Genomic DNA, 57,671 nt, shown 5'->3' with positions numbered 1-57,671 from the left:
CAGCTGGCGCACAGCTGGTCATCGCAGCACGCGGCGTGGAACACCGGCAAACTCGACACCTGGATCTCCGGAGTCGGCAACGTCCGCACGATGGGCTACCTCGACCGCAACGACATCCCGTTTCACTACGCGCTCGCCGACAAATACACCGTCTGCGACGCCTACTTCTGTTCGACGCTGAGCGCGACGGGACCCAACCGTACCTTTCTCTGGAGCGGCAAAGTCGACGCGAACAGCAAGGACGGCGGCGATGAGTCGGGGCTGACCTGGCAGACCTACGCCGAGGCGCTGCAGAACGCCGGGGTGACATGGAAGGTCTACCAGCGCTCGAGCGACAACTTCGGCGACAACGGCTTGGCGTACTTCCAGCAGTTCACGAGCGCCCCGACGGGCAACCCCCTCCACGATCGCGGCATGGCCTCGGTGCCCGGCACGAAGCCCACACACGAGGCGATCGCCGACGCCATCAGGGCCGACGTCGTCAACGGCACGCTCCCACAGGTCTCCTGGGTGGTCGCCAACGAGGCGTTCTCCGAGCACCCGTCCGCCCCGCCCGGCGACGGCGCGCACTTCGTCAACCTCGTGATCCAGGCCCTCAACGCGGACGCAAGCGTCTCCAACTCGACCGTGCTGTTCCTCAACTACGACGAGAACGACGGCTGCTTCGACCACGTGCCGCCTCCGGTTCCCCCGAGCGGCACCGCTGACGAGTTCCTCGGTGGCGTACCGATCGGGCTCGGCTTCCGCGTACCCATGCTGGTGATCTCGCCGTGGACCCGTGGTGGCTGGGTGAGCTCGGAGGTCTTCGACCATACGTCCGTCATCCGGTTCCTGGAACGGTGGACCGCGGCGCTCGGCAGGCCGGCGACCTGCCCCAACATCAGTGCATGGCGCCGAAAGGTGGTCGGCGATCTCACCGGCGTCTTCGACTTCGCCTCGCCCGTGTACGGGCTGCCGCAACTGCCCGCCACCAGCGTGATCACCCACGCCTACTGCAAGACGCTGCCCAACCCGACCCCGGGCACCAACGCCCTGCCCGCACAGGAGCCCGGTACCCGGCCGGCCAGAGCCCTGCCCTATCAGCCCAACGGCTACCTCGACCGGCTCGAGTTCGGCGCCGGCGGCAAGATCCTGGCCTGGTTCCAGATGGTGAACCAGGGCGCCGAGGCGACGCGGGCGGTCCATTTCTCGATCCACCCCAACGCGTACCGCAACCGCGACCCCTGGCAGTACACGGTCAACGCCGGCGGCACCGCAACCGACTACTTCAACGTCGGGGCAGGCTACGGCTCAGGCCAATACGACCTGAGCATGGTCGGCCCGAACCGTTTCCTGCGCCGCTTCGCCGGCAACGCCACCACCCCCGGCAAGGACGCCTTCGTGAGCAGCTACTACGCGGTGGCGTCCAACACCGGGAAGCAGGCGATCTGGTTCCGGATGAAGCACACATCAGCCTCGGCGATGACCTTCACCATCACGTCGAACCAGTACCGTACGGACGGCCCCTGGACCTACGCGGTGGGTGCCGGGCAGACCGTGGACGACTGGTTCAACGCCGTTGCGTACAACAACGGGTGGTACGACTTCACGATCACCGTCAACGTCGACCCGGCCTGGTCGCAGCGCTTCACCGGCCACATCGAGACCGGCATGCCCAGCGTATCGGGATGACCACCGACCGGGGCCGCCTCGCACGACTTGCGCAGTGGCCTCGGTGGTGTTCAGGGATCAGGGCGAGGAGGCTTTCGGCGATGGCGTCGCCGAAAGCCTCCTGCGGCTTGTCTACGCGGTGCGCCGACCCGTCGAACCCGGCCGGGATGCCGTGGAGGTGCAGGACGCCGGAGATCCTCGGCCAGCGTCCAGGACGCACCGTCGTGGCCTCTTCGCGCCACATGCTAGGCGCCGGCCGCGATACCGGGCCTGCCGTAATCCATGGAATGTGAAGATGCTTGCGTGACCAGACTGCTCGAACGCCGAACCGGGGCATCGCCCGCACCGATGCCCGCACGCGCCGACGGCCGGCTGGACCGCGTCGCGGCCTGGTCCGGGCGGGTCGTGACCATCGCCGGTCTGTGGGTCGTGGTCAGCCTGCCGTTGCGGCACGTCGCGTGGGTGTGGTGGGTCGACGACGTGTTCGGTCTGCTCAACCTGCCGGTCGCGCCGAACCTGTTCATCGCCGCCTCGCTGCTGTTGCTGGGCAGCGCACTGCGTCGCCGGCTGTGGGCCGCACTGATCCTGCTGCTGGTGTACCAGGTGCTGGTCACGCTGTCGGATGCGGCGGCCACCGTTGTCCTGGCGGTTTTCTGGGACGGTTTGGCGGCCGCGGAGCGCCCCCACCCGTGGGAGATGGTGTCCATCGCGGCGTCGGTGCCGATCGGTGCGATTTTGGTCGTCCTGCTGTGGCGTGCCCGCGGCCGCTTCCCGGCCCGGCTGTCCCCCGGCAGCCGCCGCGGGGCGCTGCTCGTCCTCGCCGCCGGGCTGGGGCTGTCGTGGCTGCTCGCCCTCGCGCTGACCGAACTGTTCCCGCACACGCTGCGCGGCCTGGGCGAGTCGCTGGTGTGGGCCACCCGGTCGGCGTTCGGGCTGACCGCGCCCGAGGACAAGGCCGGCCTGCACGGACATCGGGGCCACCACTGGATCGCGGTACTGTCCGGCACGGCCTCGGCGGCGGCGCTGTTCGCGGCGGTCGGGGTGTTCCTGCGCTCGGCCCGGGCCAAGCAGTTCCTCGGCGCCGACGACGAGCTGCGGATCCGGCGACTGCTGCTGGACAGCGGCGAGCGGGACTCGCTGGGATACTTCGGCACCCGGCGTGACAAGTCCGTCGTCTTCTCGCCCGACGGGCGGGCCGCGATCACCTACCGGGTGGTCGCCTCCGTCAGCCTGGCCAGCGCCGACCCGATCGGGCACGCCGCCTCCTGGCCGGCCGCGATCGAGGCGTGGCTGGCCGAGGCGCGCCGGTACGCCTGGTTCCCGGCCGTGCTGTCGGCCAGCGAGGCCGGCGCGGGCGCCTATGTCGCGGCCGGACTGAAGGCACTCAGCATCGGCGACGAGGCGATCCTCAACGTCGCGGACTTCAGCCTGGAGGGCCGGACGATGCGGCCCGTCCGGCAGGCGGTCACCCGGGTCCGCCGCGCCGGCTACGCGGCCGAGGTCCGGCGGCATGGCGAGCTCGACCCGGCCACAGTCGCCGACGTCGCGCGCCTGGCCGAGTCCTGGCTCGGCGACGCGCCCGAACGCGGGTTCTCCATGGCCCTCGGCCGGCTCGGCGACCCCTCCGACGAGCGATGCGTCATGGTCGTCGCCCGCGACGCCGAAGGCCGCATCCGCGGGCTGCTGTCGTTCGTGCCCTGGGGGGCCAACGGTCTGTCGCTCGACCTCATGCGCGCCGACCGCACGGCCGAGAACGGCGTCAACGAGTTCATGATCGCCGGGCTGGTCGAGGCCTGCCGGGAGCTGCGCGTGCGGCAGATCTCGCTGAACTTCGCGATGTTCCGGGCGGTGTTCAGCTCGGCCGAGCGTGTCGGCGCCGGCCCGGTCGTCCGCCTCACCGACACGGCCCTGTCCGTGGCGTCACGGTTCTGGCAGCTCGAGTCGCTGTACCGCGCCAACGCCAAGTACCGTCCAGTCTGGCTGCCGCGATTCCTGTGCTACGACTCGTCGCTGACCCTGACCCGGGCCGCCATCGCCGCCGGCATGGCCGAGGGGTTCCTGCCGGCCTTCAACCCCGCCGGACGGCTACAGGACCACGAGCAGATCCGGCTGGAGACCGGCGAGAGCGTCCCCTTCCCGGTCGCTGTCCACCGACAGGAGCAGGAGAGGCTCGCCCTCATAGGCACCGTGCGCCGCGTCGGCGAGCAGCAACTCACCCGCCTGGCCAAGGCCGAGCGGCTGGCCCGGGCCGGCCGCCAGCCCTATCCGGTGAGCGTGCCCCGGACCACGACCCCGGCCGACGTCCGGCAGGCCCACCCCGGTCTCGCCCCGGACCGCCGCACCGGCGTCCAGGTCTCGGTGGCCGGCCGCGTCCGGGCGCTGCGTGACCTCGGCGGCGTCACGTTCGGCGTGCTGCAGGACGGCACCGGGGCGACCCTGCAGGCCATGCTCACCGCCGACGGCACCCCGGCCGAGGAGAGGGCCTGGTGGAAGAGCACCGTGGACCTCGGCGATCACGTCAGCGTCACCGGTGAGGTGGTCACCTCCCGGCGGGGCGAGCTGTCGGTCCTGGTCTCGGCGTGGACGATGGCCGCGAAATGCCTGCGCCCCCTGCCCGGCCGGCACGCCGGGTTCACCGACCCCGAGGCCCGCGTCAGCCGACGCCACCTCGACCTGCTCGTCAACGCCGACTCGATGCTGGTCCTGCGCCGGCGTAGTGCCGCGGTCAAGGCCCTGCGCGACGGCTTCGCGGCCCGCGGGTTCGCCGAGGTCGAGACCCCCATGTTGCAGCCGGTCCACGGCGGCGCGACCGCCCGGCCGTTCCGCACCCACATCAACGCCTACGACATGGATCTCTATCTGCGCATCGCCCCCGAGCTGCACCTCAAGCGCCTCTGCGTGGCCGGCATGGAGAAGGTGTTCGAGCTCAACCGGAACTTCCGGAACGAAGGCGCCGACGCCACCCACAACCCGGAGTTCACGTCGGTTGAGGCGTACCAGGCCTATGCCGACTACCACACCATGCGCGAGCTCACCCGGGACCTGATCCTCGAGGTCGCCACCGCGGTCCACGGCACCCCGTCCGCCCTGCGCCCGGGCGACGACGGCGCGCTGCAGCCCGTCGACCTGAGCGCCCCGTGGCCGGTCGTGACCGTCCACGCCGCGGTCGGCCGGGCCTGCGGCACAGACATCACGCCCGATACCCCGGTGGCCGCCCTGCGCGCCATCTGCACCGCCCGTGACGTCCACGCGCCCGCCGACGCCACCGCCGGCGAGCTCGTCCTGGAGCTCTACGAGGCGCTCGTCGAGAAGCAGACCACGTACCCCACCTTCTACCTCGACTTCCCGACCGAGACCTCGCCACTGACCCGCGCCCACCGCGACGACCCCCGCCTCGCCGAACGGTGGGACCTCGTCGCCTACGGCATGGAGCTGGGCACCGCCTACTCCGAACTCATCGACCCCACCGAGCAGCGCGCCCGCCTCACCGCCCAATCGCTCAAGGCCGCCGCCGGTGACCCCGAGGCCATGCAGCTCGACGAGGCGTTCCTCGCCGCGCTCGACTACGCCATGCCACCCACCGGCGGCCTCGGGTTGGGCGTCGACCGGCTCGTCATGCTGCTGACCGGCACCACCATCCGCGCCACCCTGGCCTTCCCCTTCCACCGCCCGGCGCCGGCACCGTCTGACGCTGTGCCGCCTCGCCGTGGCGACATCACCTGAAGCTCCGGCGGCAAACCCCACCGGGCCGACGATCTTGCGCGCCTTCGGCGGTGCCGCCGGCGGCGTCGGGGCCGTTGCGGCCCTCCCCGGCCGAGCTGGTTCACGGCCAGCGCGGACGAGGCCGTCGCATCGTCCGCGCGGTCGCCACCGCACACGGGGCGCGCATCATCGCCGAACCACGACCCGGCGGCGGACTCGACGTCGCCGTGTCCTTTTCCGACCGCCGAGCCGGCCCAATCCGAGTAGCCCCCGCTGCCCGCACACCGAAACTTTGACCACAGTGGACATCCGGCGCGGAGGCTAGCGCAGCTTGATGCCAGCGCCCCAGCAGACCGGCTCGGAGTCCGGATGTACGTAAGAACACCCCGAACTGTGGCACGGACGACCGCGAATCGGGGACTTTCGGGGGGTCCTCACCGCCGGACCAAGTTCGATAGGATCGAACAAGTTTCGGCAGGAGGTTCGAAGGTGCGCACGACGGCAAGGCAGGACCGCGTCGAGAACAACGGGCAGGCGCTGGTCGGGGCGCGGATGCGCCAGTTCCGCAAGGAGCGCGGGCTGACGCTACGGGGCCTCGCCACCCAGTCCGGCCTGTCCATCGGGTTCCTCTCCCAGGTCGAGCGGGGCATCTCGGCGATCGGACTGACCGCCCTCAACGGCGTGGCCGCGGCGCTGGACCGCCCGGTCTCCGAGTTCTTCCACGCCGACGACCAGGCGGCACCGCCGCAGGTGCCGATCGCCGACCTGCCGGAGCATTTCACGTTGATGCGCGCCCAGAACGGCGCGACCGAGTACGTGTCCGGCCAGATCACCTACCGCATGCTTTCCGACCGCGGCCCGCACCTGGTGCTCGAGCCGATGGTCGTGCACATCGCCCCCGGCGGGCGCCGCGAGGAGGCCTACGGTCACGCCGGCGAGGAGTTCGCCTACGTGGTGTCGGGCGAGCTGCTCTACGAGGTCGACGGCATCGAGCACCGGCTCTTCCCGGGCGACAGCCTGCACCTGCGCTCCAGCACCCCGCACCGGCTCTACAACGACACCGACGAGGTCACCACCGTGGTCTCGGTGGTGACCCCGCGGCTGTTCTAAAGATCGTTGTTCACTCTCACATCAAAATTTCGTTGACCGCGTCCATCGTCGCCGCCCAGGCCGGCGTGCGCGGGTCGATCACGTCGAAGTGGTCGGCGGGCAGCTCCAGCCGGACCACGCGGTCGCCGGCCGCCAGCGCGGCCCGGGCATAGCGGCGGGACATGTCGACGAGATCCAGGCCGTCGCCACGGCCCTGAACCACGACCACCGGCACGCCCAGCGGCAGCCGCAGCAGCGGGTCCGCCGCCGCCAGCGCGGCCTCGTCGCCGCGCAGCGCCGCGGCGACCGCGCCGGTACCGATCCCGCGCCGCTCGCCCTCGGCAAGGTCGAGGACGCCCGCCTGCGACACGACCACCGACACCGCACCGGGCGCGTCGGCCGCCGCCCGCACCGCGAGCTGCCCGCCGGCCGAGTGACCGAACAGCACCAGCCGCGACGGATCGACCCGGGGGTCGGCGGCCTCCGCGAAAGCGAGGCCCGCGGCGACGTCCGCCGTCGTCGCCGCCCAGCCGTGACGGTCCGGGCGCCGGTACTCGAGGTTCCAGGCGGCGAATCCGCGGTCGGCCAGATCGATCGCCATCGCATCCATGAGGTCGGCGCCCCAGACCGACCGCCAGAAGCCGCCGTGCAGCAGCACCGCGACGGGCGCCGGCCCGGTGCCGGCGGGCAGCCGCAGCTCGCCCCACTGCTCCGGGCCGGACCCGTAGGCGATCCGCCGGGCCGGGCGCCGCAGCCGGTGCACCGCCCGCCGCACGGCCCAGGTGACACCCCAGATCTCACGGCCCTGGTGATGCTCCGACCCGGGCGCGACGGGTTGCGACCCGGTCGCGGTGAGGTCGAGCCACACGGTCCGCGCGGCGTGGGCGCCCGGCGCCGTCATCAGCCGCCGGGCCGGTGCCGTTGGCCCGGGCAGCACGACGACGGCGCCGGTCGTCTCCTCCAACGCCGGCGCGAGGTCATGCGCCTCGCGGACGGCGCCGTCCACCCCGAGCCCGGCGAACTCGGCCTCGGCCAGCTCGCGCACCAAATCGAGGTCGGCGACCAGACCCGGTCCCACGATCACATCGACGTTCACGCCGCCTCCCGGCGCAGCAGGGGCAGCACCGCGCCGCCGAGCAGGTCCACGCCGCCCTCGTCGGTCAGCCCGTGCGGCGTGCCGAACTCCACCCGCCCGACGCCGGCGTCGATCAACGCCTGCGCCTGCGCGGCGACCTGCTCCGGCGTGCCGGAGAACGCGAAGAGGTCGAGCACGTCGTCGGGCACGAGCCGGCCGGCGGCCTCGTCCTCACCCCGGTCGACCAGGTCGGCGACGCGACGCACGAGATCCGCCGGTACACCCGCGGTCGGGTCGAGCTCGGCGACGACCGCGAGATACATCGCGACCTCGGTGCGGGCCTTGGCCCGGGCGGCGGCCCCGTCGCGGTCGACCACGGTCACCGCGCCGAGCACGATCCGCACCTCGTCCACCGACCGGCCGGCCGGTTCGGCGCCCGCCCGCAGCCGCTCGCGCACGACGCCGACCATCGCCGGGTTGGCGCTGCCGCCCACCTTGATCTCGGCCGCGATCCGGCCGGCGAGCGCCGCGCCCTGCGGGCCCCAGGCGCCGATCAGCAGCGGCGGGTCGGGGCGCTGCACCGGATAGCGCAGGGCGGCGCCCGGCGCCAGCTGGAACACCCGGCCGTCGAAGCCGTCGGTCCGGCCGCCGAGGAGGCGGTAGACGACCTCGGCCGCCTCGCCGAGCGCGGCGATCGGCCGGCGCTGGTCGATCCCGACCGCGCCGAGCCAGGTGCCACGGGCCAGCCCGAGGTAGGCGCGGCCGGCCGATGCGAGGTCGAGCGCGGCGACCTGCCCGGCGATCTCGTAGGGCGCCATGGAGTACGGGTTGAGGCAGGCGGCGCCGAGCCGGACGCGGGAGGTGGCGCCGGCCATCTCCAGCAGCGGGAAGATCGGCGGCTGGAACATGAGGTCGCCGAAGACGGTCAGCACGTCGAAGCCGTGCGCCTCGGCCGCCCGGGCGAGGCGGGCGTAGTCGCCGGGCCGCTTGTCGCTCTGGATGCCCAGACCGACCTCGACCCGCGCCGGGGCACTCACGTGAGATCCGCCGATCGCATCCCGCGCAGGCGGGTGCGCTCGACCCGCATCACCAGGCGCTCCTCCGGATCGGGGCAGCAGAACAGGGTGTCGCGCTCCAGCCAGTCACCGGCCGGCAACGCGCGCTGCTTGGCCGCCAGGAACGGCAGGACGGCCGCCAGGGCGTACACGCAGAAGTGCTTGCCGTCGGGCAGCCGCAGATGGGCGCTGCGCTCCAGCTCGAAGCAGTCACCGACCGCCATCCCGCAGACCGAGCGGCCCTCGATGCGCTCGACGGTGACTTTGAGGTCGTAGATCTCCATGTCGTTGTCCTGGGACATGCCTCACCCTCCGATGCGGACGACGATCTTGCCGGTGGTACGCCCGGCCGCCAGGTCCTGCAGCGCCGCCGGCGCCCCCTCCAGCGGCTCGACCCGGTTGACCGGCGGCCGGACGGCGCCCGAGGCGTACAGCGCGAACAGCGCCGCGTAGGCGGCGGCGACCTCGTCCGGCCGGCGCCACGGGTAGGCCGAGCCCCACGACAGGCCGACGAGGGTGGCGTTGCGGGCGACGAGGCGCATCGGGTCGACGGCGGGTGGCGGCCCGGCCGCGGCGCCGACGGCGACGATGCGCCCCTCGAAGGCGAGGCAGTCCAGCGAGCGGGTGAACACGTCCCCGCCGACGGGGTCGATCACGACGTCGGCCCCGGCGCCGCCGGTGGCGGCGTCGACGGCCCGGACGAAGTCCTCGGTGTGGTAGTCGATCGCGACGTCGGCGCCGTTGGCGCGGCACGCCTCGGTCTTCGCCGGGCCGCCGGCGGTGCAGATCACCCGCGCGCCGCGGGCGACCGCGAGCTGGGTGGCCGCGATCCCGACCCCGCCGGCCCCGGCGTGCACCAGCACGGTGTCCCCTGCGGACACTCCGGCGCGCTCCAGGCTGAACCAGGCGGTCTGGTACGTCACCGGAATGCCCGCGGCGATCACCGGGTCGAGCGCGGCCGGCCGCGGCACGAGCAAGCCGGCGTCGATGGTGACGGTCTCGCCGAGGGCGCCGTGCGGCAGCGCCGGGCACCCGATCACCGCGCGGCCGGCGTCGGGCCCGGTCAGGACCTGCCCGCTGAACTCGACCCCGGGGGTGACCGGAGGGTCCGGCCGCACCGGGTACGTCCCGCGGCACAGCATCACGTCGAGGAAGTTGAGGCCGACCGCCTCGACCGCGACGGTGACCAGGCCCGGGCCGGGCTCCGGGTCGTCCGGCACGTCGGCGACGACGAGCACGTCGAGCGGCTCGCCGTCGCGGTGGGCGACGAGGCGTTTCACGGCCGCACCAGCTCGGCGTGGTGGTGGACGATCAGCCAGCCGTCGCCGGTGCGGCGCAGCACGTCGGTGACGCGGGTGACGGACGCGTCGTCCTCGCCGCGGCAGTACAGCTCGTAGCGGGCCACGCCGACGTCGCCCCACACGTCGATGCGCTTCGCGCGGGCGACCATCTCGGCCAGCACCGGACGCCGGCCGGCGGCGTCGCGGCTGTCGCGGTACTCGTCCAGCTCGGCCCGGGTGCGCAGCGGCCCCGGCAGGTGCGTCTCCCAGGTGGTGACATCCGCGTCGAGGTGGGCGTCGAAGCGGGCCCGGTCGCCGGCGAGGAACGCGGCATACATGTCGTCGATCGCGGCGGCGATCTCCACGCCGGCGGTCACGGCCGCACCCCGGCCCGGTCGTCGCGCACCACGGCGCCCCCCTTCATCACCCATCGCACGCCGCGGAACGCCGAGGTGTCCGCGGCCGGGTCCCGGTCCATCGCGATCAGGTCGGCCAGCTTGCCCGGCTCGACCGTGCCCAGGTCCTGCTCGGCCCGCAGCCAGCGCACCGGCCCGAGCGTGCCGGCGTAGAGCGCCCGCTGCGGCCCGACGACGGCCGACATGTGCTCCAGCTCGCGGACGGTCGCGTTGGTGCCCTCGAACGCCCAGAACGGCGGCATGTCGCTGCCCAGCAGCACCTCCACCCCGGCGTCGACGGCGAGCTCGTAGCTCTTGAGGTGCCGCTCGCCCGCGCCCAGCGACCGCCGCTGCATCCACTCCGGGACGCCCAGCTCGTCGAAGAACGCCTTGCACCGGGTGACGAGCAGGGTCGGCACGAGGGCGGTGCCGCGCTCGGCCATGAGTGCGGCCAGTTCCGCGGTCAGCTCGTAGCCGTGCTCGACACAGTCGAGGCCCAGCTCGACCGCCTCCGTGATGACCGGCGCCGGCCCGGCGTGGGCCGTGACCCGCCGCCCCCAGTCGTGCGCGGTCTTCAGGACCGCCGCCAGCTCGTCGGGGTGCAGCTGGCGGGTGTCGATCGACTCGTGCTGGCCGGCGATGCCACCGGAGATCATCACCTTGATCAGGTCCGCGCCGGCCTTGACCTGCTCGCGTACCCCGCGCCGGAACCCGTCGACGCCGTCGCACTCGAGGGTGTCGCTGCTCTCGTGGCCGTGCCCGCCGGTGCACACCAGGGCGCGGCCGGCGGTGAAGATCCGTGGTCCGGGCGTGCGGCCGGCCTCGATCGAGCGGCGCAGCGCGAAGTCGGCATGGTCCTTCTCGGCGACGCAGCGGACCGTCGTCACTCCACAGTGGAGGGTACGGCGGGCGCCGTCGGCCATGTAGAGCGCGAGCTCGTGCGGGCCCATCTGCTTGAGCCGGTCACCGGCGGCGCCCGGCAGGGTGAGCGACAGGTGGGTGTGCATGTTGGCCAGGCCCGGGGTGATCCAGGCGCCGTCGAGGTCGATGCGGGTCGCGTCGCCGCCGGCCTCGGCCAGCACCCGCTCGCGGGGGCCGACGGCGGCGATCCGCTCGCCGACCACCAGGACGGCGGCGTCCTCGACCGGCTCGATGCGCGCGTCGACGACCGTGCAGTTCTCCAGCAGCAGGCTCAAGGTTCCACTCCGTAGATCGTGCGGGCGGCCTCGGCGGAGACGTAGCCGTCGGCCACGTCCTCGCGGACCGCGTCCGGATGGCGCAGGGCGGGGTCACCGTGTCCCCCGCCGCCGGCGGTCAGCACCGTCACCCGGTCGCCGGCCGCGACGGTCGTGCGCCTGGTGCTCACGGCGCGCTCCCGCGCGGTGCCGGGGAAGATCACGACGCGGTTGGCCTCGGGGGCCGCGCCGCCGTCGATCGCCCACGGCCGGGACTTCGTCTTCTTGATCACCGACAGGAACTCGCCCGGGGTCACGAACCGGATGTCCCGGCGCAGCCCCGGTCCGCCGCGGAACCGGCCGGCCCCGCCCGAGTCGGTGCGGATCTCCATCCGCTCGAAGAACATGCCGGTCTTCGCCTCGAGCACCTCGACCGGCGTGATCCGGGCCTGGGTCTGACACGGGTGGTTGGCCGGCCCGATGCCGTCGTGACCGGGCGTCCCGCCCCAGCCGACCGGCTCGTTGTTGGACACCGCGAACAGCGCGCCGGTGTCGGGGTGGACGCCGACCATCATGAACCCGGGCACGTCACCGCCCGACGAGGCCGGCAGCCGGCCGCCCATGCCCTGCGCCAGCGCCTTGTAGATCAGCTCCAGCGCGACGGTGCCGGTCCATTGGGTGAACGTCGCGGCCGGGTAGACGGCGTGGAAGAGGGTGCCCGGCTCGGCCCGCACGACCAGCGGCGCGAAGTGGCCCGCGTTGGTCTGCTCGGTCGGCGTGGTGATCGCCTTGAACGCCACCCGGCAGGTGGCGATCGTCGCGCCGAGGGGCAGGTTGACCGGGCCCGGCACGGCCGGCGACGAGTCGGCGAAATCGACGGTGAACGTGCCGCCGGCGATCGTCACGGTGACCCGCATCAGGATCGGGTCGTCGGTGATCCCGTCGTCGTCGAGCCAGTCCTCGGCCGTCCACGAGCCCTGCGGCAGGGCGTCGACGGCCTCGCGGGCGGACGCCTCGGCGGCGGCGACGACGGCGTCGACCACCGCGCCCACGGTTTCCCGGCCGTAGGTGGCGAACAGCTCGGCGACCCGCCGCTCGCCGGTGCGCAGGCACGCCACCTGGGCGTGCAGGTCGCCGAGCACCGCGTCGGGCATGCGCGAGTTGAAGCGGATCAGCTCGAGGATCTCCCGGACCGGCTCGCCGCCCGCGAACACGCGGGTGCCCGGGAACAGCAGACCCTCCTGGTGTACGTCGGTGGAGTCGAGCACGTAGCCGGGGTCCTTGGCGCCGAGGTCCATCCAGTGGGCCCGGACGCAGAGGAAGGCCACGAGCGCGTCGTCGACGAACACGGGCGCGAACAGCGTCGCGTCGTAGGCGTGCGCGGCGTTCCAGTACGGGTAGTTGAGCAGCACGATGTCGCCCGGCCGCAGCGTGTCCCGGCCGACGTACTCCACACCCTTGCGGATCGAGTAGTCGTTGGCGCCGAGGAAGCGCGACAGACCCGTCGACTCGGCGACCAGGCGCAGATCGGCGTCGTAGATCGAGATGCCGAAGTCGTGGACCTCGTAGATGACCGGGTTGAACGCGGTGCGCACGAGCGCGGCGCGCATCTCCTCGGCCGCGGCCACGAGATAGCTGCGCACCACCTCGGCGGTGGCGCCGTCGACCTCAGGCATCCTCGACCCCGTAGACCTCACGGGCCTGCTCCGCCGACACGTACCCCTCGGCGACGTCCTCGCGCACCAGGTCCGGGTCGCGCTCGCGCGGGTCGCCGTGCCCGCCGCCACCGGCGCTCAGCAGCGTGACCCGGTCGCCGACGGCGACGACGGTGCGCTTGGTGCTGACCGACTGTTCCCGGTCGGTACCCGGGAAGATGATCACCCGGTTCGCCTCCGGGGACAGCCCGCCGGCAAGCGCCCACGGCCGGGCCTTGGTCTTCTTGATGACCGACAGGAACTCCCCCGGCGTGACGAAGCGGATGTCGCGGCGCAGGCCCGCCCCGCCGCGGAACCGGCCCGCCCCGCCGGAGTCGGCGCGGATCTCCATCCGCTCGAAGAACATGCCGGTCTTCGCCTCCATCACCTCGATCGGCGTGATCCGCCCGGTGCTGCCGGAGACGTGGGTGGCGGCGTTCATGCCGTCGTGGTGCGCCGTGCCGCCCCAGCCGACGGGCTCGTTGTTGGAGACCGCGAACAGCGCGCCGGTGTCGGGGTGGATGCCGACCATCATGAACCCGGGCACGTCGCCGCCCGAGGAGGCCGGTAGCTGGCCCGGCATGCCCTGGGCGAGCGCCTTGAGGATCAGCTCGACCGCGACGATGCCGGTCCACAGCGTGAACGTCGGCTGCGGGTACACGGCGTGAAACAGCGTCCCCGGCTCAGCCTTCACCACCAGCGGCGCGACGGTGCCGGCGTTGGAGGGCTGGTCGGCCGATGTCAGCGACTTGAGGATGACCTTGCAGATCGCCTCGGTCGCACCGTAGGGCATGTTGACCGGCCCGGCCACGGCAGGCGACGACCCGGCGAAGTCGACCGTGAACGTGTCATCGGCGATCGTGACGGTCACCTTCATCTGGATCGGCTCGTCGGTGATGCCGTCGTCGTCGAGCACGTCCTCGGCGCTCCAGGAGCCCTGCGGCAGCGCGGCCAGGGCCGAGCGGGTGCGGGCCGCACCGTCGGCGATCATCCGCTCGATCGTCGCCTCGACGGTCGGCCGGCCGAACTTCTCGACGATCTCCAGCAAGCGGCGCTCGCCGGTGCGCAGCGCGGCGATCTGGGCGTGCAGGTCGCCCATCACCTCGTCGGGCATGCGCGAGTTGAACCGGATCAGCTCGTGGATCTCGCGGACCGGCTCGCCGCGCGACACTACCTTGGTGCCCGGGAAGAGAATGCCTTCCTGGTGTACGTCGGTGGAGTCGAGCACGTAGCCCGGGTCCTTGGCGCCGAGGTCCATCCAGTGCGCCCGGACGCACAGGAAGCCCAGCAGCGGCCCGTCGGGCTCGAACACCGGGGCGAACAGCGTCGCGTCGTAGGCGTGCGCGGCGTTCCAGTACGGGTAGTTGAGCAGCACGACGTCGCCCGGGTGCAGGTTCTCCCGGCCGACGTACTCCACGCCCTTGCGCAGCGAGAAGTCGTTGGCGCCGAGGAAGAACGTCAGCCCGGTCGCCTCGGCCACCAGGCGCAGGTCGGCGTCGTACAGCGAAAGCCCGAAGTCGTGGACCTCGTAGATGACCGGGTTGAACGAGGTACGAATAAGCGTCGCACGCATCTCCTCGGCCGCGGCGAGCAGGTAGGAGCGCACAACCTCGGCGGTGGCACCATCCAGCTGGGTCATGCGCCCTCCGCTTCGCTCCGGCCGCACGACTTTCGAGCTGAATCCATGATGACCGGCCTCTCCGCTTCGCTCCGAACCGGTCATGCCGCCCGCACCAGGAGATAGCCGTGCGCGTCGACCGACACCCGCTGGCCCGACGGGACCACCGTCGTCGACGTGCCCTCGTCGACCAGCGCCGGACCGTCGAACGCGTCGCCCGGCGCGAGCAGGGCCCGGTCGTAGACGTCGAACGGCACGACCGCGCGGGCGCCGAAATCGAACGCGTCCCGGCGCCCGATCAGGGCCCGGGCCGCATCGCCGTCGCCCGGCGGCGGCTCGAGCAGCGTCGGGCTCGCCGTGCGGCCCACCGCGCGCAGCCGTAGGTTCAGGATCTGCAGGCGGTTGGCCATCGCGTGGCCGTACCGGGCGGTGTGCAGCTCCTGGAAGGCGGCCCGCACGCCGTCGGCGTCGAGGGTGTCGCGACCGACCGTGACCGTGAGGCTGTGCTCCTGCCCGAGGTAGCGCAGTTCGAGCTGCCGCTGCAGGACCGCCAGCTCCGCGGGCACGCCCTGCGCGCTCAGCGAGGCCAGCGCCTCGGCCTCGACCTCGGCGAAGGTCGCCTCGACGGCGGCCGGCTCGACCTCGTCGAGCGGGGTCATCAGGGTGCGGCTGAAGTTGTCCTCGATGTCGGCGCTGAGCATGCCCCACGCCGAGAAGCCCGACGGCGCGAACGGCACGATGACCTCCGCGATGCCCATCTCCCGGGCGAGCAGCGGCGCCAGCAGCGGCCCGGCGCCGCCGAAGGCGAGCAGCGAGAACTGCCGCGGGTCGCGGCCGCGCTCGACGGTGATCTGGCGGACCGCGCCGACGGTGCGCGCGAGCAGCACGTCGAAGATGCCCGCGGCCGCCGCCTCGACCGGCAGCCCGAGCGGCCCGGCCACCTGCTCGTCGAGGGCCTTGCGGGCCGCGTCGGCCTGCAGTCCCATCTCACCGCCGAGGAACCGGTCGGGGTCGACGTAGCCGAGCGCGACGGCCGCGTCGGTGACCGTCGGGCGGGTGCCGCCGCGGCCGTAGCAGACCGGGCCGGGGTCGGCGCCCGCGCTCTGCGGGCCGACCTTGAGCAGGCCCCGGTCGAGCCAGGCGATCGAGCCGCCGCCCGCGCCGATGGTGCGGATGTCGTACGTCGGGATCAGCAGCGGGAAGTGCTCCAGCTGCGCCTCGTGGGCGGCGACCGCGCTGCCCTGCTCGATGACGCAGGCGTCGAGCGACGTGCCCCCGATGTCGAAGGTGAGGAGGCTGTCGCGGCCCAGCGCGCCGGCGAGGTAGGCGGCGCCGACGATGCCGCCGGCCGGTCCACTGAGGACGGTGTGGGTCGGCGAGCGCTTGGCCGCCTCGCTGGTCATCGAGCCGCCGCCGGAGCGCATGATGAGGAAGCGCCCGGCGAAGCCGCCGTCGGCCAGCCCTCGCTCCAGCTCGTCGACGTAGCGCTCGAAGATCGGGCGGATGTACGCCTCCAGCACGGTGGTGCTGGTGCGCTCGTACTCGCGGTACTCCCGCGCGATGTCGGTCGACAGGGAGAGGCTGACGTCGGGGTACCGCTCGCGGATGAGGGCCGCCGCGGCGCGCTCGTGCGTCGGGTCGAGGAACGCGTGCAGGAAGCAGATGGCGATCGACCGCACGCCCTGCACCTCGACCAGCTCGCGGGCGGCGGCCAGCACCGAACCGGCGTCGAGCTCCTCGACCACGCGGCCCTTGTAGTCCAGCCGCCCCCGCACCCCGGCCGTGTGCCGGCGCTTCACGAGGCTCGCCGGGCGCTCGTACTGAAAGTCGTACATGTGGTCGGACGGCACGTTGCCACGCCCGATCAGGAAGACGTCCCGGAAGCCCTCGTTGGTGATGATGCCGGTCGCCGCGCCGCGGCGCTCCAGCACCGCGTTGAGGCCCAGCGTGGTGCCGTGGATGAACAGCTCCACATCGGACAGATCCGTGCCGAGCGCGGCCACCGCGGCGAGCACGCCGTCGGCCGGGCGGGCCGGGGTCGTCGACGCCTTGCGGAACCGTACCTCGTTGGTCCGGGTGTCCAGCTCCATCGCGTCGACGAACGTACCGCCGATGTCGACGGCCAGCCTGAGGCTCACAGCAACTCCCCAATCTCCGGCACCCGCCAGCAGGCGGCCCGGCTCTCCCCGTACTGCTGCAACTGCTGGTCCTCGCCGCGGCACCGGTCGGTGACGAACGGGCACCGGGCCGCGAGCGCGCACCCGGTCGCCGCGTCGGCCTCTTCCAGGTCACGGACCAGGGCCACACCGCGCGACAGCAAAGCCCGCGTGTAGGGGTGCCGTGGCCGCGCGAAGACCTCCTCGACCGGCCCCTCCTCGACGATCCGGCCGAGGTAGAGCACGACGACCCGGTCGGCGAACCCGCGGACGGTGGCGAGGTCGTGCGAGATGAACACCGAGCCGTGCGAGCGGTCCGCGGCGACCTCGTCGATCACCGCGAGGATCTGCGCCTGCACGGTCACGTCCAGCGCGGACGTCGGCTCGTCGAAGACGATCAGGTCCGGCTCGGCGACGAGCGCGCGGGCGATGCCGACCCGCTGCGCCTGCCCTCCGCTGAGCTCGTGCGGCCGGCGGGCGAGGATCGAGCGGTCCAGCTCCATCCGGTCGAGCACGGCGGCCGCCCGGGCGGCCCGCTCCGCGGCCGAGATGCCGAGCGCGCGCAGCGGTTCGCCGATCGCGTCCTCGACGCTGCGGCGCGGGCTGAGCGAGCCGATCGGGTCCTGGAAGACCAGCGAGCTGCGGGCGGCCGTGACGCGGCCGCCGGTCGGCTTGGCGAGCCCCACGATGAGCCGGGCGAGGGTGGACTTGCCGCACCCGCTCTCGCCGACGACGCCGATCCGCTCGCCCTTGGCGACGGTGAGGCTGACCCCGCGCAGCGCGTGGTGCCCGCCGCGGCCGAACCGGCTCTTGTAGACCACGTGCGCGTCGTCCACGACGAGCACAGGCTCGGCGTCCGCGGTCGTCGCGGCCCGCCGCGCGGGGGCGCCGACCGTGACGTCGGTTGCCTGCCCCGCCTCGACGGCGTCGTGCAGCGGGTGGAAGCAGGCCGCTGTCCACTGCCGGCCCTGCTCCGTCAGCTGCGGACGGTCAGCCCGGCAGTCGTCCTCGGCGTGCGCGCAGCGCGGCGCGAAGGGGCACGCGGCCGGCGCCTCGCGCAGCAGCGGCATCGCGCCGGGCGTCACCACCACGGGCCGGCCGTCGAGGTCGGGCACCGAGCGCAGCAGCGCCCGGGTGTACGGGTGCGCCGGGGCGGTCAGCACCTGGCGGGCGGGGCCGGTCTCGGCGACGGTGCCGGCGTAGAGGACCACGATGCGGTCGCAGACGGCCGCGATCGCGTTGATGTCGTGGGAGATCAGCAGCACGCCGCGGCCGTCGGTGTCGGCGGCGTGGCGGAACTGGCGCAGGATCTCGGCGGTCAGCGTGACGTCGAGGCCCGTGGTCGGCTCGTCGGCGATGAGCAGGCGCGGCGCGCACCCGGTGGCGAGCGAGATCATCACCCGCTGGGCCATGCCGCCGGACAGCTCGTGCGGGTAGGCGCCGAGGCGGCGGCGGGCGCTGCGGATGCCGACGGCCTCGAACAGCTCCAGCGCCGACTCGCGGGCCCGCTCGCCGTCCATGTCCTGATGGGTCCGGAGCCGGTCGACCAGCTGCCGGCCCGCGGTGCGGGTCGGGCTGAGCGCGCCGCGCGGGTTCTGGAAGCACATCGCCGCGCCGTGGCCGCGGTGGTGGGCCAGCCGCTCGGCGGACATGGTCAGCACGTCGACGCCGTCGAAGCCGACCCGGCCGGTCGCCACCGTGCCGGTCGGCAGCATGCCGACGATCGCCCGGCCGACCATGCTCTTGCCGCCGCCGCTCTCCCCGACCAGCCCGACGACCTCGCCGGCGTCGACGGTGAACGAGACGTTGCTGAGCGCGGCGACGCGGCCGCCGATGACCACGGAGAGGTTGTCGATCGAAAGCAGGCTCACGTGCGGCTCCTCACCGTCGGACCCGGTCGGCGCGCTCCTGCAGGCCCTCGCCGAGGAGGCTGAAGCCCAGGACGCAGACGAGCAGTGCGATGCCGGGCGGCACCGAGGTCCACCACCGGCCGGCCACCACGTCGCCGGTGCCGAGGCTGATCATGGCGCCCCACTCGGCGTCGGGCACCGGGATGCCCAACCCGAGGAACGACAGGCCGGCCAGGGTCAGCATCGCCCAGCCGCAGTTGAGCGGGGCGATCACCCGCACCGGTGTGAGGCTGTTGGGCAGCACGTGCCGCCACAGCAGCCCGATCGTCGAGGCGCCGGAGGTACGCGCGGCGTCGACATAGGTCAGGTCCCGGATCGTGCGGACCTCGGCGCGCACGAGGCGGGCGTAGGCGGGCGCGTTCACCAGCGCGATCGCGACGGTCAGGTTGAGCGGCCCGCTGCCCAGCAGGGCGGCGACGGCGAGCGCGAGGATGAACGTGGGAAACGCCTGGAAGATGTCGGTCAGGCGCATCAGGACGTCGTCGAGCCAGCCGCCGAAGTAGCCGGCGACGACGCCGAGGATGCTGCCCAGCACGACGGCGATCGCGACCGCAGCGATGGCGATGCCGAGGTCGACGCGGCCCGCGTAGAGCAGCCGGCTCCACACGTCCATACCGTTGACGTCGGTGCCGAACAGGTGCGCGCCGCCGGGCTCGGCGAGGGTGGGCGCGTCCCCGTCGATCTGGTTCGGCCCCCACGAGGTGAACAGCGGGCCGAGCAGCACGGCCAGCGCGACCACGGCCAGGATCCCGGCGCCGGCGGCCACCAGGACGGTGCCGAAGCGGCCGTCGCGGTCCTTGCGGCTCCGGCCGGTGCGCAGCAGCGACATCAGATCCTCACCCTCGGGTCGAGCATGGCGTGCACGACGTCGGCGATCAGGAACACCACCACGTAGCAGAGCGCGATCACCAGCACCGATGCCTGCACCACCGGGTAGTCGCGGTAGAGCAGGCCGCGCAGCGCCCACTGGCCGAAGCCCTGCCAGGAGTAGACGTACTCGATGAGCACCGTCGAACCGATGGCGAAGCCGAAGACGAGGGCGGCCAGCGACGGCAGGCGCACCAGGGCCGCCCGCACCAGGTAACCGCGGCGCAGCACCCGTCCGGGAAGCCCGTGGGCCTCGGCCGCCGCGTAGGGCTCGGAGCGCAGCACCTCCAGCGCCGACGCGCGCACGCTGCGCAGCAGCGGGGCCACGATCACGATGACGAGCGTGAGCACCGGCAGCGCCAGGTGCCACAGCGCCGACGTCAGCGCCGGCATGTTGCCGGTCAGCAGGGCGTCGAGCGCGTCGGCGCCGGTGATCGGGGTGAGGTCGGTGTCCGGGTCGACGCGGCCGCTCGGCGCCGGGAACCAGCCCAGGCCCGCATAGCCGACGAGGATCAGCACCAGGCCCAGCCAGAACTCCGGCATCGAGTTGCCGATCAGCGCGAGCACCCGGATGCCGTGGTCGCCGGCCCGGTTCGCGTGCCGGGCCGACCACAGGCCCACGACGGTGGCGATCACCACGGCGATCGCCACCGCCAGGACGACCAGCTCCATCGTGGGGCCGATCCGCAGCGCCATCTCGCTGCCGACCGACTGTCCACTCTGGATTGAGGTGCCGAAGTCCCCGGTGACCAGGCCGCCGAGGTAGTCGGTGAACTGCCGCCACAGCGGCCGGTCGAGGCCGAAGCGGGCCCGCGCCGCCGCCTCGTCGGCGGCGGTCGCGTTGGGCCCGAGAATGGTCCGGATCGGGTCACCGGGCAGCACCCGGACCAGCAGGAATGTCAGCACGACCACCCCGAGCAGGACCGGAATGAGCTGGAGCAGCCGGCGGGCGACGAACCGGAGGATGCGCATCTACGCCGACGCCCCCAGGTAGCGCAGGCGGGCCAGGCCGTCCATCGGCTGCACCCAGCCGGCCACCGACTTGCGCACCGGCAGGTTGAAGTTGGGCTGGCAGATCACCACCCACGGCACGTCCTCGGCCATGACGTCCTGCACCTGCGCCCAGAGCTGGTTGCGCGCGCTGGTGTCGACGGTCGTGTGCGACTGCTGGTAGATCTGCTCGATCTTCGGGTTGGTGTAGTTGGAGTAGTTGAGGTTGGCGCCCTGCACGAAGCTCGTCGCCAGCATGTACTCGACGTCGTTGACCCACAGCTGGCCCGAGGTGATCTGCAGCGGGATGTTCTTCTTCCCGCGCCGGTCGGCGAGCGTCGCCGGGTCGAGCGGGGTCAGCTTGAGCTCGATGCCGGCCTTGCGGGCCTCGCTCTGCACGAGCACGGCGAGCTGCTGCTGTTCGTCGTTGTCGGCCTGGAAGACCAGCTCCGAGTTGATCGAGCTCTTGCCCGACGCGGCGAGCGCCGCCTTGGCCTTGTCGATGTCGTACGTGTACGGGTACCCCTTCTCGGAGTATCCCGGCATGTCCAGCGGCACGATGCTCTTCGTCGGCCGGGCGTCGCCGCCGTAGACGTTCTTGATGATCTGCTCGTACGGCGTGGCGTAGGCCAGCGCCTTGCGCACGTTGACGTCGTCGAACGGCGCGGTGGTCGTCGACATCTGGATGGCGATCTGCGAGTTGCTGGCCGCGGACAGCACGGTGATGCCGGAGGCGCTCTTGAGGTCCTTGATGTCGCGCGGGCTCGCGCCCAGCGCGATGTCGATGTCCCCGGCCTGCAGCTGCAGCCGCTGGTTGGAGGCGGCCGGCACGACCGAGATGCGGATCGTCTTGGTCTTGGCCGGGTCGGGGCCCGGGTAGGCGTCGTTCGCGGTGAGCTCGATCTCCTGGCCCTGGGTGGCCTTGGTGACGTTGAAGTAGCCGCCGGTGGGCGGGTTCTTGGCGAACCACTCCTTGGCCCACGGGTCCGCGTCGGTGGCGTGCTTCTTCGCCTCGACCGAGTCGAAGACGTAGAGCGAGATGGCCTGGATCTGCCTGGTCAGCGCGCTCGGGAACTCCTGGTGGAACTCGACCGTGTAGTCGTCGACCACGACGACCTGCTCGGCCTTGGTGAGGCCGATGGTGCGGTAGATGCCGGCGACGTTGGCCTTGGCGGCGAACGCCCGGTCCTTCGACCATTTCACGTCGGCGGCCTTGAGCTCGTTGCCGCTGGGGAACTTGAAGCCCTTGCGGAGCTTGAGCGTCCACACCTTCTTCTCGGCGTCCGGCTCGAAGGACTCGGCGAACGTCGGCATGATGTTCTCGGTGTCGAGGATCCGGCTGCCACCGACGGCCTTCACGCCGTAGTCGATCATGTATGGGAAGACGTTCTTGTACAGCATCAGCGCGGTGAGGTCGAAGCCGACGAAGTCCTGGTCCCAGCTGCTGAGGTAGCTGGACACCGCGATCTTCAGGGTCGACGACTTGGCGCCGCCGGAGGACGACGACGAAGGGTTGTTCTTGCTGCCGCTCGCGCAGGCACCGGTGGCGAGCAGGAGCGCGCCCACGCCGCCGAGCTGGAGTACGGAGCGGCGGGAGAGAAGGGGAGAGTCTGCCATGTTCACTCCTCTGTTGGCCCGACCTGCTCGATGTTCTATCAGGCATGAGTTCAGTGAACAAGATGCGTCCTGAAGTGAACAGGAAAGATCCAGCTCACGGCGGCACTGTCCGGCCGTACGGAGGATGCCTCGGATCAGGTTTGTTCACAGGATTTCACAAGCACGAAACCGCTGTCTGAGCACGCGAAAAAGCAAACCGGGCCGTGCGACGTCGTCACACGGCCCGGCTTGTTCGGGGCGGTCAGCGTCCGAGGAACCGCAGCGCGTTGGCGCCCAGCAGCTTCGCGCGCTGGGCCTCGCTCAGGTAGTCGGCCCGGTCGACCACGGCACCGACCGGGCGCTCGCCCAGGGGGTAGGGATAGTCGCTGCCGAGCATGACCCGGTCCTCCCCCAGCGTCTCGACCAGCAGCCGCAGGGCGGCCGGGTCGAAGACGACGGAATCGACCGAGAAGCGGTCCAGGTAGTGCGACGGCGGGTGCGCCGAGCGGCCCCGGACCACGTCGCCGCGGCGGAGCCAGGCGTTCTCGGCCCGGCCGAGCCAGAAGGCGAAGCTGCCGCCGCCGTGCGCGAAACAGATCCGCAGCGACGGCGGTACCGCGTCGAACACGCCCCCGAGGATCATCGCCAGGATCGACAGGTGCGTCTCCGCGGGCATGCCGGTCAGCCACCGGGCCATCCACCGGTCCAGCCGCGGACCGCCCGGCATGTCCCACGGGTGCACGAACACCGGCGCGCCGACCGACGCGCAGTGCTGCAGGAACGACACCACGCCCGGGTCGTCGAGGTCACGGTCGCCGACGTGGTTGCCGATCTCGACCCCGGCGTGCCCGGCGGCCAGGCAGCGGTCGAGCTCCGCACACGCCGCGTCCGGGTCCTGCAGTGGCACCTGGCAGAACGGCACAAGGCGCCCCCCGCCCTCGGCGGCCACCTTCAGCGTGAGGTCGTTGAAGATCCGGGCGACCTTGACCGCCTGACCGGCCGGGCGGTCGTAGGAGAAGAACACCGGCGTCGGGGAGATCACCTGCAGATCGACGCCGTCGGCGTCCATGTCCGCCAGGCGCGTCGAGGCGTCCCAGGCCGACGGGCCGATCGGGCGGAACTCGGTGTCACCCACCATGATCATCGCCGCGCGCTCGGAGTCGACACGCAGCCACGGCCACCCGGTGCCGCCGCACTCCGCCGCGAGGTCCGGCCAGCCACGGGGCACCAGGTGGGCGTGGACGTCGGCCCTCATCCCTTGCCCGGATGCACGGTGCCGCACTGCCCGCACGTGCGCGCCTGCTCGTCCTCGTAGAACGCCTGGAACACCGGTGGCAGGTCGACCACGATGTCGCGCACCTGCAGCTCGACCTCGTGCACCCGGTTGCCGCACGACGGGCAGTACCACTGGAACTTCTCCAGGGTCCCCTCCTGGCGCACCCGCTCCACCACGATGCCGATCGAGCCGGCCTCGCGCTGCGGCGAGTGGGGCATGTTGCCGGGCAGCAGCCACATCCCGCCTTCCTTGATGTGTACCGTGTCGGGGCCGTCGGGCGTGATGACGTTGAGGTGCATGTTGCCCTTGATCTGGTAGAAGAACTCCTCGTACGGGTCCACGTGGAAGTCGGTGCGCTGGTTGGGCCCGCCGACGACCATGACGATGAAGTCCGACCCGGCCGGGAAGACCTGCTTGTTGCCGACCGGCGGCTTGAGCAGGTGCTGGTTCTCGGCGAGCCAGTCGGGGAAGTTCACCGGCGACATGTCAGTCATCTCCACCTCCACGGGGGATCAGCGCAACGGCCTGGATCTCGATCAGCAGGTGCGGGTGCGGCAGCTGGTGCACTGCCACGGTGGTGCGGGCCGGCCCGGTCTCGTCGAAGAACTCGCCGTAGACCTCGTTGTAGCCGCCGAAGTCGTTCATGTTGACCAGGTAGGTGGTCACCTGGACCACGTCGGCGAGCGAGGCGCCGACCGCGGCCAGGATGCCGTCGATGTTGCGCAGCACGGCCCGGGTCTGCTCGCGGATGTCGAGGCTCGTCGTGCCCATCGCGTCCACCGACGCCCCGGCGATGCTGTTGTCGGGCCGGCGCGACGACGTGCCGGAGACGAACGCGAACCCGCCCGCGACCTTCACGTGCGGGAACCGGCCGCGCGGCCGCGCCGCGCCGTCGACGATCACGACAGCGCCCGCAGGGAGGCGGTGCCCAGGCCCTCGACGACCGCACGCACGTGCGCACCGGGCGCCAGCGGCACCGCGGCCGTCGCGGCGCCGGCGAGCAGGACCCAGCCGTCCTGCGGCGGTACACCCGCCGAGGAGGCCAGTGCGGCCGCGGCCGTGAGGGCCCGGCGAGGATCGCCCAGGATGGCGGCCGTCGAGCCGATCTGGACGACCCGCCCGTCGACCTCCAGCAGCACGCCGAGGTTGTCCAGGCCGGCCGGCAGCGGCTGCCAGGCTCCGATGACGAACCCGGCCGCCGAGGTGTTGTCGGCGATCACGTCGGGCAGCGTGAACTTGAAGTCGGCGTAGCGGGAGTCGATCAGCTCCAGCGCGGGCGCGACGGCGGTGGCCGCGCCGGTCGCGTCGAGGCGGAACGCCACCTCGGGCTCGACCCGGGGGTGGATGTACCGGCCGGCGTCAACCGTGCCGCCGTCGTCGATCCGCATCGCGTCGGTGAGCCGGCCCCAGATCACCTGGTCGACGCCGACCTGTGCCATCTTGGCTCGGCTCGTGAGGCCCAGCTTGAGGCCCACGAGCCGCTCGCCGCGGCTCACCCGCCGCGCCACGAGCGCCTCCTGGATGCGGTACGCCTCGTCGGCATCGGCGCCGCTCTGCGAGACGACCTGCGGAATCGCCGTTCGGGTCCGCTCGGCCTCATCGAGCCGCTCGGCCAGGATCATGCCGGCACCTCCGCAAGCTCCGGCGCCGGCCTGAGCCCACCCTGTGCTTGCCGGATCGCGGCCACTCCGCTTCGCTCCGTACCGCTCATGCCCGCTCCTTCACCAGATCGAGGGCGACGTCGACGATCATGTCCTCCTGGCCGCCGACCATCCGCCGGCGGCCCAGCTCCACCAGGATGTCCCGCACGTCCACGCCGAAGCGTTCCGAGGCCCGCTCGGCGTGGCGCAGGAAGCTCGAGTAGACCCCGGCGTAGCCCAGCGAGAGCGTCTCCCGGTCGACCCGCACGGGACGGTCCTGCAGCGGCCGCACCAGGTCCTCGGCCGCGTCCATGAGCGCGAACGTGTCGCAGCCGTGCGCCCAGCCCATCAGGTCGGCGACGGCCACGAACACCTCCAGCGGCGCGTTGCCGGCGCCGGCGCCCTGCCCGGCGAGGGAGGCGTCGACCCGGACGGTGCCGTGCTCGACGGCGACGACGCTGTTGGCGACGCCGAACGACAGGTTGTGGTGGGCGTGGATGCCGATCTGGGTGGCCGGGTCGAGCACCTGACGGTAGGCGTCGACCCGCTCCGCGACGTCGTGCATGAGCAGCCGGCCACCGGAGTCGGTGACGTACACGCAGTGCGCGCCGTACGACTCCATCAGCTTGGCCTGCTCGGCGAGCGCGGCCGGCGGGTTCATGTGCGACATCATCAGGAAGCCGGAGACGTCCATGCCGTTCTCCCGCGCCCAGCCGATGTGCTGGGCGGCGATGTCGGCCTCCGTGCAGTGGGTGGCGATCCGCACGCTGGTGACCCCGAGGTCCCGGGCCTGCTTGAGGTCGGCGATGGTGCCGATCCCGGGCAGCAGCAGCGTGGTCAGCCGCGCGTTGGTCATCGCCTCGGCGGCCGCCGCGATCCAGTCGGCGTCGGTGGCGGCGCCGCGGCCGTAGTTGACGCTCGACCCGGCCAGGCCGTCGCCGTGCGCGACCTCGATCGCGTCGACCCCGGCCGCGTCGAGCGCGGCGGCGATCGTGCGCACCTGCTCGACGGTGTACCGGTGCGCGATGGCGTGCATGCCGTCGCGCAGCGTGACGTCCTGGATGTACAGACGCTCGCTCATGCGGCGGCCATCCTCTCGGCGACCTGGAGCGCCGCGGAGGTCATGATGTCGAGGTTGCCGGCGTAGGCGGGCAGGTAGTGCCCGGCGCCGGAGACCTCCAGGAACACGGTCACGAGCAGCCCCTCGGGGTCGGCGGAGAACTGGACCTCCTGCTTGAGGCGGTAGCCGGGCACGTACCCGCCGACCGTCTTGACCATCGCCTCGACCGATGCGGCGATCGCGGTGCGGTCGGCGTCGCGGTCGGGGCAGACGCAGTACACGGTGTCGCGCATCAGCAGCGGCGGGTCGGCCGGGTTGAGCACGATGATGGCCTTGCCCCGGGCGGCGCCACCGACGACCTCCAGCGCGCGGGCGGTGGTGACGGTGAACTCGTCGATGTTGGCCCGGGTGCCGGGGCCGGCCGACTTCGAGGCGATCGAGGCGACGATCTCGGCGTAGGCGACCGGGGTCACCGCCCCGACCGCGGCGACGATCGGCACGGTCGCCTGCCCGCCGCACGTCACGAGGTTGACGTTGGGCGCGGCAAGGTGCTCGTCGAGGTTGACCGGCGGCACGACGTACGGCCCGATCGCGGCCGGCGTGAGGTCGACGACCCGGCGGCCGTGCGCCTGCAGCACCTCGTTGTTGTGCCGGTGGGCCCCGGCGCTCGTCGCGTCGAAGACGATCCGCACGTCGGCGAACTCGGGCATGGCGACCAGGCCGTCGACGCCGGCCGCGGTCGTGGCGACGCCGAGGCGCCGCGCCCGGGCGAGCCCGTCGGAGTCCGGGTCGATGCCGGCCATCGCGACCATCTCCAGCGACTCGGAGAGCCGCAGTACCTTGATCATCAGGTCGGTGCCGATGTTGCCCGAGCCGATGATGGCCACGCCCACGGTCATTGCGCGCTCCCTTCGAATACGGCCCGGACCGACCCGAGCCCGGAGACCCGCGCCTCGTACACGGGCCCCGCGGCCGTCACGGGCACCGGCACCATCGGGCCGAGCGCGCCGGACAGCACGAGATCGCCGGCCCGCAGCGGGCGGCCGGCGGCGGCCAGCGTGGTGGCCAGCCAGGCAACGGCGTGCACCGGGTTGCCCAGGCAGGCCGCACCCGCACCGACCGACACCGGCTCGCCGAGGTGCTCCACGACGGCTCCGCACAGCCGCAGGTCGACGTCGGCCAGGCGGCGCGGCGCGGTGCCGAGCACGAACATGCCGCTGGACGCGTTGTCGGCCACCGTGTCCACGATGGAGATGTCCCAGCCGGCGATCCGGGAGTCGACCACCTCGATCGCCGGCAGCAGGTGGTCGGTGGCGCGGATGACGTCGACGACGGTGACCTGCTCGTGCGGCAGGTCACGGCCGAGCACGAACGCGACCTCGACCTCGACGCACGGCTGGAGCAGCTTGCCGGCCGGGATCGGGGCGCCGTCGGGCACGGCCATGTCGGCGTACAGGACGCCGAAGTCCGGCTGGAAGACCCCGAACGCGTTCTGCACGGCCGGCGAGGTCAGGCCGATCTTCGCGCCGACCGGCCGCCGGCCGGCCGCCTCCCAGCGCTCGGCCTGGGCCTGCTGCACGGCGTACGCCGTCGCGACGTCGCCCTCCGGCAGCACCGTCCCGCGCAGCGGCGGGATCGGGGTGCCCGTCTCGTAGGCGGCCAGCAGCGCCTCCGCCGCCTTTTGCACATCGGTCATGAGAGATCCACGCAGACGTTGGTGAGCTCGGAATAGAAGTTGAGCGAGTGGATGCCGCCCTCGCGGCCGATGCCGGAGGCCTTGACCCCGCCGAACGGGGAGCGCAGGTCGCGCAGGAACCAGGTGTTGACCCAGACCAGCCCGGCGTCCAGCGCCTGGCCGGCCCGGTGCGCCCGGCCGACGTCACGGGTCCACACCGTCGCGGCGAGGCCGTAGTCGCTGTCGTTGGCCAGGGCGAAAGCCTCCTCCTCGGTGTCGAACGGCGCGACGTGGCAGACCGGCCCGAAGATCTCCTCGCGGTTGGTGCGGGCGTCGGGCGGGAGGCCGACGAGCACGGTCGGCTGGACGTACGCGCCGCTGTCGCGGGCGTCGTCGAACGTCGGCACCCCGCCGCCGGTCACCACCGTGGCGCCTTCCGCGCGGGCGAGGTCGTAGTAGCCGAGCACCTTCTCGCGGTGCTGCTTGGAGATCAGCGGCATCGTGGCGGTGCCCTCGTCCTGCGGCCAGCCCCAGGCCAGGGCCGAGGCCGCCTTGCCCAGCCGGGTGACGAACTCGTCGAAGACCGGCCGCTGCACGTACAGCCGCTCGGTGCACAGGCACACCTGGCCGCCGTTGGTGAAGCTGGAGCGCACCGAGCCGGCGACGGCCGCGTCAAGGTCGGTGTCGGCGAACACCAGGCCGGCGTTCTTCCCGCCGAGCTCGAACGAGATGGCCTTCACTCCGTCGGCGGCGGCCCGCATGATCGCCGAGCCGGTCGCGGACTCGCCGGTGAACGTGATCGCGTCGACGTCCGGGTGGCGGGTGAGGAACTCCCCCGCCGAGTCCGGACCGAACCCGTGCACGAGGTTGAACACGCCGTCGGGCACGCCGGCGGCGCTCATCACCTCGGCCAGTACCGTCGCCGAGGAGGGAGTCTCCTCGGAGGGTTTGACCACGACCGCGTTGCCGCAGGCGAGCGCCGGGGCCACCTTCCAGGTCAACAGCAGCAACGGCAGGTTCCACGGTACGACGATCGCGACCACGCCGACCGGCTTGCGCACCGCGTAGTTGAGGGCGCGCCCGCCGGCCGGGGTGACGGTGGTGAACGACTCGTTCGGCGCCGCGGCGACGATGTCGGCGAAGGCCCGGAAGTTGGCCGCCCCGCGCGGGATGTCGAGCGTGCGGGCCTGGCTGATCGGCTTGCCGGTGTCGGCAACCTCGGCGGCCACCAGGTCGTCGAAGCGCCGCTCCAGCTCGTCGGCGATCCGGCGCAGCACGGCGGCGCGCTCCAGCTCGCTGGTGCGCCCCCACGGGCCGCGCACGGCCGCCCGCGCCGCGGCCACCGCGGCGTCCACAGTGGACCGGTCCGCCTCGCACACCTCGGTGACGCGGTTGCCGGTGACCGGGCTCAGCTTCGCGAACGTCGAACCGGTGGCGACGAACCGCCCGCCGATGAAGTGCCGCAGCGTCATCGCCGCCACCCCCTGACCACGGCGGCGCCGAGCGCGCCGAGCGCGAGGGCGCCGGCCGCCCCGAGCACCTGGTGCTGGCGGCGCACCCGGTCCCGCACCTGCGCGTAGGGCGTGGTGCTGAACGAGACCAGCTCGTAGCGGGAGACGTACCGGCCGGGCAGCGCGCGCTCCAGCGCGTGCTCGACCTTCTTCCCGAGCTGGAACACCGGCGAGGCCACCTTGTCCCTCATCTCCACGAAGTTGTTGAGCGCCATCGTCGCGATCGCCTCGACGTCGTCGCGGCGTCGCGCATCGAACAGCGGCAGCGCGGCGGCGAAGTCGTCGCCGGACTCGTCGAGCACCCGGTCGAGCACGACGCAGTCCTCGAACCCGCAGTTGGCGCCCTGCCCGTAGAACGGCACGATCGCGTGCGCCGCATCGCCGATCAGGCCGACCGGGCCGCCGGGCGTCGCCGCCTGCCACGGCCCGCAGCGGACCGTGCCGAGCAGACCGACCGGGTTGAGCCGGTAGTCCTCGACCAGGTTCGGCATCAGCGGTACCACGTCCGGATAGACCGCCCGGAAGTGCCGCTCGATCGCGGCCGGGCTGCCCAGCGACGCGAAGCTCGCCGTGCCGCCGTTGGGCCAGAAGAGCGTGCAGGTGAACGTCCGGTCGGGGTTGGGCAGCGCGATCATCATCGACGTGCCGCGCGGCCAGATGTGCAGCGCGCCGGGGTCCATGGCGAAGTCGCCGTCCGGGCCCGCCGCGATCGTCAGCTCCTTGTAGCCGTAGTCGAGAAAGTCGACGGACTCGTCGAGCAGCCCCATGCCGAGCAGCTCCCCGCGCACCGCGCTGCCCGCGCCGTCGGCGCCGATGACGACATCGGCGCTCGCCGTCACCTCACCGGCCGGCGTGGCGAACACCAGCGGGTCGAGCCCGGTCAGCCGGTGTTCGAAGACGATCTTCACCCCGCGGGTGGCGCCGGCCGCGTCGAGCAGCGCGTTGTTCAGCGCGCCCCGGCTGATCGAATTGATCGCCCGCCGGCCGTCGAGGCTGTACTGCTGGAAGTCCAGCTCTCCGGCGACCGGGTGGATCATCCGCCCGCGCATCGGCAGCGCGTCCACGAGCACCCGCTCGTGCAGGCCGACCCGGCGCAGGGCGTCGATGCCCCGCTCCGACAGCGCCAGGTTGATCGACCGGCCGCGCTCCGCGCCGGTGGTGCGCGGGTCGGGGCGGCGCTCGTAGACGGTCACGGTGTGCCCGCGCCGGGCCAGGAAGCAGGCGAGCAGGCTGCCGGTGAGACCGGCCCCGACCACGGCGACGTTCGTCATGCCCCCACCTCGTGCGCGATCGCGGCGGCGGCCCGCCAGCAATCGTGGTACGTCGAATACAGCGGCACCGGGGCGAGCCGCACGATGTCGGGCTCGCGGCTGTCGGCGATCACCCCGTGCCGGTGCCGCAGGGTCTTGCTCAGCCCGCCGGCATCGGCGACGCGCAGCGACAGCTGGCAGCCGCGCCGCGCCGGGTCGCGCGGCGTCACCAGCTCCACGCGATCCGAGCGGATCGGGTCGAGCAGCGTCTGCAGGTAGGCGGTGAGCCGCTCGCTGCGCGCCCGCAGCGCCGGCATGCCGACCCTGTCGAACAGCTCCAGGGACGTGCGCACCGGGCTCATCGCCAGGATCGGCGGGTTGGACACCTGCCACGCGTCGGCGGTCCTCGGCGGGCGGGACACCGGCGCCATCTCGAACCGCGTCGCCGGCTCGGTGCTCCACCAGCCCTCGAACCGGGGCAGGCCGCTGCCGGTGTGCCGCTCGTGCACGAACGCGCCCGCCACCGCCCCCGGCCCGCTGTTGAGGTACTTGTACGAGCACCATGCGGCGAAGTCGACGCCCCACTCGTGCAGCCGCAGCGGCACGTTGCCGGCCGCGTGCGCCAGGTCCCACCCGACGATCGCCCCGGTTGCGTGTCCGGCCGCCGTGATCCCCGGGATGTCCATCAGCTCGCCGGTGAGGTAGTTGACCCCGCCCAGCAGTACCAGCGCGATGCGGTTCCCGCGCTCGCGGATCGTCGCCAGCGGGTCGTCGGTGCGCACGACCGTGAGATCCGGATCGAGGCCGTGGAAGGCGGCCTGGCTGCGGACCGCGTAGCTGTCCGACGGGAACGCCGTGTCCTCGACGACGATCAGCGTGCGAGCGCCGGCCGGCCGGTAGAACGACACCATCAGCAGGTGCAGGTTGACGGTCAGTGAGTTCATCACCACCGTCTCGGCCGGGAGCGCGCCGACCAGCCGGGCGGCCGGCTCGCGCAGCAGCTCGTGGTAGGGCAGCCAGGGCCGCTCGGCCTCCAGGTGCCCCTCGACGCCGAGCCGGGCCCACGCGTCGAGGTCCTCGAGCAGCTCACCCCGCACGGCGCGGGGCTGCAGGCCGAGCGAGTTGCCGGCCAGGTACGCCGTTTCGGGGTAGTCGCCGCCCTCGGCCGGCGGCACGAGGAACAGCTCCCGGCGCCCGGGGTCGGCGGCGTCGAGCCGGCGCGCCTCGTCCTCTCCAGCTTCCATGCGGTCTTGCGCGTGCACCATCAGATCACCGTCCGTGCGGACCAGAGCTCGGGAAACACTACCCGGGCCATGCTGCGGGTCAGCCAGGCCGCGCCGGAGGAGCCGCCGCTGCCGGGCTTGTTGCCCATTGTCCGCTGTACGGCGGTCAGATGCTTGTACCGCCAGTCGCCGAACGCCTCCGCGACATCGGTCAGCGCCTCCCCGAGCACGTAGAGCGGGTTGTCGCCGCGGTCGTCGCGGTAGATCCCCACCCAGGCCCGCTCGACGGCCGGCGACGGCTCGTGCTCCTGCGCGTGGTCGCGGGTGAGCACGTCGGCCGGGATGTCGAAGCCGCGCCGGGCGAGCAGCGCGCTGACGTCGTCCCACACGCTCGGCGCCGCCAGCGCGACACTCAGGTCGTCGTACAGGTCGGCCTGCCGCTTGAACGGGCGGATCACGGACTCGCTCTTGAGCCCCAGCAGGAACTCCAGGTGGCGGTACATCGCCGACTGGAACCCGGACGCCTCGCCGAGCTGTCCGCGGAAACGGTTGAAGTCGGACGGCGTCATCCAGCGCAGCCCGTTCCAGGCCGCGATGAGCCCGTCGAGGTGGAGTTTGATGCGCCGCAGCGTGGCGACGGCACCCCACACGTCATCCTCGCGCAGGAGCCGCTGGGTGTCGCGCAGCTCGTGCCGCGCCAGCCCGAACCACAGCTCCATCACCTGGCTGACCATGAGGAAGGACATCTCGCCGGGGTCCTTGGTCAGCGGCTGCTGGAGCGAGTGCAGCGTGCCGGCGTGGACGTACGCGTCGTATGGGACCTGATCAGGGAACTCCAGGATGAGACCACTCACCGCCCTATCGTCGTCTCGTGACCCACCTACGCGACATAGTGGATCAACGGTCGTTTACGCTGCTCACGTACGGGACGCAAACCGTCCGGCATGATCGGCTTTTGGAACGGAAGGTGCCCGTGGACAACATGGACTGGGCGCTGCTGCGCGAGTTGCAGGACGACGCCCGGCTGTCCTACTCCGAGCTGTCCCGCCGGGTCCACCTGTCACCGCCGGCCGTAGCCGAGCGGGTGCGCCGGCTGGAGACCGCCGGGGTGATCACCGGCTACCACGCACACGTCGATCTGACCAAGGCCGGCCGGCACGTTGTCGCCCTGATCAGGATGTCGTGCTACGGCGCGCGCTGCGTGCTGCGCGATCCCAGCGTGCTCGACTGGCCGGAGGTACTGGAGATCCACCGCGTGACCGGCGACGCGTGCTCGATCCTGAAGGTCGTGACGGCCTCGATGCAGGACTTCGAGTCGACGATCGATCGTCTGGCCCCGTACGGCCAGCCGTCGAGCACGATGGTGCTCTCGACCCCGCTGAGCTGGCGCCCGCTGTCGCCCTAGGCCTGCCTGGCCCAGGCCTGCATCCACACGTCGGCGCCGGCGCAGGTTGATCAGCCCGATCGCCGTGCATCCTCGCCCGGCCGCGGGGGCGGCGGGGGTGGAGGCAGGCGGTACGTCGGTGGCGTCTCGGACATCCGGATCGGGTTGGCGACGGCCGGGGAGGCCGCCCCTGGGACGGGCACGGCGGGTTCGAGGCCGAGGCGAGTGGCCAGGGCGAAGGCGTCGGCGAGATCGTTGATCGGCCCGGCCGGTACTCCCGCCTCGGTCAGCCGGTCGAACCACTCGCCGGCGCGGCGACCGGCGAGCAGGGTGGTGAGCTCATCGAACAGCGCGGCGCGCTGAGCCACGCGGTCGGTGTTGGTCCGGAATCGGGGATCCACGGCCAGCTCGGCCTTGCCGAGCACCGTGACCAGCGATGCGAACTGCCGGTCGTTGCCGATCGCAAGCACCAGCGGCCGGTCCGCGGTGGCGAACACCTCGTATGGCGCGATGCTGGGGTGACTGTTGCCCATGATGCCCGGCACGACGCCGGCGCCGAGGTAGCCGCTGGCCTGGTTGGTGAGCGCCGACAACAGGCTGCTCAGCAGGTTGACCTCGACGACCTGACCCTGGCCGGTCCGGTCCCGGTGGCGCAGCGCGGCCAGAACACCGACCGCGGCGTGCAGGCCGGTGATGACATCGACGAGCGCGACGCCGACCTTGGTGGGCCGGCCGGGCTCGGGTCCGGTGATGCTCATCAGGCCGCCGACGGCCTGCACCAGAAGGTCGTACCCCGGCAGGGCCGCACCCTTGCCGATTCCGAAGCCGGTGATGGAGCAGTAGACGAGGTCCGGGCGGTCCCGGCGCACCTGGTCGGGGCCGAGGCCGAGGCGGGCCATCGCACCCGTCCGGAAGTTCTCCACCACCACGTCCGCGCGCCGTACCAGGTCCCGGGCCGCCGCCAGCCCTTCCGGGGTGTGCAGATCCAGGATGACCGAACGCTTGTTGCGGTTGACCCCAGCGAAGTAGGTGGCCGCGCCCGAGGCGTCAAAGGGCGGTCCCCAGGCCCGGGTGTCGTCTCCCGCGGGATGCTCGACCTTGACGACCTCCGCCCCGAGATCCCCCAGCAGCATGGTCGCGTACGGACCGGCGAGGACCCGGCTGAAGTCGGCGATCACCAGCCCGCCGAGCGCTGCGGCCGACGTCACGCCGGTTGCCCGCCACGCAGGTACACCGTCGTGGTGTGGGTGAAGAACTCGCGCGAGGCGCGGCCCTGCTCCTTGGGGCCGTACCCGCTGTGCTTGGCCCCGCCGAACGGGACGTGGGGATCGGCGCCCGCGGTCTCGGAGTTCACGTGCAGGATGCCGACGTCGAGTTCGTCGACCGCCTCCAGCGCCCGGGCGAGATCGTTGGTGAAGACCGCGGCGGAGAGGCCGTAGGGACTGTCGTTGGCCAGCGTGAAGGCGTCCTGGGCGTCGCGAGCGCGCACGACACTCACCACGGGGCCGAACAGCTCATCCCGCCAGACCTCCAGGTCGGTGGAGGGAATTTCGAGCACCGTGGGGGGCAGGAAGTACCCCTCGGCGAGCTCCCCGCCGGCGTAGGGACTTCCCCCCGGCCAGCGGGACCGCCCCCTGCTTCAGCGCGGTGTCGATCCCCTGCTGCACGGTTGCCCGGGCCGCGGCGCTGACCAGCGGCCCCATCTGTGTGGCCGGGGCGAGCGCATCACCGACGACCAGTGACTGCGCCCGCCGGGAGAATTCCTCGAGGAAGTCCCCGGCGATGCCCTGCTCGACGACCAGCCGGGACGTCGCGGTGCATTTCTGCCCGGTCGAGCGGAAGGCGCCGAGCAGGACCTGCTCCACCGCCAGGCCGAGATCGGCGTCGTCCAGGACGACCGCCGGGTTCTTGCCGCCCATCTCCGCCTGCACGGGGATCCCGCGTGCGGCACAGGCGGCCGCGATGGCCCTCCCGACCTCGGTCGACCCGGTGAACGTGACGCCCGAGATTGCGGGATGGTCGACCAGGTGGCCGCCGGTGGCGCCGTCGGCGACAAGGAGGTTGAGGACGCCGGCCGGCAGCCCGGCGTCGTGGAGCGCCTGGGCCAGCCGCATCGCCAGCACGGGTACGGCACTGGCCGGCTTCCACACCACCGTGTTGCCGTACGACAGGGCCGGGGCGATCTTCCAGGCCGGGATGGCGATCGGGAAGTTGAACGGCGTGATCACCGCGATGACGCCGAGCGGCCGGCGGGTGACCAGCACGCGCTCGCCCCGCCGTGGTGACGAGTAGATCTCCCCCGCCTCACGGTCGGCCTCTCCCGCGCAGTAGCGCAGGATCTGGGCCGCCCGGAGGACCTCCGCGACGCCCTCCACCGTGGTCTTGCCCTCCTCCGCGGCGAGCTCGCGCCCCCAGGTCTGCGCCGACCGCTCGACGGTGGCCGCCGCCCGCGTGAGGACGGCGGCCCGCTCGTGATGCGGCGTCCGCGACCAGGCAGGCAGGGCACGATTCGCTGCGGACACCGCCTCGTCGACATCGTTGGTCCCCGCCAGGGCCCCGGCCCCGATGACGGACGCCGGCCTGGACGGGTTGGTCGAGGCGTATTGCTCCCCGCGGCCGTCCCGCCAGCGGCCGTCCACGAGGTTCTTCAGCTCCATGCGGGTGTCGGTTCCCATGGTCGCGGTCATCACGCCTCTCCTTGGTGGGTCATGCGTTCGTCAAGCGGCTCAGCCGCGGAAGGCCGACAGGCCCGTGAGGGCCTGGCCGAGCACCAGCGTGTGCATCTCGCTGGTGTCCTCGTAGGTGAGCACCGACTCGAGGTTGTTGGCGTGCCGCAGCGCCGGGTACTCCAGCGTGATCCCGCTGCCGCCGAGGATCGTGCGGCATTCGCGGGCGATGGCGATCGCCTCGCGGACATTGTTGAGCTTGCCGAGGCTGACCTGCTCCGGCCTGAGCCGCCCGGCGTCCTTGAGCCGGCCGAGGTGCAGGGCCAACAGGTAGCCCTTGCCCAGCTCGAGGGTCATGTCCGCGAGCTTCTGCTGGGTGAGCTGGAAGCCGGCGATCGGCCGGTCGAACTGGACCCGGGTGCTCGCATAGTCCAATGTGGACTCCAGAGAGTCCCGGGCGGCACCGAGCGCGCCGAAGACGATCCCGAAGCGTGCCTCGTTGAGGCACGCTAACGGGGCGCCGAGCCCGCGGGCCTCAGGCAGCTCGGCCGATGCGGGCAGCCGAACGTCGCTGAGTGAGAGCTCCGAGGTGACGGAGGCGCGCAGCGAGAGCTTCCGGGTGATCTTCGTGGCGGTGAGTCCGGGGGTGTCGGTCGGTACCACGAAGCCTCGGATGCCCTCGTCGGTCTGCGCCCAGATGGTGGCGACGTCGGCGAGGCTGCCGTTGGTGATCCACATCTTGGAGCCGTTGAGCACCCAGTCGCCGCCGGACCGGCGGGCGTGCGTCCGCATGCCCGCCGGGTTGCTGCCGAAATCCGGCTCGGTCAGGCCGAAGCAGCCGATGGCCGTGCCGGAGGCCAGCCGGGGTAGCCACTGCTGCTTCTGCTCCTCGGAGCCGTACCGGTAGATGGAGAACATCGACAGCGAGCCCTGGACCGAGACGAGGGAGCGCAAACCGCTGTCAGCGGCCTCCAGTTCGAGGCATGCCAGGCCGTAGCTCACGGCGTTGGTGCCGGCGCAGCCGTAGCCCTGCAGGTGCATGCCGAGCACGCCGAGCGAGCCGAGTTCCTGAGTCAGTTCGCGGGGCGGGGTCCCGCTCTCGAACCATTCGGCCACGTTGGGCTTCAGCCGGTCCTCGACGAAGCGCCGCACGGTCGTGGCGATCTCCCGCTCCTCATCGGTGAGCAGGCCATCGACACCGAACAGCTCCAGGGGCCGGCGAGGGGTGGCGGTGGTCATCTCGTTCTCTTTCCGGGGTGTCGTAGGAGGAACCGGAGGAAGTTGTCCTAGGTCGCGGCCTGGTCAGGCAGATCCACTGCGAACTCCTGCCGAAGTCCCGGCCCGTCCGCATCCAGCGCTCGCACTCGCCTGGCCAGCCCGGCATCGGACCACCGCCGGAACCGCACAGGCGATCGCACCAGGCGGACCGGCGCGCCGTCGGCGTTGACGCCGGCGACGACCGACTGCCCGGCGGCGACCTCGGGACCACCGAGCACGTCCTCGTACGACCGGATCCGGCCGACGGTAAGGCCGGCCCGGCCGAGGATCTCGACCCATTCGGCCGCCGTCCGGCCGGCGAGCGCGGCCACGAGTTGCTCGCTGAGCGCCGCGCGGTTGTCGACTCGTTTCTGGACGTCGATGAACCGCGGGTCGGCTACGAGATCGGGCCGGCCCAGCAGCGAACACAGCCGGGGCCAGTGCTCACGGATGTGGGCCGACAGCACCAGCATGCCCTCAGCGGTCGGGTACACCTCGGCCGGTGCGGCGTAGGGCACTCGGTTGCCGGTGCGTGGCGGCTGGTTGCCCGACGTCAAGAACTCGGAGAAGGCTTGGGCCTGCGCGTGCAGCCCGACGTCGAACATCGAGACCACGACGTCGTCGCAGACACCGTGCCGGACGCGGTTGAGCAGGGCGGAGACCACTCCGAAGGCGACCACATAGGCCGCCGCGGAGTCGACGATCGGCACACCGACCTTGAGCGGGTCCCGCCCCGCTTCACCGGTGACCGACATCAGCCCGCACTCGGCCTGCAGCACGATGTCCACGCCGCCGCGAGAAGCCAGCGGCTCAACGTTGCCGAACGCCGACAGCGACGCGTAGATCACGTCGGGATTGCGTGTTCTGATCGCATCCGATCCCAGTCCCAGCCGGTCCATCACGCCGGGGCGGAACGACTCGATGACCACGTCGGCCCGGGTGCACATGTTCAGGGCGAGTTCGCGGTCCGGTCCATGCTTGAGGTCCAGGACGATCGACTCCTTGAGGGAGTTGTACGCCACGAACGTCGGCGACGCGCTGAGCGATCCGGTGCCGGCCGACCGGGTCAACCGCATCGGATCACCGCCAGCCGACTCGATCTTGATGACCCGGGCCCCGAGCGCGGCCAGCAGGTCCGTTGCGCAGGGTCCGGCGATGAGGCGGGTGAAGTCCACGACGAGGATCCCGGCGAGTGGCCCCTCAACCATGATTCACCCCGAACGTTGTGCGCAGAACATGCCTCGCGTTGAACGTCATGACGTGCGCCACCGATCGAAGTACCTCTCGACCTGGGTCAGCAGTGCCGTGGCGACCATGCCGAGAGCGGAGATCACCACCACCGCGACGAACAGCCGGTCAGTAGCGAAGTTGTTCGCCGACGTCACGACGACGAAGCCCAGGCCCTTGGTCGACGCGATGAATTCCGCCAGGACGACCCCGAGCCATGCCGCGCCGATACCGAGCCGCAGGCCGGAGCTGATCGCCGGAATGCTGCCCGGAAGCACCACCGTACGCAGCACCCGCAGGTCCGACGAGCCGTACGACCGGGACATCGCGATCAGCGAGGGTTCGATCGTGACAACGCCGGCGCGTGCGTTGACGATGACCGGGACGACGGCGCTGAGCACCACCACCCACAGCTTGGACTGAAATCCGATCCCGAACCAGATGACGAACAACGGCGCGATGGCGATACGCGGGCTGCTGTTGAGGAAGATGACCAGGGGATTTACCAGAGCGTCCAGTCGCGGGTACCAACCCATCAGGATGCCCAGCGGAACCCCGATGGCCACCGAGATGGCGAAGCCGAGCGCAAACTCCTGACTGCTCGCGCCGATATCCGACCAGCCGGTCCCGCCCGGCCCGAAGTAGTCCTTCATCGAGTGCCAGACCAGGCTGGGTGAGCTGCTGAACGACTTCTTCGCCCAACCCAGCTCGGCGGCGAGCTCCCACATACCGAGCACCGCGGCGACGCCCACCGCGCCGAGCACGATGCGCTCCCGGCGCTTGTATGCACCAACCAGCCGTTGCACGAAACGTCCGCCTATCCGCCCCTTGTCCGGGGTCGCATCCGAAACCTCGATCGGCCGGGCGACACGGTCTGTCGTTGAGCTGGTCATGACGCCGGCAGCAGTGCGGTGTTGACGACGGTCGACGGATCGTACGAATCGAACTTCGCGACCTCGAACTTTTCGAGTGCGCGAATCACGGAGGTGGCGTTGTCGGCCGTGAACGCACTCATGTTGTATGACCCGGCAGCGATCTGGGCCTCGATCTGCCCATTGGCCGTCTCCAATTTGATCGACGCGGCCTTCGCCAGCACTTCCGCCGCCTTCGCCGGGTCGGCGATGATCTGCTTCGCTGCCGCGTTGACGCAGGCGAGCAGGCCCTTGACGGCGTCGGGGTTGTCGTTGAGGAACTTTCGCTGCACGGCGATCACGGTCCTGTTGAGGTTGTCGAGCGTCGCGTTTCCGCGGGTCGACATCAGCTGGTACACCCCGTTTGCGCCGGCCACTTCCGGGACTGGCGGCGAGTACAGGAATCCCTGAATGGCACCCGACGCCGCCTGGCCGAACAATGCCGAACTGCTGCCCGCATAGGTGATCGCCACGTCGGTGCCGACCGTGAGACCGTTCTGGGACAGCAACTCACGGATCGCCACGTCGCTCGTCGAACCCTTGGCCGGCGCACCAACCGTTTTGTCCTTCAGGTCCGCGATGGACTTGACGTCCTTGGCGACGAACAGGGACAGGGGAAGCGGTCCCATTCCACCGACGATCGTGGTCGAGGCGGGCTCCTTGGAGGATGCGATCAGGAACGAGCCACCCCCCAAGCGCAAAGCCTGGATCTGACCTGCCGCCAGCGCTCCCGGCGCGGTCGCCTGAGAAATGACCTGCATCTTCGGCTTGACGCCGTAGGGCTCGCAGATGCTCGGATTGTTTGCCATGATCACCTCAGGCACCAGGCCCGCGCCGGCGCCGAGGTAGGCATAGGAGACAGTCGTGAGCGAGCCTGTCGTCTGCGAGTCGGCCGAGTCCGGCGAACACGCGGTCGCGGTCAGTGCAATCGCCGACGCCAGACCCAGGCTCGCGACCTTGCGCAGGTACACGGAGCCCATGCCCGAACTTCGTAATGGGCGAGCACCCCTTCTACTGATCGTCATCTCGATGTCTCCTTCGTTTTTGGGTTTGATCAACGACCTAACTGGCACCGGAGCGGCGCCCTTGCTGCGTACTGCCGTCCCCGCACCGGGGGTCCGGTTCGACTAGACCTGTTCGGCCGCGAGAAGCGACCAGATGTGCTCGACGTAGCCGTTGAAATCCGGATGCAACCGGGTGTTACGCGTCCGCGGCCACGGCAAATCGATCTCGATAGCATTCGTGATATGGGAGGCCGGCCCCTTGGTGCTCACCAGAACGCGGTTCCCGAGCAAAACCGCCTCGTCGATCTGGTGGGTGATGAAGAGCCCGGCCTTGTCGGTGTCCGCCCAGATACGCATCAGCTCGGCCTGCAACATCTCGCGCTGCTGTGCGTCGAGCGAGGCGAACGGCTCGTCGAACAGCAGCAGCTTCGGGTCGGCCGCCAAAGCCCGGGCCAGGTTCGTCCGCTGCTGCATCCCACCCGACAACTGGTAGGGATACGACTTGGCGAAGTTCGACAAGCCGACGATCGCAAGCAGCTCGTGCGCCCGTTCGCGGGCCACCGACTTGGCGGTACCGTACGACCTCAGGCCGTATGCCGCGTTGTCCTCGACGGTCATCCAGGGCAGCAGCGAGGCCTTCTGGAACACAACCGCCCGGTCGGCGGCCGGACCGGTGACCGGGCGGCCGTTCACCGCGAGACTCCCGGACCGAACCGGCATCAAGCCGGCCACCGCCGACAGGACGGTCGACTTGCCGCACCCGCTCGGCCCCACGATGCACACCATCTCGGACGGCCGGACATCGAACGTGGCTTCCGCGACCGCGACGAACGGCTCGCTCCGGCCGCGGATGGTGTAGCCGATCGAGATGTTCCGGGCACGAACGCCGAAGTTTTCCTCGGCCGCCGTGACCGGCTTGCTCTTCGACGACGTCACGTCGCCGCTCGCGCGCTCTGCCTCGCTCACGTGTCGCCCCGTTCTAGTCGAGCCGCGGGAACTCGGCCACATTGAGCTCTACCGTCGTGGCGCTGGAGACCTCGACCTGCTCGTCCCGAGGGATGTAGACGTAGGTGAGCTCCGGGTAGGTCCTGCCATCGATGACCAGACCGGCGTCTCGAGTCCAGGCGACCTGCCCTCGCGCCGGCCCGAACGTGTAGGCGGCGCCGGCGCTCAGGCGAAGCATCGACAGCCGAAGGTCACCGTTCGGTCCGGCGTGGTCGAAGAACGAGCCCAGGTGCTTGACCTCGACTCCCGGCGCGGTCTCGTAGTACTCGAACGCCGCCGTGTGCACGAGGATCGGCTCGTCGTAGCCCTCCTGCGGTACGACGAACTTCTTGCCCGTCTGAATCGCGAACTGCTCCTCGTAGACGGCCTGCACGCTGTCGTTCTCGCGACGCTCACCAGTATCTGAATCGATCTCGACGAACACGCCGTTCTCGAAGCTGCCACGCGCCTTCAACCGCTCCATGGCCTCGGGTTGCAGCGAGTCCCAGCCCGGACCGTGCTGGTGCTCGTTGCCGAAGCCGAGCTGCAGGGCGATGCTGATGCCCTGGTCCTTCAACTGCGGCCCGTAGTAGGCGCCGCGCGGAAAATACGCCAGGTCACCCGACGGAATGTTCTTTCCCGGGGCGTAGTTCACCGGGCCGGCCTCGGCCCATCGAACCTGCTGGAACGCGTGGTGGTGGCGCGGGGTGGTGGAGGCTGCGCCGCCCGGCTGGAACTGACTGCGGAAGGCCTTGAAGTTCAGCCCGTCGGGCGCCTCCTCCTTGAACAGCCACTGCCGGATGGTTGCACCGGGCCGAACCGATCCCGTCTCGTTCTGCTTCCAGGTTGGAATCTCGCCGGCGACGACAACTTTCATGAGCGACCTCCTGTGAGCGACATCTCGACATCTGGCGCGAGACATATTTCGGCTAATCCGTGAATGCGGGCGACACTGGATCGAGCTTGACATCGATCAGCAGCGGCCGATCACGTTCCTGAATCACGGCGGGAAGCCGTGCAAGATCGTCGGCGTTACGGATAGAAAAGCCGCGACCACCGAGCGATTCGGCCACCTCAGCAAATTCCGGCCAGGCGAACACGCACGACCGCACGTCGAATTCGCGAGCTTTGAGCTTTCGGTACTCGGATCCGTAGGTGCCGTCGTTACAGACGAAGACCACAAGATCCAGGCCATGGCGGACGGCGGTGTTGAATTCGGCCAGGCCGCCGAGCATGAATCCCCCGTCGCCGACGACGGCAACCGTCGGCGCGCCGGCCGCGGCGCAGGACATCCCGATAGCCGTGGAGACCGCGTTGCCGACCGCTCCGAATCCCCGGAACGAACAACTCCATGCCTGCGGCCGCGCCACCTCCAGATGCGCCACCGCATGCGAGGCGAACCGCCCCCCGTCGAGCGCGATGCACCGCTGCGGTGGCAACGCGTCGTTGAGTGCCAGCAGGGCTTGGTCGATGTCGACGGTGCCCGGCGCCGCGGCGCCGTCCTGCCACCGTGCGGCGCGGCCCCGATGCGGCAGCGTCGTGCGGAACGTCGTCGCCGTGTGTTCAGCCTCGGCCAGCCATTCCACAACCATCTCGGCGAAGGCTGTCGCGTCGGCGACCACCCCTGCGTCGATCGCATATTCGCGGCCCAGCGCGGACGGATCGGCATCGCATTGCACTACCGCTTTGCCCTGGAAATAGGGCCAGCCGTCGCCACCGGCGGTGAGCCGGTGCAGTCCCGCACCGACCGCGATGACACAGTCCGCTGCCTGTATCGCCTCGACCGTGCCGGGAGTCGAGAACGAACCGAGTACGCCGAGGTCGTACTCGTTACCGTGGAACAATCCCTTCGCGGGCAAGGTGGTGCACAGCGGCGCGCCGATCGCGTTGGCCAGTCGCTCGAGCGCCACACGTGCGGCCGATGTTCGAGCCCCCGCGCCGGCGAGGATCAATGGCCTTCTCGCGCTGGCGATGAGCCCGACCACGGCGTCCATCGCCGCGGGGTCGGGGGACGGACGCTGCCCGGGGCCCATGACGGGCCGCGGCGCGGGAGCACCACCCTCGACCTCCGCGAAGGTGAACTCGGCCGAGACGCTGAACACGATCGGCCGTCGCTCGACCGCCGCCCGCCAAAGGGCCCGGCGAAGGTCGGCGGCCATGGATCGGGGCGAGAGCGCCTGCTCGTACCCAGCGCCGGTCGGCGCGACCAGGGCTGCCTGGTCGATTTGCTGTGTGTGGCCGCGCTGGGCGTACACCGCGTCGCCGGAGAGCACGACAACGGCCGAGCGCTCCCTCGCCGCCGAGGTCAGGGCGGCGAGTGCATTCGCCAGCCCTGGACCGTAGGTGACAGTGGCGACTCCGACCCGGTCGGCGGCGTTGGCGCACCCCGCCGCCATCAAGACAGCCCCGGCCTCGTTGGCCGCCGCGACGTAGTTGCCCTCGTGTTCGGCGATCCAGTTGCCGATCGTGAACATGTTGCCGTTGCCGAGCACCCCGAAGATCGACTCGACCCCGTGCTCAGCCAGCGTGCCGGCCAGTGCCGCGTAGCCCTTCATCCCCACCTCTATCAACTGACGAATCGGCGTAGTGGGCCCGAAGCGGCGCCCGGGCAGCGTCGGCGGCCGTCAGACCGGCGGCAGGTCAAGGCGGGGGAACTCGACCACGTGCAGTTCGACGCCGTCGACACCGCTGATCTGAAGCTTTTCGTCGCGAGGGCAGTAGATCCAGGTCAGCCTCGGGTAGTCCCGGCCGTCGATTCGCAAGCCGGCCGAGATGCTCCACGCAAGCTGCGCGCGCTCGGCTCCGAACGAATACGAGCCACCGTCCGTGAGACGCAGCATGGCGAACCGCACGTCAGCGTCCGGGCCGGCGTGGTCGAAGAACCGCCCCATGTCCCGGATCTCGACACCCGGTGCCGCCTCGTAGTATTCGAAGGCGCCCGGGTGCATCAGAATGGCGGCGCCGTAGCCCTCGGCCGGCACGACGAAATCGTTGCCGGTGTGAGCCCGGTACTGCTCTTCGTAGAGGGCCTGAACGCTGTCGCTGACTCGCCGTTCGCCGGTCTCGGGGTCGACTTCGACGAAGAGGCCGTCCTCGAACGTTCCTCGCGCACGCAACCGGTCCAAGGCCTCAGCCTGGTACTTGTCCCACTTCGCGGTACCGTGCTGCTTCTCGTCGTGGAAGCCGAACTGGATCGTGATGACGGTACCGCTCTCGCGGCGCTGCGGCCCGTAGTAGGCCCCCTTGGGGAAGTAGGCGATGTCGCCCGCCAGTACGTACTGATCCGGCCCGAAGTTGACCGCGCCGTCCTCGGTGAACCGAATCTGCTGAAAGGCGTGGTGATGACGCGGGCTCGTCGCGGCGTCCGGGCCCGGTAGCCAGGTGTTCCGGCTGACGGTGAAACTGAGCCCGTCCGGCGCGTCGTCGCGCAGCAGCGACTGCCGAACGCCCTTGCCCGGCCGGATCGCACCCGCCTCGTTGCGTTCCTGGACCGGAACCTCTTCGACTACCACAACTTCCACGAACGCCTCCTAGGCCCAGCCGGCCATCGTTTCGGCCGTGTTAACAACTCTGTAGGTAGCTATAATAGATAGCTACCTAGCAGTGTCAAGACGTTCGCACACGGCCTCGGTCGACCGCCCCGACGGAGCCGGCACGGACGGCAGCCAGCCGCCTCGCGCATTGCCACGGGTCGCCACAGACCCCGCAGCGGCGGATTCGATACGCTGGTTGCGTGAGCGAGGACGACATCGACCGGTTCCGGGACCAAGTCAAGGCCCTGTATCAGCGCATGCGCCGGGAGCAACCGGCGATCGACGGCTTGCCGCGCTCGGCCCTGCAGGTCCTCACCGCCGCGGACAACGCGCAGTCCCCCATGCGCCCCGGACAGCTCACCGCACAGCTTCACATGACCAGCCCGAACATGGCCGCCGCGCTGCGCGAGCTCGAGGCACACGGCCTGATAACGCGCGAACCCGACCCCGCCGACAAGCGGCAGAAGTTTGTCTATGTCACGGAGATCGGCCACCGGGTCGTCGTCGAAAACCGTGACAGCCGGCACGCCTGGTTGCGAGACGCCATCGAGCGCTCCCTCACCAGCCGGGAGCGGGCCCTGCTGTTCCAGGCGGGCGAGATCATGCAGCGGCTGGCCGACGACGGCCAGCGCCGGACGGTCATCACCATGCCACCCCGGGAGACCGGAACGGACGCGGGCACCGCACGAGCCTCGCTGAACGGCCGCCGTCGCCGTTCCTGAAGCAATGTCGCGCGCCCGACCGTGATGTCGCCGCGCGACACTCGATCCCCACCCGTCGACCGCGTGAAGCCGACCGCGGCGCTTGGACAACCGCGCCCGCCCGCCGCGAGGCCTGCGGACCCGGGGACCGGATCGTAGCCGCCGCCCCACCGGTCGAGGTCGAAGGCCAGCCGCGTGCTTGACACCCGCCGACCCGCCAATCACTATGCAATATAGGTATTTCCTGAGCGACCATGCTCAGTCGGATGGCGGGATGACGCTGCGGGATGTGTGGCGCTGACCCCTGGTGCGCCCGCCGAACAACAGGAAGCGACGCGTGACGTGACGATGCTCAAGCGAACGGGCGGCCAACTTCTCGTCGATTGCTTGCTTGCCCACGACATCCCGCTGATCACGTGCGTGCCGGGCGAAAGCTTCTTGCCCGTGATGGACGCCCTGCACGACCTGCCCCAGGCCGAAGGAGCACCTCGCCTGATTGTCACCAGGCACGAGGCGGCCGCGGCGAACATCGCCGAGGCGGCCGGAAAACTGACCGGGCGGCCGGCCGTCTGCCTGGTTACGCGGGGCCCCGGTGCCACACACGCGAGCATCGGCGTCCACACCGCGTTCCAGGACGGCACGCCGCTCATCCTCGTCATCGGACAAGTCCCTCGCCCCCATCTCGGACGCAATGCGTTCCAGGAGATGGACTACTCCCGGGTCTTCGGCAGCTCGGCCAAAGCGGTCGTCACGATCATGGAAGCCGACCGGATTCCGGAGCACGTGGCGCGGGCGGTGCACATCGCGCAGTCGGGGCGCCCAGGGCCGGTCGTGCTCGTTACCCCCGAGGACGTACTGGCCGAGGTCGACGTCGCCGTCGCCGCCCCGTTGCACGCACCGGCGTACGACGCACCGCTCATCTCCCCCGCCGACGCGGAGCGGCTCTGCGATGCCCTGACCCGGGCCCGCCGACCGATGATCATCGCCGGCGGGGCCGGCTGGGGCACTCGAGTAGGCGACGCCATCACCGCGTTCGCCGAGGTCAACTCGATTCCGATCGCCACCGCGTTCCGCTGGCAGGACTGCGTCGACAACTCCAGCGAGTCGTTCGTTGGTTATGTGGGCCTCGGCTGCGACCCCGCGTTGCGGGCCCGCCTCTTCGAAGCCGACCTTCTCCTGGCCTTCGGCGCCGGCCTCGACGATCCGACGAGCGGTGGCTTCGAACTCGACCGCCATCCCAACGTCATGGTCGTATCGCCGGCCGCCGCCGACCTGTGCCTCAACATGATTCCCACATCGGCTGTCATCGGCAGCCTCGAATCGGCCGCCGAGGTGCTGGCCACGATCGAGGTGGCGAAACAGCCGGAGCGCAAGGAATGGCTGGCCGACCTGCGCGCGGCATACCTGGCCTTCCGCACCCCGCGCTCCGGGCACGACGCACCCGTCGACCTGGCTCGCATCGTGTCCCACCTCGACAGCGTGCTTCCCGACGACGCGATCATCACCAACGGCGCCGGCAACTACACCGTGTGGGTGCAACGCTTCTACCGCTTTCGTCAGTTCCGAACCCAGCTGGCGCCCCGAAATGGAGCCATGGGCTACGGCATCCCCGCCGGTCTGGCCGCGGCCGCCCTCAAGCCCGGCACCACCGTCGTCACCTTCGACGGCGACGGCTGCGCGCTGATGAGCGGAAGCGAGATCGCCACGGCCGTGCAGTACGGCCTGAAGGTCGTGATCATCGTCGTGAACAACTCGATGCTGGGCACCATCCGGATGCACCAGGAGCGGTCGTACCCGGGCCGCCCCATCGGCACCCAGCTCACGAACCCCGACTTCGTGCAGTACGCCGCTTCCTTCGGGATCGCCGCATATCGCGTGGCCGGCACCGAGGACTTTGCGGCCGCATTCGCCGGCGCACTGCGGCAGGACGGCCCGGCGTTGATCGAGGTCCAGACCGACCCGGCCCAGCTGACGCCCGACCTTCGCCTCGACCTTGCCACCACCGCCGGCGCCGGGAACCGGCTCACACCCGGGATGCAGGCCGAGTGATACCGAACCTCCGCGATCGCGTCGCCGTGGTGACAGGCGCGGGCGGCGGCATCGGCCGGGCCACGGCGGCACTGCTGCACTCGCGAGGCGCGCGCGTCGCCTTGCTCGACGTCAGACCCGACCGGCTGAGCGAATGCGCCGAACAGCTGACGGGCGACGCGCCGAGCGTCAGCTGCGTCGTCGACGTAGCCGACCGCGACGCCGTCAGCGAGGCGGTCGCCGACGTCGAGCGCGAGCTCGGCCGGCCGAGCGTCCTGGTCAACAGCGTGGGCTGGCTCGGCCCGCTGGACCGCACCGTATGGCAGTACGACCCGGCCGAGTGGCAAACCGTGTTCGACGTCAACCTCAACGGGCCGGTCAACTGCGTGCGGGCCGTGCTGCCCCGCATGATGCAAGCCGCGCCCGAGCCGTGTCACATCGTCAACGTGGCCTCGACGGCGGGCATCTGGGCAGAGCGCCGGGCAGGCGCGTACGGAGCGGCTAAACACGCCCTCGTCGCCTACACGGAGACCTTGGAGGCGCAACTGCAACCGATCGCGCCCACGATCGGGATCTCCCTGGTGTGCCCCGGGGCGGTACCCACCAATCTCAACCTCTCGTTGCGCAACGCCGGCGACGCAACGGAATGGCGTCAGCCCGAGGAGGTCGCCGAGCCGATCGTGCGGGCGATCGAGCGCGGCGACTTCTACGTCTTCACCCACGAGAGCACCGAAGCGCGCTACCGCGCCTATCTCTCCCGCATCTTCGCCGCGTTCCGCTCCGCCGACGCCGATCAGGACTCCCGCGCGCGCGTACCGAGGACCAGCGCCAGCTCGCCCTTGTGAGACGGCCGAGGCGAACGAGCGGTCACCCGGATCCCGACGAAACCGGCATCGTGCAGAAACGACGTGGCCTCGGCGAGTGTCGAGCATGTCCGGTCGTGAACCTCATCCTCGCCGAACCGGGCATCGGGATCGCGATGCAGGTCGTAGTCCGCGAACACACCGCCGGGCGCCAGATGCTCCATGGCCTTGCGAAAGCCAGTGGTAGCCGCCCGTGCCCAGACCATCAGACATACCGGCCCCTCCTCTGATCTTGCTCCAGATAGCTACTTAGGTATATGTTTTTCATAGCTATCTCGTCAGGCCCGGTTCGCTGGAGGTCAGCTCGTGACCGTTACGGTCCTGGATCCCAAGACCGCCCTCATCGTCGTTGACCTGCAGACCAGTTCTCTGCGCGCGAACACCGTCCATCCGATGGCCGAGGTCGTCTCGAAAGCCGGACGTCTGGCCAACGGGTTTCGCCGGTCCGGACTCCCCGTGGTGCTCGTGAACGTGGGCGGCGTGAGCCCCGGCCGCAACGAGCGACCGAGGCGCGTTCACCGTTCACGCGGAGCCGAGGACCTGCAGTTCGCTGCGGGCCTCGATCAGCAATCGTCGGACCACGTCGTCACGAAGTACACCTGGAGCGCGTTCACCGCCACGGACCTGGCCGTCTACCTCGCCGCGCACGAGGTCACGCAGGTCGTCCTGGCCGGCGTGGCGACGAGCGCCGGTGTCGAGTCGACCGCCCGCCGGGCTCACGAGCTGGGCCTCAACGTCACGCTCGCCGTCGACGCGATGACCGATCTCGACGCGGACGCGCACGCCAATTCACTGAGGTGGATCTTCCCGCGCCTCGGCGAGTCGGGCACCACCGACGACATCCTGACCCTGCTCCCACCCTGCGCCTGATCCGGGCCGCACCGACGACACCCCGCCACGTACCTACGGAGGATTCATGATTCGCTCGATGCTGGTGGTTCCGCCGCTCACTCCCGGCATGCTCGACAAGGCGTTGACGACCGACGCCGACGCCTTGATGGTCGAGCTGGAGGACGGCATCCACCGCTCCCGCAAAGACGAGGCGCGACAGGCCGTGGCCGAGTTCATCGCCCGCGGAGAGTTCGCCGACAAGGTGATCCTCGTCCGCGTCAACGACGTCCTGACCCCGGCCGGTCAGGAGGACCTGCGGCGCCTGGCCGCCCTGCGGGCTCCCGCGGTCATCCTTCCGAAGGTGCGGTCGAAGCTCGACGTGGAGCGAGCGGACGAGATCATGAAGCGTGCCGAAACCGACGCGTCGATGCCGGTGGGCGGCACGCGAATCTGGGTCATGATCGAGACGACCGACGCGGTCCTGAACCTCGAGGAGATCGCCGCCGCTCCCCGCGTCGCCGGATTCACCTTCGGTGCCGGCGACATGTCCGCCGAACTTCGGGTCCGGCGCATCGGCGTCGGCGCCGACCGGCCGATCTGGTCGTTTCCGCTGGAGCTGATCTACGCGAAACAGCGAGCCGTCGCGGTCGCGCGCAGCCGTGGCCTGACGGTCCTCGACACCGGCTTCTCCAGTTTTCGCGACCTCGAGGGCACCGGCCGCGCCGCGCTCATCTCCGCGCAGATGGGCTTCGACGGCACCGGCTGCTTCAGCCCCAAACAGATCGCCCCGATCCACTCCGAATTCACCCCGACCAACCAGGAGTACGACTGGGCGTGCCGTGCCGTGGCCGCGCTGGCCGAGGCCGACCGGCGAGGAGAGACGGTCGTCGTGCTCGACGGCGAGATGGTCGAAGGCCCCCTCGTCCGCAGCGCACAGGCCATGATCCATCGATACGAAACCTACGCCGCTCGGGATCTCGCCCGGCAGGCGGCGCGGGCTGTCGCCGCGGCATAGCTGTGGCCTTCGCCGCCACCGGTGCCTCCGCACCAGTGGCGGCGTTCGGCGTCACCCGGCCGGCGTCAGCCGCGACCACCCGCCCTCCACCGCCGACCGCGCCGCCTGTGCCAGCCGGGCTCATCCAGCCTTGATCGTGACGGCCGAGAGCGCGTCGAACTGCGGGCGCGTAGCTGCCCCTTGTCGAGGCGTCGGCGGCCGGCCGTAGCCTGTGAAGATCATCCCGGCTGGAGGCGAAGGTTCGATGGGCGCGAAGACAGCACTGCTTGCTTTCACCGATGGTGGCCTTCGCCCCGCCCTGCGAGGCGCGGTTCGCTCGGAGCCGGCGCAGGTCATCGACCGCGTGCGCGAGCTGCACCCCGGCTACGAGGTGACGGCGATCGGCGACGGCTCGCTCGGTGACTATGCCTATCCGCCAGACGATACGAGCTACGCGACCGTCCTGGCCGGCGCCGAGCTGTTCTGCGACCGGCGACTCATCTGCGACCGCCCGTCGCAACTGCCGGACCGCCTGCTCGAAGCCGGCGCCGGCCGGCGGATCATCATGCACGGGATGCACTCAGCCTCCGACTGGCTGTGCTTCGCCGTGTGGGACAACGGCGACCTCGTCCGCTCGCTGAGCGTCTCACCAGACGGCGGCATCGGGGAGAACATCGGCGAGCCATTCGAGTTCGAGCTGCCCTACTGGGCGGGCGCGCATCCGGTCGAGCCGGCGTTTCCCGACAGTGGCCCGTACCCGCTGCCCTTCCACCCGCTGGAGCTGGGGGAAGACGCCCTGCGCGCGTTGTTCGGTTTCATCCTCGAAGGCCGCCCCGACCCGGACGACATCGATCCGTTCGACGTACACCTGCACGCCTTCCGGGTCGCCGACCCAACCGGTCGAGAACAGGCCGAACGCGAGGCGCGGATGCGACAGCTACTCCAGATGATGCGACCGCCGCGGCGCTACCGCTACATGCACGACGGCTCGCTCCGCGAAATCAGCAACGACGAAGCCTGACACCTGAGTCGGGATGCCGTACAGGGCAACCGCCGTCGTCCAGGGCGGCCACAGCTGAACGGACCAAGGTCAGCCCACCCAAGCCGGAGGCGTCAAGCCCCGCCACGAACCATCTTGGCCCAACCCCGTTTCGCTGTGCTCAACGCCAAGATCGTGCAGCTGGAGTCAGCCGGGACATCGTCGTAGCCAGCACCGGCCCCAGCCGATCAGGTTCCTGGTCATGCCGCGGTCGACCGCTGCCCCTTCGCGTTCTCCGGGCGGTTCCGGTGCCGACCACGGCCGCCGAGGCCGAACCACGCCGCAGCCGTGGCACAGATGACGGCAGCCAGTGCGAGAGCACCGCCGGTGCTGGTGCGGACGTTGGTGTGCAGCAGAGCGCCCATCGCGGCCACGCCCGCGGTCGCGCCGAGCTGTCGTACGGCGTTGAGCAGGCCGCTCCCGGCGCCGGCGACAGCCGGCGGGGCGGCGCTCAGCACCGCGGCGACCACGGCAGGCAGCACCAGCGACACACCGATCCCGACCACCAGGAGAGCAGCGGCGAGCCAGCCGTATCCGGCGGCCGACCAGGTTGCCAGTGCCAGCCCCGCGCTGCCGGCGGCGAGCAGCCCGAGTCCGCTGAGCACGGGCCGACGCGGCCCGAAGCGGCTCACCAGGCGGCTGGTCAGTGGCGGGTTGATGACGAACGGCAGTGTCAACGGCAGCAGGGCCAGACCGCTGGCGGCAGCGCCCAGGTGACGGTCCTGCTGAAGCAGCAACGGCAACACGAACAGGGTCCCGCTCAAGGTGAAGTTGACAGCCGCACCGACGAACAGGCCGGCCGGAATACCGGGGCCGGCCAGCAGCCCCCGGGGAAGCACTGGTGTACTACCGGTCCGCTCCAGCCGGGCGAACACCGCCACCGCAAGCACCGCCACCATCGCTGCTCCACCCGCATGCAGCCACGATGTCGCGCCGACGGCGATCACCGCGTCAGTGCCCGCGGCCACCGCGACGCCGAGGGCGGCTTGTGCCGTCCAATGGATACGCCGGTCGGTAACCGGGCAACACACCAGCGCACCCGAGGTCAACGCGAGCACGAGGACGGTGATCGGCACGTTGACCACGAACACCGCCCGCCAGCCAGCCAGGTCGACCAGCACACCGCCGGCGACCGGGCCGACGGCTACGGCGGCCCCGCTGATCGCCGCCCACGTGCCGACCGCCCTGGTACGTCGCGCCGGATCCGGATACAGCCGGGCGATCAGAGCCAGCGAAGCGGGCACACACGCGGCTGCCGCCGCCCCCTGCAGGACACGCAGCATGACCAACGCCGGCACGGTCGGCGCGGCCGCCGACAGCAGCGACAGCAGCCCGAACGCGGTGGCCCCGGCACGGAAGGTCCGGTGTGCGCCGTATCGGTCGGCCAGCGCTCCGGCGGACAACAGCAGCGCACCGAACACCACCGTGTAGCCGGTCGTCGTCCACTGCAGCCCGGCCACCGACGCGTGCAACGTCCGCGCCAGATCAGGCTCCGCGACGGCCAGAACAGTCATATCGAGCAGGACCATGAAATAGCCGAGCGAGACGCCCAACAGCGCGATGCTGCGCCGCACCGCCATGAAATCACGGCCGGCCGACGGAATGTCGGTCACAGGTTGAGTCACGCCGACACTGTCGCCAAGCATGCCCCGACGACTCCACCGGTGCATCCGAACCAGCATTCGGAAATACCGAATGCGCGGGCCGGGGTTATCGTCGGCGTGGAGCTTCGTCACCTTCGCGTCTTCGACGCCGTCGTACGCACCGGCACAGTCACCGAGGCCGCGGTGTCCCTCGGCATGGCCCCATCGAGCGTCTCCGAACAGGTCCGCGCCTTGGAACGCACGCTCACCGTGTCACTGTTCGACCGCCGCGCCGATGGCATGCGGTTGACCGGAGAGGGGCAACGCCTTGTCGGCTGGGCCCGCCAACTGCTCGACCTGGCGGACCGCGCAACTGCCGACATGACGGGTCAACGGCGAGACGTACGGCTCGGCGCACTGGAAACCCTAGTGGCCACCTGCGTTCCCGCCGTGCTGGCCCGACTCGCCGAACGCCGGCCCGAGCTTCGCGTCGGGATCCACCCCGGCACCGACCGGCTCGCTCTGCTCGCCGACGTCAACGCAGGACGGCTCGACGCGGCCCTGCTGCTCGACACCGGCACCACCCTCGGCGAACTCGGCTTCCAACCGCCAGCCGAATCATTGAGTTTCCTCGACCTCGCCCCAGTCCCGCTCACCCTCGTCACCCAACCCAACCACCAGCTACAACGTGAACAACCCCAACCCACGAACCTGCACGGCCAACGGCTGCTCCTCAACGCGCCGAACTGCTCGTTCGCACTGGCCGCCGATAAACTCCTCGGCCCCGGCCCCGAACGCGCCTTCGTCGGCTCGGTTGCCACCGCCCGCTCCTGGGCAGAACAGGGACTTGGCGTCGCTCTACTACCACAGTTCGCCATCACCGACGCTGTCCAAAACGGGACCCTGGCCGTCCTCGACTTCCCGCTGCCCGCGCTTACGCTGCGCCTCGTCTGGCGCGCCGACCGCGAAGAGAGACCACAAGTCCGCGACCTGCTCTACGCCGCCAGCACATAGTCCCAATCTCCCTGGGCAGAGAATCCCAACCTGCCTGATCGCGCCAGGCGGGACGGTCCGCCAGATGCTCGAACACCTAATGCCCGACCACTCCATCAAAATTCCGCACCAAACGGGCCCCAAGCAACATTCTCGCCCGCGATCGCAGCCGACCGGGGACGGGCCGAAGATGACCCGACCCCTGTGCCGGCTCGGCGAAGCGCTTGCTACATCTCGTGCTCCCACCATCCGCGCGTGTCGACGTCCGCGGCGTCCGCCAGCGCCTCCAGCTCCGAGATCTCCTCGTCGGCGAGCTCGATGCCGCGAGCTCGGACCAGCCCGTCGATGTAGCTCGCCTTCGTGACGCCGATGATCGGGGTGGTCCCCTTGGCGATGGCCCAGGCGGTGGCGACGTCGGCGGCGGACGCGCCTCGGTCCCCGCCGATCGCGTGCAACCTGTCCGTCAGCACCTGGAGCTTGGGCAGGATGCCGTTGTACGCGGCCGCCCGGTTGCTGCCCGCGGGCAACGGATGGGCCGGGCCGTACCTGCCGGTCAGCGCTCCCTGCTCGAGGACCATGTAGGAAAAGAACCGCACGTCGTGCTCGCGGCAGTAGTCGAGAATGCCCGCGCGCTCGGAGCTGCGGTACAGGAGACTGTAGTGGTTCTGGACCGCCTCCACGCGAAAGCCGGCCTCGCCGAGGATCTGGTCGGCAAGAGCGATCTCCTGCATGTTGTGGTTCGAGACGCCGACATGCTTGATCTTGCCGCTGCGCAGCAGCGGAATCAGCAGCGGCGTCCAGCGGGCCACGTCGGCGGGGTTGTGGATCCAGTACAAATCCACATATTCCGCACCCAATCGGTCAAGGCTCTGCTCCAGCATCCCCGCGACCGGATCGTCGCCGTCGCGCGCGGCCTGCGGGGTGAACTTCGTCGACAGCTGGTACTCGCTGCGGGCGTAGCCCTTCAGCGCCTGAGCGAGGACCGTCTCCGAGTGCCCCATGCCGTACACCACCGCGGTGTCCCACAAGGTGAGCCCGTTCGCTTGCGCCTTCTCGACGACCTCACGCAGGCCGGACGCGGTCAGCTGACTGCCGAAATAGCCGTCGCCCGCCTCGCCGCTGTCTCCCCAGGCCCACGTGCCCAGCGCCACCGTCGGCACTGCCAGCGTCTTGCTCGTCATGTCCCTACCTCCATCACGCGTTCGATCCCAGAAGACCGCGATCGCCGTTGCCGGAGAAGGTCGCGTTTATGGGGGTACAACCTCGACCCCCCTCGCGCCGCGACCTGCGGATACCGTGAAGGACATGGACCAGCAGCCCGGAAACCGCGGCGAGATCCGGGACTTCCTCGCCGGCCGACGCGCCAAGATCACACCGGCGCAGGCCGGACTGCCGACCAGCGCCCGTCGCCGGGTCGCCGGGCTGCGGCGCGAGGAGGTCGCCGTCCTCGCGGGCGTGAGCACAGAGTGGTACACCCGGCTGGAAAAGGGTCACATCGGCGGCGTGTCCGAAGACGTCCTCGACGCGGTCGCCCGGGCCCTGCGGCTGGACGACGACGAGCGCACCTACCTGTTCGACCTGGCCCAGTCATCGCGGGCCGGGAGTCGCACGCCATCGCGTCGCCGGGATGTCGAGGTCCCGCCCCGAGTCCAGTGGCTGCTCGACTCCATGACGATGTCCTCGGCGTTCGTGCGCAACGGCCGCACCGACGTCATCGCCAGCAACCTCCTGGCCCGAGCCCTGTACGCGCCGATGTTCGACAGCGCCACCGTCGACAAGCGCGGCCGCCCCAACATCGCCCGCTACATCTTCCTCGACCCCGGCGCGCACGACTTCTTCGTCGACTGGGACGCCGCCGGCAACGCCACCGCCGCCCTGCTGCGCGCCGAGGCCGCTCGCGAGCCCCGCGACCGGGCGCTGCGCGACCTCATCGGCGAGCTGTCCACCCTCAGCCCCGAGTTCCGCGACCAATGGGCCGCGCACGACGTCCTGATCCGCCACGACGGCATCAAACGACTCCAGCACCCCGAGGTCGGCCACCTGGAACTGACCTTCCAGCACCTCGACCTGCCCCTGTCCAGCCGAGCCGTACACAACCTGATCATCTACACCGCCGAACCCGGCACCGCGTCCGAAGACCGGCTCAAACTCCTTGCCAGCTGGTCAGCCACCCCATCTCGGGCGGCAGACCCTCTTGATCAGAGCGGCGCTCCGACCTCATGAGCTACGGCGAGGATGCCGCCTGAGGTCGCCGTCGACGTCCTCGGGCGGCGGGTAACCTCTGCCGTCCTCATCTGACCGGGCCGAGGGCATCTGGTGTGCCTGATGTCCGGTGAGTCGGTCGAACATGGCAGGCCCAGGCCGGCAGATGTTTCGCTAGCGGCCGATGTTGTTCAGCTCGGCGTGGTCGTTGTCGGAGAGGGAGAGGCCCGCGCCCGCGATGTTCTCGCGCAGGTGTGTCGTGGACGAGGTGCCGGGGATCAGCAGGATGTTCGGCGAGCGCCGCAGCAGCCAGGCCAGGGCGACAGACATCGGTGTCGCCTCCAGCCGGGCGGCCACGGTCGAGAGTGCCGAGGACTGCAGCGGGCTGAAGCCGCCGAGCGGGAAGAACGGCACGTAGGCGATGCCCTGCTCGGCGAGCGTGTCGATCAGCTCGTCGTCCTGGCGGTGTGCGAGGTTGTACATGTTCTGCACGCACACGATCGACGCGATCGTCTGTGCCTCAGCGACCTGTTCCGGCGTCGCGTTGCTCAGGCCGAGGTGCCGGATCAGGCCCTGCTGCTGGAGTTCGACGAGCGTCTCGAGCGCCTCGGCGACCGAACCGGGCTGGGGTCCCTCGGCATTGCCCAGCCGGAGGTTGACCAGGTCGAGCACGTCGAGACCGAGATTCTCGAGGTTCTCGTGCACCGACCGGCGCAGGCTGTCCGGGTCACGGGCCGGGGGCCAGCCGCCCTGCTGGTCGCGGTTCGCGCCGACCTTGGTCACGATGTGCAGCGACTCAGGGTACGGGTGCAGCGCCTCCCGGATCAGCTGGTTGGTGACATGCGGCCCGTAGGCGTCGGCGGTGTCGATGTGGGTGATGCCGAGCTCGACGGCCTCGCGGAGGACGGCGAGTGCGCCGTCGTGGTCGGCCGGCGGTCCCATGACCCAGGGGCCGGCGAGCTGCATGGCGCCGTAGCCGAACCGGGTGACGGTCAGGTCTCCCAGCGTCCAGGTGCCGCCGGGAAGGGAAGTGGAGGCCATGCTCATACCTCTGTCTTTTCGTGTCGCGCTGAGCGGTTCGGTGCATCGCGGGATGCCTGCTTCACTATCAGGGGGTAACTTCCCTACGGGAAGTAGGCACCTAGAGGTTCGTAACGCACCCAGCGGTGGAAGGAGCGGTTGGATGGCAACGACGACAGCGGCGCAAAAGAGGGCACAGGCCAAGGTGGAGTACGACGCTTTCCTGGCGCAATGTCCCAGTCGCAAGCTGCTCGACCAGATCGCGGACAAGTGGGTCACGTTGGTGCTGGCCGCGCTACGCAGCGACGGCTCGCATCAGTTCGGCGCCGACTGCGCCGGCGAACCCCGGTCGATGCGGTACTCGGAGCTGTCACGCCTGCTGGCCGGCGTCAGCCAGAAGATGCTGACTCAGACGCTGCGCTCCCTGGAACGCGATGGTCTAATCACCCGTACTGTGGCGCCGACCGTGCCCGTCACGGTCACCTACGAGCTGACCGACCTCGGCCTCTCCCTGCACCAGATGATGCGCGGCTTGAAGGCCTGGGCCGAAATGCACATGGACGA

The 57,671-nt window shown here is 70.8% G+C and carries 51 protein-coding genes and 1 pseudogene (2 of these 52 cut by a window edge); 13 read left to right on the top strand and 39 right to left on the bottom strand.

Features of this window, described 5'->3' with window-relative positions; translation table 11 throughout:
- From ABT369_RS08950 to ABT369_RS08940, 3 genes are all read left to right on the top strand, one after another.
- A protein-coding gene (locus tag ABT369_RS08950; protein ID WP_350611155.1) for a phosphocholine-specific phospholipase C crosses the window boundary here: on the top strand, window positions 1–1,671 show its 3' portion. The gene continues 357 nt to the left of window position 1, outside the view; the window shows 1,671 of its 2,028 coding nt (coding positions 358–2,028); the start codon falls outside the window, past its left edge; the stop codon is at window positions 1,669–1,671.
- 327 nt (window positions 1,672–1,998) lie between these two features.
- A complete protein-coding gene (gene lysX / locus ABT369_RS08945; protein WP_502891719.1) occupies window positions 1,999–5,373 on the top strand; it encodes a bifunctional lysylphosphatidylglycerol synthetase/lysine--tRNA ligase LysX in 3,375 nt (1,124 codons plus the stop codon).
- Window positions 5,374–5,841: 468 nt separating this feature from the next.
- Entirely contained in the window at window positions 5,842–6,462 is a 621-nt protein-coding gene (locus ABT369_RS08940) for a helix-turn-helix domain-containing protein (RefSeq protein WP_350611153.1), read from the top strand.
- A gap of 16 nt (window positions 6,463–6,478) precedes the next feature.
- Here ABT369_RS08940 and ABT369_RS08935 read toward each other — a convergent pair whose 3' ends face one another.
- From ABT369_RS08935 to ABT369_RS08820, 24 genes are all read right to left on the bottom strand, one after another.
- Entirely contained in the window at window positions 6,479–7,537 is a 1,059-nt protein-coding gene (locus ABT369_RS08935) for an alpha/beta hydrolase family protein (RefSeq protein ID WP_350611152.1), read from the bottom strand.
- Complete coding sequence (locus ABT369_RS08930) at window positions 7,534–8,553, bottom strand: LLM class flavin-dependent oxidoreductase (protein WP_350611151.1); 1,020 nt, start codon at window positions 8,551–8,553, stop codon at window positions 7,534–7,536. The genes ABT369_RS08935 and ABT369_RS08930 overlap by 4 nt, the downstream gene beginning before the upstream one ends.
- Window positions 8,550–8,873 (bottom strand): TIGR04076 family protein, encoded by a 324-nt coding sequence (locus ABT369_RS08925; RefSeq protein WP_350611150.1) that lies wholly within the window; start codon window positions 8,871–8,873, stop codon window positions 8,550–8,552. The genes ABT369_RS08930 and ABT369_RS08925 overlap by 4 nt, the downstream gene beginning before the upstream one ends.
- Before the next feature lie 3 nt (window positions 8,874–8,876).
- Window positions 8,877–9,851 (bottom strand): NADPH:quinone oxidoreductase family protein, encoded by a 975-nt coding sequence (locus ABT369_RS08920; protein ID WP_350611149.1) that lies wholly within the window; start codon window positions 9,849–9,851, stop codon window positions 8,877–8,879.
- Entirely contained in the window at window positions 9,848–10,228 is a 381-nt protein-coding gene (locus ABT369_RS08915) for a nuclear transport factor 2 family protein (RefSeq protein WP_350611148.1), read from the bottom strand. The genes ABT369_RS08920 and ABT369_RS08915 overlap by 4 nt, the downstream gene beginning before the upstream one ends.
- Window positions 10,225–11,442 carry an amidohydrolase family protein gene (locus ABT369_RS08910; RefSeq protein WP_350611147.1) on the bottom strand — a complete coding sequence of 406 codons (1,218 nt, stop codon included), beginning with the start codon at window positions 11,440–11,442 and terminating at the stop codon, window positions 10,225–10,227. Before ABT369_RS08910 ends, ABT369_RS08915 begins: the two co-directional genes overlap by 4 nt.
- Window positions 11,439–13,097, bottom strand: a complete 1,659-nt coding sequence (locus tag ABT369_RS08905) for a hydantoinase B/oxoprolinase family protein (protein WP_350611146.1) — start codon at window positions 13,095–13,097, stop codon at window positions 11,439–11,441. The genes ABT369_RS08910 and ABT369_RS08905 overlap by 4 nt, the downstream gene beginning before the upstream one ends.
- On the bottom strand, window positions 13,090–14,754 hold the full coding sequence (locus ABT369_RS08900) for a hydantoinase B/oxoprolinase family protein (protein WP_350611145.1): 1,665 nt from the start codon (window positions 14,752–14,754) through the stop codon (window positions 13,090–13,092). The genes ABT369_RS08905 and ABT369_RS08900 overlap by 8 nt, the downstream gene beginning before the upstream one ends.
- 80 nt (window positions 14,755–14,834) lie before the next feature.
- Window positions 14,835–16,871, bottom strand: a complete 2,037-nt coding sequence (locus ABT369_RS08895) for a hydantoinase/oxoprolinase family protein (RefSeq protein WP_350611144.1) — start codon at window positions 16,869–16,871, stop codon at window positions 14,835–14,837.
- Complete coding sequence (locus ABT369_RS08890) at window positions 16,868–18,760, bottom strand: dipeptide ABC transporter ATP-binding protein (protein WP_350611143.1); 1,893 nt, start codon at window positions 18,758–18,760, stop codon at window positions 16,868–16,870. Before ABT369_RS08890 ends, ABT369_RS08895 begins: the two co-directional genes overlap by 4 nt.
- 10 nt (window positions 18,761–18,770) lie before the next feature.
- On the bottom strand, window positions 18,771–19,628 hold the full coding sequence (locus tag ABT369_RS08885) for an ABC transporter permease (RefSeq protein WP_350611142.1): 858 nt from the start codon (window positions 19,626–19,628) through the stop codon (window positions 18,771–18,773).
- The gene (locus ABT369_RS08880; protein ID WP_350611141.1) at window positions 19,628–20,638 is read right to left on the bottom strand and encodes an ABC transporter permease; all 1,011 of its coding nucleotides are present in this window, start codon (window positions 20,636–20,638) and stop codon (window positions 19,628–19,630) included. The genes ABT369_RS08885 and ABT369_RS08880 overlap by 1 nt, the downstream gene beginning before the upstream one ends.
- Entirely contained in the window at window positions 20,639–22,273 is a 1,635-nt protein-coding gene (locus ABT369_RS08875) for an ABC transporter substrate-binding protein (protein WP_350611140.1), read from the bottom strand. It lies immediately after the preceding gene.
- A 241-nt stretch (window positions 22,274–22,514) separates the two neighbouring features.
- Window positions 22,515–23,507, bottom strand: coding sequence for an amidohydrolase family protein (locus ABT369_RS08870; RefSeq protein ID WP_350611139.1), 993 nt, complete (start codon window positions 23,505–23,507; stop codon window positions 22,515–22,517).
- Window positions 23,504–24,022, bottom strand: a complete 519-nt coding sequence (locus ABT369_RS08865; RefSeq protein WP_350611138.1) for a 3-hydroxyanthranilate 3,4-dioxygenase — start codon at window positions 24,020–24,022, stop codon at window positions 23,504–23,506. Before ABT369_RS08865 ends, ABT369_RS08870 begins: the two co-directional genes overlap by 4 nt.
- Entirely contained in the window at window positions 24,015–24,428 is a 414-nt protein-coding gene (locus tag ABT369_RS08860; protein ID WP_350611345.1) for a RidA family protein, read from the bottom strand. The genes ABT369_RS08865 and ABT369_RS08860 overlap by 8 nt, the downstream gene beginning before the upstream one ends.
- Window positions 24,428–25,150, bottom strand: coding sequence for a 2-keto-4-pentenoate hydratase (locus ABT369_RS08855; protein WP_350611137.1), 723 nt, complete (start codon window positions 25,148–25,150; stop codon window positions 24,428–24,430). Before ABT369_RS08855 ends, ABT369_RS08860 begins: the two co-directional genes overlap by 1 nt.
- 85 nt (window positions 25,151–25,235) lie before the next feature.
- Window positions 25,236–26,249, bottom strand: a complete 1,014-nt coding sequence (dmpG, locus tag ABT369_RS08850) for a 4-hydroxy-2-oxovalerate aldolase (protein WP_350611136.1) — start codon at window positions 26,247–26,249, stop codon at window positions 25,236–25,238.
- Entirely contained in the window at window positions 26,246–27,127 is an 882-nt protein-coding gene (locus ABT369_RS08845) for an acetaldehyde dehydrogenase (acetylating) (protein WP_350611135.1), read from the bottom strand. Before ABT369_RS08845 ends, dmpG begins: the two co-directional genes overlap by 4 nt.
- Window positions 27,124–27,924, bottom strand: coding sequence for a 2-keto-4-pentenoate hydratase (locus ABT369_RS08840; RefSeq protein WP_350611134.1), 801 nt, complete (start codon window positions 27,922–27,924; stop codon window positions 27,124–27,126). Before ABT369_RS08840 ends, ABT369_RS08845 begins: the two co-directional genes overlap by 4 nt.
- The gene (locus ABT369_RS08835) at window positions 27,921–29,375 is read right to left on the bottom strand and encodes a 2-hydroxymuconic semialdehyde dehydrogenase (protein ID WP_350611133.1); all 1,455 of its coding nucleotides are present in this window, start codon (window positions 29,373–29,375) and stop codon (window positions 27,921–27,923) included. The genes ABT369_RS08840 and ABT369_RS08835 overlap by 4 nt, the downstream gene beginning before the upstream one ends.
- Complete coding sequence (locus ABT369_RS08830; protein WP_350611132.1) at window positions 29,372–30,685, bottom strand: FAD-dependent oxidoreductase; 1,314 nt, start codon at window positions 30,683–30,685, stop codon at window positions 29,372–29,374. Before ABT369_RS08830 ends, ABT369_RS08835 begins: the two co-directional genes overlap by 4 nt.
- Window positions 30,682–31,908 (bottom strand): kynureninase, encoded by a 1,227-nt coding sequence (gene kynU / locus ABT369_RS08825; RefSeq protein ID WP_350611344.1) that lies wholly within the window; start codon window positions 31,906–31,908, stop codon window positions 30,682–30,684. The genes ABT369_RS08830 and kynU overlap by 4 nt, the downstream gene beginning before the upstream one ends.
- A 20-nt stretch (window positions 31,909–31,928) precedes the next feature.
- Window positions 31,929–32,741: a tryptophan 2,3-dioxygenase gene (locus ABT369_RS08820; RefSeq protein ID WP_350611131.1), complete on the bottom strand. Its 813-nt coding sequence runs from the start codon at window positions 32,739–32,741 to the stop codon at window positions 31,929–31,931.
- Window positions 32,742–32,860: 119 nt separating this feature from the next.
- On the opposite strand from ABT369_RS08820, the pseudogene ABT369_RS08815 reads away from it, so the two are divergent.
- Window positions 32,861–33,332: pseudogene (locus ABT369_RS08815) on the top strand (Lrp/AsnC family transcriptional regulator); the annotation flags it as partial.
- 10 nt (window positions 33,333–33,342) lie between these two features.
- Here the strand turns inward: ABT369_RS08815 and ABT369_RS08810 are convergent.
- The 11 genes from ABT369_RS08810 to ABT369_RS08765 all read right to left on the bottom strand — a co-directional run bounded on the left by ABT369_RS08810 (window position 33,343) and on the right by ABT369_RS08765 (window position 44,841).
- The gene (locus ABT369_RS08810) at window positions 33,343–34,479 is read right to left on the bottom strand and encodes a CaiB/BaiF CoA transferase family protein (RefSeq protein ID WP_350611130.1); all 1,137 of its coding nucleotides are present in this window, start codon (window positions 34,477–34,479) and stop codon (window positions 33,343–33,345) included.
- Window positions 34,476–34,829: an aldehyde dehydrogenase family protein gene (locus tag ABT369_RS57940; RefSeq protein ID WP_502891718.1), complete on the bottom strand. Its 354-nt coding sequence runs from the start codon at window positions 34,827–34,829 to the stop codon at window positions 34,476–34,478. The genes ABT369_RS08810 and ABT369_RS57940 overlap by 4 nt, the downstream gene beginning before the upstream one ends.
- Complete coding sequence (locus ABT369_RS08805; RefSeq protein WP_502891717.1) at window positions 34,786–35,958, bottom strand: aldehyde dehydrogenase family protein; 1,173 nt, start codon at window positions 35,956–35,958, stop codon at window positions 34,786–34,788. The genes ABT369_RS57940 and ABT369_RS08805 overlap by 44 nt, the downstream gene beginning before the upstream one ends.
- A gap of 39 nt (window positions 35,959–35,997) precedes the next feature.
- Window positions 35,998–37,176 carry an acyl-CoA dehydrogenase family protein gene (locus ABT369_RS08800; RefSeq protein WP_350611129.1) on the bottom strand — a complete coding sequence of 393 codons (1,179 nt, stop codon included), beginning with the start codon at window positions 37,174–37,176 and terminating at the stop codon, window positions 35,998–36,000.
- 47 nt (window positions 37,177–37,223) lie between these two features.
- Window positions 37,224–38,402, bottom strand: a complete 1,179-nt coding sequence (locus ABT369_RS08795; RefSeq protein WP_350611128.1) for a CaiB/BaiF CoA transferase family protein — start codon at window positions 38,400–38,402, stop codon at window positions 37,224–37,226.
- A 45-nt stretch (window positions 38,403–38,447) separates the two neighbouring features.
- The gene (locus tag ABT369_RS08790) at window positions 38,448–39,314 is read right to left on the bottom strand and encodes an ABC transporter permease (RefSeq protein WP_350611127.1); all 867 of its coding nucleotides are present in this window, start codon (window positions 39,312–39,314) and stop codon (window positions 38,448–38,450) included.
- The gene (locus ABT369_RS08785) at window positions 39,311–40,312 is read right to left on the bottom strand and encodes an ABC transporter substrate-binding protein (protein WP_350611126.1); all 1,002 of its coding nucleotides are present in this window, start codon (window positions 40,310–40,312) and stop codon (window positions 39,311–39,313) included. The genes ABT369_RS08790 and ABT369_RS08785 overlap by 4 nt, the downstream gene beginning before the upstream one ends.
- Before the next feature lie 147 nt (window positions 40,313–40,459).
- Window positions 40,460–41,302 carry an ABC transporter ATP-binding protein gene (locus ABT369_RS08780; RefSeq protein ID WP_350611125.1) on the bottom strand — a complete coding sequence of 281 codons (843 nt, stop codon included), beginning with the start codon at window positions 41,300–41,302 and terminating at the stop codon, window positions 40,460–40,462.
- 13 nt (window positions 41,303–41,315) lie between these two features.
- Window positions 41,316–42,197 carry a hypothetical protein gene (locus tag ABT369_RS08775; protein WP_350611124.1) on the bottom strand — a complete coding sequence of 294 codons (882 nt, stop codon included), beginning with the start codon at window positions 42,195–42,197 and terminating at the stop codon, window positions 41,316–41,318.
- A gap of 52 nt (window positions 42,198–42,249) precedes the next feature.
- Window positions 42,250–43,875, bottom strand: coding sequence for a thiamine pyrophosphate-binding protein (locus ABT369_RS08770; protein WP_350611123.1), 1,626 nt, complete (start codon window positions 43,873–43,875; stop codon window positions 42,250–42,252).
- A gap of 69 nt (window positions 43,876–43,944) precedes the next feature.
- On the bottom strand, window positions 43,945–44,841 hold the full coding sequence (locus ABT369_RS08765) for a hypothetical protein (RefSeq protein ID WP_350611122.1): 897 nt from the start codon (window positions 44,839–44,841) through the stop codon (window positions 43,945–43,947).
- A gap of 212 nt (window positions 44,842–45,053) precedes the next feature.
- Between ABT369_RS08765 and ABT369_RS08760 the strand changes: the two genes are divergently transcribed.
- The 3 genes from ABT369_RS08760 (at window position 45,054) to ABT369_RS08750 (ending at window position 48,427) form a co-directional block, all read left to right on the top strand.
- Window positions 45,054–45,575, top strand: a complete 522-nt coding sequence (locus ABT369_RS08760) for a MarR family winged helix-turn-helix transcriptional regulator (RefSeq protein WP_350611121.1) — start codon at window positions 45,054–45,056, stop codon at window positions 45,573–45,575.
- Between the two features lie 327 nt (window positions 45,576–45,902).
- The gene (locus ABT369_RS08755) at window positions 45,903–47,603 is read left to right on the top strand and encodes a thiamine pyrophosphate-dependent enzyme (protein ID WP_350611342.1); all 1,701 of its coding nucleotides are present in this window, start codon (window positions 45,903–45,905) and stop codon (window positions 47,601–47,603) included.
- A gap of 26 nt (window positions 47,604–47,629) precedes the next feature.
- Window positions 47,630–48,427, top strand: coding sequence for an SDR family NAD(P)-dependent oxidoreductase (locus ABT369_RS08750; protein ID WP_350611120.1), 798 nt, complete (start codon window positions 47,630–47,632; stop codon window positions 48,425–48,427).
- On the opposite strand, the gene ABT369_RS08745 is transcribed toward ABT369_RS08750, so the two are convergent.
- Window positions 48,376–48,609, bottom strand: a complete 234-nt coding sequence (locus ABT369_RS08745) for a hypothetical protein (RefSeq protein WP_350611119.1) — start codon at window positions 48,607–48,609, stop codon at window positions 48,376–48,378. The genes ABT369_RS08750 and ABT369_RS08745 overlap by 52 nt on opposite strands.
- A 142-nt stretch (window positions 48,610–48,751) precedes the next feature.
- On the opposite strand from ABT369_RS08745, the gene ABT369_RS08740 reads away from it, so the two are divergent.
- The 3 genes from ABT369_RS08740 (at window position 48,752) to ABT369_RS08730 (ending at window position 51,291) form a co-directional block, all read left to right on the top strand.
- Complete coding sequence (locus ABT369_RS08740) at window positions 48,752–49,315, top strand: isochorismatase family protein (protein WP_350611118.1); 564 nt, start codon at window positions 48,752–48,754, stop codon at window positions 49,313–49,315.
- 46 nt (window positions 49,316–49,361) lie between these two features.
- Window positions 49,362–50,291: an HpcH/HpaI aldolase/citrate lyase family protein gene (locus tag ABT369_RS08735; RefSeq protein WP_350611117.1), complete on the top strand. Its 930-nt coding sequence runs from the start codon at window positions 49,362–49,364 to the stop codon at window positions 50,289–50,291.
- A 244-nt stretch (window positions 50,292–50,535) separates the two neighbouring features.
- A complete protein-coding gene (locus ABT369_RS08730) occupies window positions 50,536–51,291 on the top strand; it encodes a DUF6928 family protein (RefSeq protein ID WP_350611116.1) in 756 nt (251 codons plus the stop codon).
- 218 nt (window positions 51,292–51,509) lie between these two features.
- On the opposite strand, the gene ABT369_RS08725 is transcribed toward ABT369_RS08730, so the two are convergent.
- Window positions 51,510–52,934, bottom strand: coding sequence for an MFS transporter (locus ABT369_RS08725; RefSeq protein ID WP_350611115.1), 1,425 nt, complete (start codon window positions 52,932–52,934; stop codon window positions 51,510–51,512).
- Between the two features lie 39 nt (window positions 52,935–52,973).
- Here ABT369_RS08725 and ABT369_RS08720 point away from each other — a divergent pair, with 39 nt between their 5' ends.
- Window positions 52,974–53,906, top strand: coding sequence for a LysR family transcriptional regulator (locus tag ABT369_RS08720; RefSeq protein ID WP_350611114.1), 933 nt, complete (start codon window positions 52,974–52,976; stop codon window positions 53,904–53,906).
- Between the two features lie 206 nt (window positions 53,907–54,112).
- On the opposite strand, the gene ABT369_RS08715 is transcribed toward ABT369_RS08720, so the two are convergent.
- Window positions 54,113–55,066, bottom strand: a complete 954-nt coding sequence (locus tag ABT369_RS08715; protein WP_350611113.1) for an aldo/keto reductase — start codon at window positions 55,064–55,066, stop codon at window positions 54,113–54,115.
- Between the two features lie 124 nt (window positions 55,067–55,190).
- On the opposite strand from ABT369_RS08715, the gene ABT369_RS08710 reads away from it, so the two are divergent.
- Complete coding sequence (locus ABT369_RS08710; RefSeq protein ID WP_350611112.1) at window positions 55,191–56,108, top strand: helix-turn-helix transcriptional regulator; 918 nt, start codon at window positions 55,191–55,193, stop codon at window positions 56,106–56,108.
- 153 nt (window positions 56,109–56,261) lie between these two features.
- On the opposite strand, the gene ABT369_RS08705 is transcribed toward ABT369_RS08710, so the two are convergent.
- Window positions 56,262–57,128 (bottom strand): aldo/keto reductase family oxidoreductase, encoded by an 867-nt coding sequence (locus ABT369_RS08705; RefSeq protein ID WP_350611111.1) that lies wholly within the window; start codon window positions 57,126–57,128, stop codon window positions 56,262–56,264.
- Between the two features lie 142 nt (window positions 57,129–57,270).
- Between ABT369_RS08705 and ABT369_RS08700 the strand changes: the two genes are divergently transcribed.
- Window positions 57,271–57,671, top strand: the 5' portion of a protein-coding gene (locus ABT369_RS08700) for a winged helix-turn-helix transcriptional regulator (protein WP_350611110.1). The gene runs 43 nt beyond the window's last position; the window shows 401 of its 444 coding nt (coding positions 1–401); its start codon is at window positions 57,271–57,273; the stop codon falls past the right edge of the window.

The organism is Dactylosporangium sp. NPDC000244, from assembly GCF_040300725.1.
In the GTDB taxonomy this organism is placed as follows: domain Bacteria; phylum Actinomycetota; class Actinomycetes; order Mycobacteriales; family Micromonosporaceae; genus Dactylosporangium.
Note: the sequence above shows the minus strand (reverse complement) of the source record. Positions and strands in the feature narration are given on the sequence as shown.

Excerpts from the sequence above, each read along its gene's own strand:
- dmpG (WP_350611136.1), bottom strand. The coding sequence starts at position 26,249 with ATGAGCGAGCGTCTGTACATCCAGGACGTCACGCTGCGCGACGGCATG.
- ABT369_RS08865 (WP_350611138.1), bottom strand. The coding sequence starts at position 24,022 with ATGACTGACATGTCGCCGGTGAACTTCCCCGACTGGCTCGCCGAGAAC.
- ABT369_RS08795 (WP_350611128.1), bottom strand. The coding sequence starts at position 38,402 with ATGGTTGAGGGGCCACTCGCCGGGATCCTCGTCGTGGACTTCACCCGC.
- ABT369_RS08710 (WP_350611112.1), top strand. The coding sequence starts at position 55,191 with ATGGACCAGCAGCCCGGAAACCGCGGCGAGATCCGGGACTTCCTCGCC.
- ABT369_RS08800 (WP_350611129.1), bottom strand. The coding sequence starts at position 37,176 with ATGACCACCGCCACCCCTCGCCGGCCCCTGGAGCTGTTCGGTGTCGAT.
- ABT369_RS08755 (WP_350611342.1), top strand. The coding sequence starts at position 45,903 with ATGCTCAAGCGAACGGGCGGCCAACTTCTCGTCGATTGCTTGCTTGCC.
- ABT369_RS08830 (WP_350611132.1), bottom strand. The coding sequence starts at position 30,685 with ATGACGAACGTCGCCGTGGTCGGGGCCGGTCTCACCGGCAGCCTGCTC.
- ABT369_RS08870 (WP_350611139.1), bottom strand. The coding sequence starts at position 23,507 with ATGAGGGCCGACGTCCACGCCCACCTGGTGCCCCGTGGCTGGCCGGAC.
- lysX (WP_502891719.1), top strand. The coding sequence starts at position 1,999 with ATGCCCGCACGCGCCGACGGCCGGCTGGACCGCGTCGCGGCCTGGTCC.
- ABT369_RS08775 (WP_350611124.1), bottom strand. The coding sequence starts at position 42,197 with ATGAAAGTTGTCGTCGCCGGCGAGATTCCAACCTGGAAGCAGAACGAG.
- ABT369_RS08855 (WP_350611137.1), bottom strand. The coding sequence starts at position 25,150 with ATGATCCTGGCCGAGCGGCTCGATGAGGCCGAGCGGACCCGAACGGCG.
- ABT369_RS08880 (WP_350611141.1), bottom strand. The coding sequence starts at position 20,638 with ATGCGCATCCTCCGGTTCGTCGCCCGCCGGCTGCTCCAGCTCATTCCG.
- ABT369_RS08805 (WP_502891717.1), bottom strand. The coding sequence starts at position 35,958 with ATGACCGCGACCATGGGAACCGACACCCGCATGGAGCTGAAGAACCTC.
- kynU (WP_350611344.1), bottom strand. The coding sequence starts at position 31,908 with ATGGAAGCTGGAGAGGACGAGGCGCGCCGGCTCGACGCCGCCGACCCC.
- ABT369_RS08785 (WP_350611126.1), bottom strand. The coding sequence starts at position 40,312 with ATGGGCTCCGTGTACCTGCGCAAGGTCGCGAGCCTGGGTCTGGCGTCG.
- ABT369_RS08925 (WP_350611150.1), bottom strand. The coding sequence starts at position 8,873 with ATGTCCCAGGACAACGACATGGAGATCTACGACCTCAAAGTCACCGTC.
- ABT369_RS08875 (WP_350611140.1), bottom strand. The coding sequence starts at position 22,273 with ATGGCAGACTCTCCCCTTCTCTCCCGCCGCTCCGTACTCCAGCTCGGC.
- ABT369_RS08745 (WP_350611119.1), bottom strand. The coding sequence starts at position 48,609 with ATGGAGCATCTGGCGCCCGGCGGTGTGTTCGCGGACTACGACCTGCAT.
- ABT369_RS08845 (WP_350611135.1), bottom strand. The coding sequence starts at position 27,127 with ATGACCGTGGGCGTGGCCATCATCGGCTCGGGCAACATCGGCACCGAC.
- ABT369_RS08885 (WP_350611142.1), bottom strand. The coding sequence starts at position 19,628 with ATGTCGCTGCTGCGCACCGGCCGGAGCCGCAAGGACCGCGACGGCCGC.
- ABT369_RS08730 (WP_350611116.1), top strand. The coding sequence starts at position 50,536 with ATGGGCGCGAAGACAGCACTGCTTGCTTTCACCGATGGTGGCCTTCGC.
- ABT369_RS08770 (WP_350611123.1), bottom strand. The coding sequence starts at position 43,875 with ATGAAGGGCTACGCGGCACTGGCCGGCACGCTGGCTGAGCACGGGGTC.
- ABT369_RS08905 (WP_350611146.1), bottom strand. The coding sequence starts at position 13,097 with ATGCCTGAGGTCGACGGCGCCACCGCCGAGGTGGTGCGCAGCTATCTC.
- ABT369_RS08840 (WP_350611134.1), bottom strand. The coding sequence starts at position 27,924 with ATGACCGATGTGCAAAAGGCGGCGGAGGCGCTGCTGGCCGCCTACGAG.
- ABT369_RS08735 (WP_350611117.1), top strand. The coding sequence starts at position 49,362 with ATGATTCGCTCGATGCTGGTGGTTCCGCCGCTCACTCCCGGCATGCTC.
- ABT369_RS08900 (WP_350611145.1), bottom strand. The coding sequence starts at position 14,754 with ATGACCCAGCTGGATGGTGCCACCGCCGAGGTTGTGCGCTCCTACCTG.
- ABT369_RS08705 (WP_350611111.1), bottom strand. The coding sequence starts at position 57,128 with ATGGCCTCCACTTCCCTTCCCGGCGGCACCTGGACGCTGGGAGACCTG.
- ABT369_RS08790 (WP_350611127.1), bottom strand. The coding sequence starts at position 39,314 with ATGACCAGCTCAACGACAGACCGTGTCGCCCGGCCGATCGAGGTTTCG.
- ABT369_RS08715 (WP_350611113.1), bottom strand. The coding sequence starts at position 55,066 with ATGACGAGCAAGACGCTGGCAGTGCCGACGGTGGCGCTGGGCACGTGG.
- ABT369_RS08835 (WP_350611133.1), bottom strand. The coding sequence starts at position 29,375 with ATGACGCTGCGGCACTTCATCGGCGGGCGGTTCGTCGCCACCGGTTCG.